The following is a 43,626-nucleotide window of genomic DNA, read 5'->3' on the forward strand; positions in this document are numbered from 1 at the left end:
CGGGCATCGTGAAAAATCTATGGCAAAGAAAGCCTTATGTTCTCATAACTGACGATTAAATCGCACCTTCCTTAGCCGCAGTAATATTATTCTTTTATCTATCATCAGTCTTTTATCCATGACTTAACTATTAAATCGCATCCTGCGAGTTGATAAACAAAAATGGAGAAAATATGAATTTACATTACCTCCATAATACTGCGAAGTAAATACGACGTTGTTCTCTAATTATCGAAAATAAAAATATATTTATTGGTGGCGTGAATTATTAAAGGGGGATAGATATATTCTAATTTAGAGGAAAGCAGATACCCTGGCCGGTGAACAGGCAAGCCAGAGTATCAGGAGAGAGGGGTTAGCGCTCGTCGCGACGACCACCGACCGCCGCCCACCAGCGGCGCACATGCACCGTCACTTCTTCACGATCGTGATAAAGCTGACGGGCCTGTATCTCAACATTAATGCCATTTTCTTCAAGCTGCTGCTGAAGATGAGCCAGGTTCTGCTGCACCTCTTCATAGCGCTTTTTCATCGGCAACTTAAGGTTGAAAATGGTTTCGCGGCACCAGCCGTTGAGCAGCCACTGGGTCATCAAGGCTGCCACTTTGGCCGGTTTCTCCACCATGTCGCAAACCATCCAGGTGATGTTATTGCGCGTAGGGCGATAGCGGAAACCATCTTCACGCAGCCAGGTCACCTGCCCGGTATCCATCAGACTTTGCGCAATCGGGCCGTTATCCACCGAGGCGACCCACATATTGCGTTTCACCAGTTGGTAGGTCCAGCCGCCAGGGCAGGCGCCAAGATCCACCGCATGCATGCCATTTGCCAGGCGCTCATCCCACTCATCAGCAGGAATAAAGACGTGGAAAGCCTCTTCGAGCTTCAGAGTCGAACGACTTGGCGCGTCAGAAGGGAACTTAAGACGCGGAATGCCCATATAGAACGGCGAGTTGTTATAGGAGTAAGAATACCCGGTATAACAACAACCTGGCGCAATAAAGAACACGTGCACAACAGGGCGTTTACTGGAGTCGCTACGCGCCAGCACACCCGCTTCACGCAGCGCGCTGCGCAGCGGCACGGTGAATTTACGGCAGAACTTCATCAGCTCTTTGCTTTCGTTGGTATCTGCCACTTCAACGCGCAGATCGCCGCCCTTCTCCACCACGCCCTGCAACATGCCCACGATCGGCGTGATGCGATCTTCCGGAGGCAAATGTTGTAACAGCTCACCGACCACAAACATCTGGCGAGCGAAGATCAGCGAACTGAACGGCAGTTCACGCGCCAGTTTGTCCGCATCATCAGGTTGATAACACTCGAAAATGACATAGCCGGAATGTTCTTTTACCCGCGCAAAGCCGAAGACTTCACGACGACCCGCTTTATCGGTAATTTCTGCGGCGCACTCTTTCTCAAAACCAGGGCGACACAACAAAACCACTTTATTCATGAACAACGCCCTTACGTTTCAGACGGATAGCACCAATAAACATCAACACCCAGCCAGCGAGGAAACAGACACCGCCGACGGGAGTTACAAACGCCCACAGGCGTAAATGCGAGAGCGCAAGGCAATACAGGCTGCCGCTAAACAGCACCGTGCCCAACGCAAGGAAAACACTGCTCCAGTAAAACCAGATACTGATGCGACGTTGCATCGCCACCGCCAGCCCGAAGATGGCGAGGGTATGGAACGCCTGATAATTCAGGCCGGTCTGGATCCAGCCCATTTCAACAACACCTAAAGACTTACTTAAAACATGTGCGCCAAAGGCTCCCAGCGCGACATAAACAAAGCCACTCACTGCGGCAAAAATCAGCATGAAACGGCTGGTCATGGTTGTACCTTAAGGTCATGCGCGTACTGCGCTGCAATTATTGTTCGTAACGGAAACGGAACTTTTCCTGTTCATTTGCCGCTTTTGTCAGTATCCACTGGCGAAAGGCGGCTATTTTACCCAGTTCTGCCTGACTGTCATGACAAACCAGATAAAATGCATTCTTACTGACCAGAACATCATTAAACGGGCAGACCAGACGACCTGCCTCAATTTCCGACTGGGCCATAACATTATTGGCCAGCGCAATACCCTGTCCGTGGATTGCCGCCTGCAGCACCATCGAGCTGTGGCTGAAGATCGGTCCCTGTTGCACGTTTAGATTAAGACCTAATTGCCGCGTATAAGTTTGCCAGTCGCGACGAGATGCATCATGCAGCAGGGTATGATTCGCCAGATCCGCAGGCGTTTTCAGGGGCTTATCCCCGGTTAATAATAACGGCGAGCAGACTGGCAGCAGATATTCTGCGTATAATTTTTCAACACGCAAGCCCGGCCAGTTGCCACGGCCATAAAAAATGGCCACGTCCACATCATCCGCCAGTTTATCTTCCTGCCGGTCCACCGCCTGGATTCGGACGTCGATTCCCGGATAAGCTGAGTTAAAGCTGGAGAGCCTGGGCACCATCCACTGAATGGCAAAACTGGGCAATAATGAGACCGTCAACGCCCCCTTGGCACTGCGCGCCTGGAGTTTACGCGTCGCGTCGGTGAGCTGGGAAAATATCTCTTTAATATCCTGAAAATAGCTCTGCCCTTCCTCCGTTAACAGTAAGGAACGGTTACGGCGGCGGAACAGTTTTAGCCCCAGGAAATCCTCGAGAGACTTGATTTGATGGCTTACTGCGGCCTGCGTCACAAAAAGTTCATCGGCGGCGCGCGTAAAACTTAAATGGCGGGCAGCGGCATCAAAAACACGTAATGCATTGAGTGGTGGCAATCGCTTGGACATGGTTATCAGGCTTAGATGTTAAGGCGTTTTAACAAACAGGAAACAAGGGTTAACCTATTAGTTTTTTTTATCTGAGCCATTATAAATTGTCCGTTGAGCTTCTACCAGCAAATACCTATAGTGGCGGCACTTCCTGAGCCGGAACGAGAAGCTTTTGTTGGAATGCGTGTTCTGATGAGCTTTTGGCTTACGGTTGTGATGTTGTGTTGTTGTGTTTGCAATTGGTCTGACATTTCAGACTACGGTAGCGAAGCTACCCCTTTTTCACTTCCTGTACATTTACCCTGTCTGTCCATAGTGATTAATGTAGCACCGCAAGATTGCGGTGCTTTTTTTTGCCTGAAAACAGCGTTATTTCTTCTCGAGCGCGACCATCTCTTTGATATCAGTACGATTAATCTGCTGCTCATGACCGTTGGCATCTTTGTACGAAATCATGCCGGTCTGATCATCCGTTTTCGGCTTACCTTCAGAGATAATGGTCCGGCCATCATTAGTGTGCATGGCGTAGTTCGGCCCCGAACAGGCGCTCAGTGTAAAAGTGAGCATACAGGCAGATATAATTGCAGCGGCCTTTTTCATATTCTTCTCCTCATAGCAATTAATGCTTCATAAAGCTCATTTAGAAACAGGCATAGATAAATACCCAACACTATTTAGCATAACCTGCTTACAAACCGCTGCCGGGACAAACAGACAATTCCGATGGAGAGCAACCTTCTTGCCGCGGCGCTAAATTTGCGCGACGATCGCGCTATTGACGAGAGGAATGCAATGAACAACGCTTTCAGCCCGGCGCAATTTCGCGCCCAGTTTCCTGCACTTGCAGACGCCGGTATTTACCTGGACAGCGCAGCGACTGCGTTAAAACCGCAGGCGGTCATTGACGCGACGCAGAGGTTTTACAGCCTGAGCGCCGGGAATGTGCATCGCAGCCAGTTTGCGCAAGCGCAAAAACTTACCGCCCGCTACGAATCGGCCCGCGACCAGGTTGCCACCCTGATTAACGCGTCTGACGGCAAAAATATCGTCTGGACCCGTGGCACAACCGAAGCCATTAATATGGTCGCCCAGAGCTGGGCGCGCCCGCGCCTGCATCCAGGCGATGAAATCATCGTCAGCGAAGCGGAACATCATGCCAATCTGGTTCCCTGGCTGATGGTGGCAGAGCAAACCGGAGCGCGTGTAGTAAAGCTGCCGCTGGGGGCAGATGCCCTGCCGGACCTCGATAAACTGACGACCCTTATCACCCCTCGTAGCCGTATTCTCGCGATCGGCCAGATGTCGAATGTGACGGGCGGCTGCCCGGATCTGGCGCGGGCGATTACTCTGGCGCATAACGCGGGGATGGTGGTGATGGTGGATGGCGCACAGGGTGTGGTGCACTTTCCGGCGGACGTCCAGCGCCTTGATATCGATTTCTACGCCTTCTCTGGCCACAAACTGTATGGTCCGACCGGCATTGGCGCGCTGTATGGCAAAAGCGCCTTGCTGGAGGAGATGTCCCCGTGGCTCGGCGGCGGCAAAATGATTACCGAAGTCAGTTTCGAAGGTTTTCAGACACAGCCAGCGCCCTGGAAACTGGAAGCAGGCACGCCCAATGTCGCCGGAGTTATTGGTCTGAGTGCCGCGCTGGAGTGGTTGCAGGAGATCGATATTGCCAAGGCAGAGAGCTACAGCCGGGGGCTGGCGACACTGGCAGAAGAGGCGCTGGCGAAACGTCCGGGCTTCCGCTCTTTCCGGGTTCAGGACTCCAGTCTGCTGGCCTTTGATTTTGCCGGTGTCCACCATAGCGATATGGTCACGTTACTGGCCGGTTATGGCATCGCCCTGCGCGCCGGGCAACATTGCGCCCAGCCGCTGCTCGCCGCTCTGGGCGTAAAAGGCACCCTACGGGCCTCCTTTGCGCCTTATAATACTCAGCATGATGTGGACGCGCTGGTTGCTGCCGTTGACCGCGCCTTAGACCTTCTGGTGGATTGATGAATAACACTTTTGCGGCCGGACATCCGTTCGGTCACACCCTGAATGAAGAGCGCCTGCGCCAGATCTTTACGCCGCTAAAGCTGTGGGAAGACAAGTACCGCCAGCTTATTTTGCTGGGCAAGCAGCTACCGCCGCTTGCCGATAGCCTGAAAGCGCAGGCGCAGGAAATTGCAGGCTGTGAAAACAGGGTCTGGCTGGGCCATCAACTGGGGGATGACGGCAGACTCCATTTCTTTGGCGACAGCGAAGGGCGTATTGTTCGCGGCATGCTGGCGGTACTACTGACCGCCATTGAGGGTAAACGAGCAGAAGATCTTCTGCTTACTGACCCGCTCGCACTCTTTGATGAACTGGGGCTACGCGCGCAATTGAGCGCTTCGCGTAATCAGGGGCTGGCGGCACTGAGCGCCGCCGTACAGGAAGCCGCTCGCCAGACTCAGGCCTGACGCGCCGCTTTCGCCATCATTTTCTTTAGCGCATGGGAGACGGCCACAAAACCAAAGGTGGCGGTCACCATGGTTGCGGCGCCAAATCCGGAAGCGCAATCCATCCGTTTTGGCCCTTCCGCCGTGCTTTTCATCGCGCAGACTGAGCCGTCTGCCTGCGGGTAAACCAGAGCTTCGGTGGAAAAAACGCAGTCCACGCCGAGTTTGCCTTTACTGCTTTTCACCACACCAAAATCACTTTTCAGGCGTTCGCGCAGTTTTGCCGCCAGCGGATCCTGAATGGTTTTCGCCAGATCGGCTACCTGGATTTGGGTCGGATCGATCTGCCCGCCAGCGCCCCCGGTGGTCACCAGCGGAATTTTATACCGGCGGCAGTAAGCAATCAGCGCCGCTTTGGGCCGCACGCTGTCTATAGCGTCAATCACATAGCTAAAGCCTTTATTCAGTAGCTCAGCGACGTTTTCCCCGGTCAGAAAATCGTCGATCACGGTAACCTGACACTCCGGGTTAATCTGCTGAATACGCTGGGCCATCACTTCTGCTTTTGCCAGGCCAACGTTATCACGCAGGGCATGGATCTGACGGTTAGTGTTGGTCACGCATACATCATCCATATCAATCAATGTGATCGCGCCAATCCCCGTCCGTGCCAGCGCTTCGGCGACCCAGGAGCCGACACCGCCGATCCCCACCACGCAGATATGTGCGCCAGCAAACAATTGCAGGGCATTTTCACCGTACAAACGTGCCGTACCGCCGAAACGCTGGCGCCAGGCGTCACTGATGACCACAGACATAAAACCTCAGAATGCATTTGAAAAATAAGACGGGAAAATGCTCTCCCGCAGCAGCGGGAGAGCGGATGGAGTGTATCACAATCAGCCGTTGAACACGCCGCCGGTACCCGGTGCCGTTTTCAGCACCCATACACGGCCATAATGGTTATACCATCCGGCACGGTGCCCGGCATCGGGGCCGATGCCCTGATAGATGTCAAAGTGCTGGCCTTTAATCGCCCCACCGACATCCAGCGCCACCATCAGACGCAGCTCGTATTGCCCGGTGAATTTACCGTTCACATCCAGCAGCGGAACTTCGGCCAGCAGCGTCGTGCCCGCCGGGATAATGCTGCGATCGGAGGCCACCGAGGCGCGACCGATCAGCGGTACCGCACTGGCCCCCTTCACTGGCGCATAAGACTGCGGCTTAAAGAAGACGAAAGACTCGTTTTGTTCCAGCAGCTCACGCACTTCCGCCTCGCTGTGCTTTTCGCCCCATGCACGAATCGCCTGCATCGACATATCTTCTTTCTTCACTTCGCCACGGTCGATAAGTACCTTGCCGACAGGATAGTAAGACCAGCCGTTTTTCCCGGCATAGCTAAAGAAGTTCAGCGGCGAGCCATCGCCAAAGTCGATATAGCCGCTGCCCTGTACATCCATAATAAAGTTGTCCATCAGCGAGTTGCTGTATGCCAGGACATAACTTTCGCTAAGCGCGCCGGCATAGATGCTGGCGCGGGAGGGCAGTTTCCCACGCTTCGGCGGCATACGGTAAATGGGGTACTGGAATTCTCCCTGTCGAGTATGACGAGCCTGCACAACCGGTGTGTAGTAGCCGGTAAACTGGACGTTACCGTAGTTATCGGCGCCTTCCATTTGCCAGGCGTCAATACCGAACTGGCGCATATTGCGGGTATCGCCGCCTGAACGCAGCCAGTTCTGGACAGCGTTATAGACAGCACTCTGACCGGAATACAAACGTGGAGAGGCGCTGCGGATTTGACTCACTTGCTCAGAGAAATCGCCTGCGTTGATAGGAGCCCCAACGGCTTCAGGCTGGTTTACCAGAGAGAAAGGCTGGTCAAACTTGCCATCTTTATACTGTTGACCGCGATCGGTCGGTTTTGAAACACAGGCGGCAAGCAGTGTCACCATTGCGCCTGTTAGCAGATATTTTGCCCAACGTCCTTTCATTGTCTCTCATCTTCTGGTTAATCCGGAGCCTGATGAAGATAACAAACCGCCCCCGGTAATGAAATGCGCTTGCGCAACCCGCGGCATGGCTGGTACAAAAAACGCCCTCATCGTACTGTTTTTATACAATCAGGCTGCTAATATGCTAAACCGTTAAAAAAGGGTTGCATCAGAACGTTAGCGGAGTATAGTGCGCATCCACGGACGCGGGGTGGAGCAGCCTGGTAGCTCGTCGGGCTCATAACCCGAAGGTCGTCGGTTCAAATCCGGCCCCCGCAACCAATTAAAATCAGAAGTAAATTTACTCGATGGAAGAGTAAATCCGGACGCGGGGTGGAGCAGCCTGGTAGCTCGTCGGGCTCATAACCCGAAGGTCGTCAGTTCAAATCTGGCCCCCGCAACCAATTACAATCTGATGCAAATTTACTCGATGAAGAGTAAAGACGGACGCGGGGTGGAGCAGCCTGGTAGCTCGTCGGGCTCATAACCCGAAGGTCGTCGGTTCAAATCCGGCCCCCGCAACCAACACAATAAACACCTTAACGGGTGTTTTTTTGTTTTTATTCTTCAGCATTCACGCCGTGCCATTGTTGGCTGCCTTCATTCACCCCAGTCACGTACTTATATACGCTCCCGGGGATTCATTCCGTTGCCGGCCTCGGCACAACCTGAATGATTCGAATAAAACATTCTGATAAAAAATTACCCTCTTCTCGCAAGCGTAGCCCCATCGGCGAAGTACGCCTTAATCCCGGCCAGAATCGACTCCGCAATCTGCTGCTGGAATTTTGCCGTTTTGAGTTTGCGCTCTTCCTCAACGTTACTGATAAACGCGGTTTCCACGAGGATCGACGGGATATCAGGCGCTTTCAGCACCGCAAACCCGGCCTGCTCAACCTGATTTTTATGCAGGTTATTCACGTTGCCCAGCCGATTGAGCACGGCTTTACCGAACTTCAGACTGTCGTTGATGGTCAGCGACTGCACCATATCAAACATCGTATGATCCAGATAACGGTCGCCGCTTTTACTCACGCCGCCGATTAAATCCGATGCGTTTTGTGATTCGGCCAGCAGCTTCGCCGCCGTACTGGTGGCGCCTTTGGTCGACAGCGCAAACACCGAAGATCCGCTGGGTTGTCGGCTGCTGAAAGCATCCGCATGAATAGAGACAAACAGGTCGGCACGCTGCTTCTGCGCCTTGGCAACGCGCACTTTCAGCGGAATGAAGACATCTTCATTACGCGTCATATACGCCTTCATATTGGACTCTTTTTCGATAAGGGCCCGCAGGCGACGGGCAATTTGCAGCACCACGTCTTTCTCGCGGGTCCGGTATTTACCGATAGCGCCGGGATCTTCACCGCCGTGTCCGGGATCAAGCATGATAACAATCGGACGGTCACGCCCGGCTTTCCCCGGCTGCGGCCCGCTTTGCGCTGGCGGAACCGGCTTGTCCAGATCCCCCTGGTTATACTCTTCGAGTAACGCCAGCAGCGGATCCTGCATATCTTTCGCATTGGCCGGGTAGAGATCCATCACCAGACGCTCTTTAAACCCCGCCACCGGGGCCAGTGCAAACAGCTGCGGTTTAATGTCCTGCTTGAGCTCAAACACCATGCGCACAGTCTGGGGATCAAACTGCCCCACGCGGGCCGATTTAATGAAAGGATCGTCACCCCGGATCTGCGCCCCCATACCTTTAAGCACGGAGTTAAGATTGACGCCTTCAAGATCGACCACCAGCCGGTCAGGATTACTCAACGAGAACTGGCGATATTTAATGACCCGGTTAGACTCAACCGTTACACGGGTATAGGTAGACGCAGGCCAGACGCGCACGGCGACCACCTGACTGACGGCGGCAAGGCCAACCAGGCTCACGCTTAATAACCACATTGCCCCCGCACCCTGTAATAATCTGCGGCGGCTTAGCGCTTTTTGACTTCCCGACATGCCTCTCCCGATCCAAAGCAAAAAAGATGAATAACTGATTATTCGTAAGAATTGACTGAAAACTTTAACGAATGACGCATAAGCTGTCATCTATAAAACGGTAAAGGTCGTGGAGCCTTGCCAGCAAAAGGTAACACCATTATTAACTGATGATGCATTTTTGGCTTGCACATCTGGCCACAAAAGAATAAAAATACACTTTTTACGAATAATCATGCAGTGAGGATTGGCCGTGGTAAAGGAACGTAGAACCGAACTGGTGCAGGGATTTCGCCACTCTGTCCCCTATATTAATACCCATCGGGGCAAAACCTTTGTCATTATGCTCGGCGGTGAAGCCATTGAGCATGAAAACTTTTCCAGTATCGTCAATGACATCGGGCTGCTGCACAGTCTGGGGATCCGGCTGGTTGTGGTCTACGGCGCACGCCCGCAGATCGATGCCAACCTTGCGGCCCACCACCATGAACCTATCTACCATAAGCATATCCGCGTGACCGACGCAAAAACCCTGGACCTGGTTAAACAGGCGGCGGGTTTACTGCAACTGGATATCACCGCCCGGCTGTCAATGAGCCTTAACAACACGCCATTGCAGGGTGCTCATATCAACGTGGTCAGCGGTAACTTTATTATTGCCCAGCCGCTGGGTGTCGATGATGGCGTCGACTACTGCCATAGCGGACGTATTCGTCGTATTGACGAAGAGGCCATCCACCGCCAGTTAGACAGCGGTGCGATCGTGCTGATAGGGCCGGTTGCGGTCTCCGTCACCGGGGAAAGTTTTAACCTCACCTCGGAAGAGATTGCCACCCAACTGGCCATCAAGCTCAAAGCCGACAAAATGATCGGCTTCTGCTCATCGCAGGGGGTCTACAACGAAGAGGGGCACATCGTCTCCGAGCTCTTCCCTAACGAAGCCCAGGCCCGGGTCGAGGCGCTGGAAGAGGAAGGCGATTACCATTCAGGTACCGTGCGTTTTCTGCGCGGCGCCATGAAAGCCTGCCGCAGTGGCGTCCGTCGCAGCCACTTAATTAGCTACCAGGAAGATGGCGCCCTGTTGCAGGAGTTGTTCTCCCGCGACGGTATCGGAACGCAGATCGTGATGGAGAGCGCCGAGCAGATCCGTCGGGCCACCATCAACGATATCGGCGGTATCCTGGAGCTAATCCGCCCGCTGGAACAGCAGGGCATCCTGGTCCGTCGCTCACGCGAACAGCTGGAGATGGAAATCGATAAGTTTACCGTCGTCCAGCGGGATAACCTGACTATTGCCTGCGCTGCGCTCTATCCGTTCCCGGAAGAAAAAATCGGGGAGATGGCCTGCGTCGCGGTTCATCCTGATTACCGCAGTTCATCGCGCGGGGAGGTGCTACTGGAGCGTATTGCCGCCCAGGCGAAACAGATGGGGCTGAGCAAGCTGTTTGTTCTCACTACCCGCAGTATTCACTGGTTCCAGGAGCGCGGCTTTACCCCCGTGGACATCGACTCGCTGCCGGAAAGCAAAAAAGAGATGTACAACTACCAGCGCCGCTCGAAGGTCTTAATGGCCGACTTAAGCTGACAAACAGCCCCGGAAACACCCGGGGCTGCTTTATTCTTCAGACTGAAAAAGGGCATCCAGCCCGCTTCGCCGCTCGGTACGGGTGGCGATAGCCTGCAACAGTACCCGCTCATCGGCATACAACGAAAGACGCTGTTTAGCACGCGTGATGGCCGTGTAGACCAGCTCTCTTGTAACGACGGGCACTATCTGGGCAGGCAGAATTAATGCCGCGTGGTCAAACTCCGACCCTTGGGATTTATGTACCGTCATCGCCCAGGCCGTATCATGTTCCGGCAACCGGCTTGGCTGGACGGATTTCAGGCTGCCATCAGGCAGCGGGAACCAGACCCGGATCCCCTCGCTTCCTTCCAGAGCAATGCCAATATCACCATTAAAGAGTCCCAGCGATGAGTCGTTGCGGGCGATCATCACCGGGCGTCCATGATACCAGCGGGCGTTTAACGGGCGATGGATACGCCGCTGGCGGATAAGCGCCAGCTCAAGGCGCTCATTGAGGCCGCTGACGCCAAATGGCCCTTCCCGCAAGGCACACAACAGCTGGTACTCGCCAAACGCGGAAATCACCTCCTGCGGCTGGGCGTGCTGTTGCAGCAGCGACAGGAAGTGCGCATAACCCGACAGCGCATCATCAATCATCGTCTGGTAGTCATCGGCGGAGAGTAAGGGTTTACTCTCGATATCGCTAAATCCCTGACGGAAGACGGCGCGGGTGCCTGCTTTATCCCCCCGGTTAACCGCTGCGGCCAGTTGGCCGATTCCGGAATCACTGCCAAATCGATAGCTTTGCTGCAGCAGACACAGGCTGTCACGCAGGTTGCTGGCCGACGTTCCGCCGCCTGCCGGAACCGAAAACCCGGTGAGGCGCGACAACTGCGCGGCACGTGGTGCGGTAAAACCCGCATTGACCCACGCACAGATATCCCCCAGCACCGCTCCAGCTTCCACCGAAGCAAGCTGGTCGCGATCGCCAAGGAAAATCACCCGGGCATGGGCAGGCAGGGCGTCAATCAGTCGCGACATCATCGGCAGGTCAATCATCGATGCCTCATCCACCACCAGCACGTCCAGATGCAGCGGATTACCGGCATGGTGACGTAAGCGCTGACTGCCCTGCACTGCGCCCAACAAGCGGTGCAGCGTACTGGCCTCATCAGGCAGCGTCGCCTTTTGCGCCTGCGTCAGAGGAAGCTGGCGCAACGCTTTACCCAGGGATTCGGTCAGCCTCGCAGCCGCTTTACCGGTAGGTGCGGCAAGGCTGATTCGACAACGCTCGCCTTCCGCCATCTGCACCAGCGCCGCCAGCAGTTTCGCCACCGTGGTGGTTTTGCCCGTTCCCGGGCCGCCGGAAATCACTGAGATACGCCGGGTGAGCGCCACCGCAGCGGCCACTTTTTGCCAGTTGATCTCTTCACTCGCCGGGAAAAGGTCATCAAGCGCCAGCCTGAGGCGCTTTTCATCCACCGCTATCGGCTGATTGATCCGGGCAAAAAAGTCAGCCACCCGTTGTTCGTTACACCACATCCGGTTGAGATAGAGCCGGTCTTTGGCGAGGATCATCGGCGTTGCCGCGGCCCCTTCACTCACCGCTTTCGAGGTCAGTAAGGGTTCGCGCCAGTTCGCCGGGCTTCCCGCCTGTTCAAAGATGGCCTGCATTAACGCCGATTGTTTAGCAGAGGAGGTTTGCAGGCTTAAGTTTTCCAGCGGCAGGCAGACGTGGCCCTCTCCGACATCACGACTCAACAGCGCCGCCGCCAGCATCACCGCGGGTTCATCATCGCCAGCGACAGTAAAGGCAAACTGCACATCCAGCGGGCGCAACAGTTTTTGCTCCACCGCCTCCTGCATGAGCGCACGTAAGGTCATGACATCACCTCCGTTTTTCCACCGGCAAACAAAGCATCCATCTCCTGTATCAGCGCCATATCAGGGCGGGTGGCATAAACGCCCTGCCCTGGATGACCCGGCTCAACGCCGCGCAGGAAGAGATAAATCACGCCGCCGAAATGGCGTTCGTAGTCATAATCGGCTATGCGATGGCCCAGGTAACGATGCAGCGCCAGGGTATAGAGCTGATATTGCAGATCATAACGGTGGGACTGCATGGCCCCGGCCATCGCCTCACGGGTATAGGCCTCGCCCGATTCCCCCAGCCAGTTGGATTTATAATCCAGCAGGTAATAGCGCCCGTTATGGCGATACACCAGATCGATAAAGCCTTTCAGCATGCCGCGCACGTCACGGAAATCAAGCGGCGGGCAACCTGCAGAAAGCGGGTCGTAGCGGCGGATCAGCGCATCAAGATTTTCTGCCCGCAGGTGCTGCCCGATGGGAATATAGAACTCCATCTCGACCTGCTTATCTTTCGCGCTGAGCTGGCAAAGCGAGGCGCCCGTATCACCAAGAGGAGCCTGCAATACCGATGCAATCCAGTCGCTTATCACCGGCTGCCAGTGGGGATCAAAACCCCCTGTCTGCAGTTTTTCACTGACCCACGACGCTGCGACTGGCTGGGTAAAATCGAGATCTTCAAACAGGCTGTGCAAAAAGGTGCCAGGTGACGCGCCGCGCGGGAACTGATGAGGCGTTAATCCAGGTTCGGTCTTATGCTCTGCCTCCCCGGACGCATCCACATCCAGACGCGGCAATAAATCCTGCGCAATACTGTGCGAGCGCTGCTGTAACCCGGAGTAACTGGTCACCCGCCAGTCATCGGCAATCACACGCTGCACCTGGCGGGCGCTCAGCGCTGGTGAGCCATCTTGTGGCATCACCCAGGGAGCGTTATCTGCGCATGATGGCGTCTGCAGGACAATGTCATCGTTACACAGTGCCTTCAGACAGGCCCGAAGACCAGCGGCATCCTTCGGCTCACCGCGCTGAAGAAGACGACCTAATGCACTAAGGTGAAAATCGCTGTCGCCGGTTTTTTCGCCGCGACGACGGAACAGCGGGGCTATCCCGAGGCTACAGTGCCACACCGAACGGGTTAAGGCGACGTACAGCAGGCGCAGGTCTTCCGCCAGTCGCTCCGTTTCAGCCAGCGCGATACTCTCATCAGCCGCGCTCAGGTCGAGCACCGAGGCAAAGGTATCGCGGTCATGGTAAAAAGCCTGATCCTGTACGCGGAAATTGGCAATAAACGGCAGCCAGACCAGCGGGTATTCAAGCCCTTTCGATTTATGGATGGTGACGATTTTGACCAGATGTTTGTCGCTTTCCAGACGCAACTGTTCGCTGGAAGCGTTAGTGTCCGGCTCGGCAATTCTCTGGGTCAGCCAGCGAACCAGCGCATGCTCGCTTTCCTGCTGGGTACCCGCCTCCTGCAACAGTTCACTGAGATGTAAAATGTCGGTCAAGCGACGCTCGCCGCCGGGGGTGGCCAGCAGGTTTTCCGCAATATGCCGCGCGCCCATCAGCGCATGCAGCATCGGCATTACGCCGCGCTTTTGCCACAGGCTGCGCCAGCCGGTGAACTCCTCAACAACCTTATCCCATGCAGCTTCATCATTATTGAGCGTTTCGATATCCAGTGCACTGAGCCCCAGCATCGAGGTCGCCAGCGCACTGCGCAGGGTGCTTTCCCTCTCGGGCGCCAGCACCGCCTGCAGCAGCCACTGCATTTCCTGGGCTTCCAGGGTTTCAAAAACACTGGCGCGGTTGGAAAGGTAGACCGAAGGAATGTTCAGCGCGCCCAGCGCATCACGGACAAGTGAGGCTTCATGACGGCTGCGGACCAGCACCGTGATGTCGGATGCTTTAACGGGTCTGGACTTCTCCCCGGCATAAAGCAGCGCATCACCCGCCTGCCCGGCTATCAGCCAGTCACGAATTTGTATCGCACACTGCCCGGCCATGGTTGACTGATAGTCCGCAACCCCCACCCCGTCGCCTTCCATCAGCCAGAAGGACATTGCGGGCTGGTTGCTCCCGTTGACCACAAAACGGTGTAACTGGTTTTTGGCGGCGGAGTTTACCGGCTGGAAGGGAATTTGCCGGAACATAAAGGCGTCATCAGTCTGACGAAAAATCTGGTTAACGCTTGCCACCATCCCCGGAGCGGAACGCCAGTTGGTATCCAGCGTATAGCGGGCAGTGACTTCATCACGCGCCTTCATATAGGTGAAGATATCCGCGCCGCGAAAGGCATAAATCGCCTGTTTCGGATCGCCGATCAGCAGCAGCGCGCTGTCCGGCTGGTGATGCCAGATCCGCCGGAAGATGCGATATTGCTGGGGATCGGTATCCTGAAATTCATCGATCATCGCCACCGGAAAACGGCTACGAATAGCGGTTGCCAGTGCCTCGCCATTGGCGCTTTGCAGCGCAAAATCCAGCCGACTGAGCATATCGTCAAAGCCCAGCTCGCCGCGACGCCGTTTTTCGTGGGCGACCGCCTCGCGAATTTCGCGCATCGCGCGGGTTAGCATCAGGTCTTTCAGGGTCAGCGGAGCCGCAAGCAGGTTCTCAATGGCGTCGAAGAGAGGATGTTCCGGTGCTGCGGTTCCCGGTTTCGTCCGTTCGTGCAGGAAGGACTGGGCAAATTTTTCCAGCGGCTCAGGCAGCTGATAACTGACCGTCTCTTCTTCGGCCCAGGCGCTGATTTTCGCAATCCATCGCGCCTGGTTCGCGCGGTTGAATTTCTGCCGCATGATGCCGGAGCCTTCAATCAGCGGCTCCAGCTCAGCAACCGACGCCAGCCAGAACTGCTTAACGCTGTTGATTTGTTCGAGGATTTTCTGATGACGACTCTGCAGCGTTTCGTCTTCCGGCGGCGCGGATTTAATCTGCGGCTCTTCACCCTGTAAATAGCGGTCGATGGCTTTCAGCAGATCCTGCGGCCCTTTCCAGGACTCATGCACCACCTGAGCCAGATCGCGCGGCAACGGATAGCAGTGGCGACGCCAGAAATCCGCGCAGGCCTGATAGCGCAGCAGCGATTCGTCTTCAATGAGCTGCTGCTCGAACAGCATGCCAGATTCAAAAGCGTTCAGGCTGAGCATCCGCTGGCAGAAACCGTGGATGGTGAATACTGCCGCTTCATCCATCTGCCGTTCGGCAAGCATCAGCCACCGTGCCGCCTGCGGTTTATCCGCAATCTCATCAAGCAGGCGGGCATAGAGGGGGTCGTCGGAGGTTTCACGTAAGCAGGCGATCCGCAGGTCATGAATATTACTGCGGATACGACCACGCAATTCTGCGGTGGCGGCCTCGGTAAAGGTCACCACCAGCACATCCTCAACGCTCAGTGGCCCCGGCCGGGCAGACTCTCCGCCCAGTCCGAGTAACAGCCGCAAATAGAGTGCGGCTATGGTGAAGGTTTTACCGGTGCCCGCAGAGGCTTCAATCAGGCGCTCGCCGGTAAGGGGCAAGCGCAGGGGATCAAGGGACTCAGCGGTTTCACTCATTTTTCTCGCTCATCAGGGACCAAAGGTAAGGACTGCTGCAACGCACTGACGCTTTCCCACACTTTCCAGCCTTCAGGGTGGACATATTCCACTTTCCCACTCTGGCTGCCGGAAATCTGCGACAGAATAGCCATACCCTGCGGCTCTACCACGGCTTGATGGAAGAAATCGGCAAGTTTTTGCGGCGTCTGCAGTTTTATCTGAGCCACCACTTTATCACGTGAATCAAAGCGCATATTGCCGCGATCGAAATCTTTGCTCAGTTTGGATGCTTCTTCGCCCAACGTTTGCGGAGCCTGCTCAATTTGCGCGATAACCCCTTGCTGAACCTGAGCGAACTCTTCCGGTTTCAGCGCCCGCAGCTTCGCTTCCGCCGTCGGGAAGAAGGCTTTGTAGCGCTCCCACAGATACGCAGGCTGCTTGCTGTTACTTTGCAGCAGGAAGCCCATGCCCCACTGGCGTCCAACGCTTATCGGGAAGGCAAACACCGCATAGCCCAGTTGCTCTTCGGTACGCAGCTGGTTATAGAACCACGGCTGGACAATCTGCCCCAGCATGGCGCTGTAAGCTGAACTGGTGAACTCATCAAAACCTTTTGGCACAAAGACCGCGGCCAGCGCAGAGTCCGTGCTGTTACCGGCTTTTTCAAAAATCACCGACTGCGCTTTATCAACCAGCACGTCTTTGTTACGGCACCATTCACTGCCTTGCGCACCCAGCGTCTTCTGTACGCTATGGGCCAGATCTTTCGCCTGCTGCTCACTTAAATTACCCACCACCAGAAACTCAGGGCGGGCATGGGTTTTGAGGGCCTCACGGTACGCCAGAATGTCATTAAGGGTAACCGAAGGCAGCAGCGCACGGCGCTCTTCACGCTGGAAGTAAGGCACCTGCGACAGCATCTGCACCGGCATAATCGCCTGATCAAAGGCTTTGCCTTTATCCGCAGAGTCCATCATCTGGGCATACCAGGACTTCGCTTGTTCAAGCTGTTCGGCGGTCGGCGTGTAGCTGAAATAGCCATCAAGCAACGCCAGGAACAGCTGTGGCAGCCGTTGAGTATAGCCACTGGCATTGAGCATCAACCCGTTGTTGGCATTGGTGGAGAAACTGATCCCGCCGACCGCCGCCTGATTACTCAACTGATCAAGGGCAATACCGGCCAGATAGTCATTAAGGGCAAACATCACCTGATTTTTTGCGCTGTCCATTGCCTGCGGATTGCGCAGCACCACGCTGACATCCGCTCTGGGTTCGTTAGCAAAATAGCTGCTTGGGGTATAAACCACGCGCAAATTCGGCTCATCAACAATCAGTTCCGGGTGTTGGTAAGTTTTTTCAGGCTTGATAAGCGTGAAGTCATCCGGAATATAGGGGTTCAGCTGTGGCGTTTGCAGCGCAATGGTGCTCGCCTGCTTTTGCCACTGGGCAAAGGTCGTCGCCGGGATCTTATCCACCTGGTACGGCGCTTCGACAAAATATGCCGTCTTGTTATGCGGCTCGTTCGGGCTGATATACCAGATGCGCGCGTTCTCCGGCGTCATCTCATCGAGACGCGCCTGTACGGCTTTGGCGTCATACCGATCGGCAATGTTGACCGAGTCCAGCGTATGGGCAACGGGGACACGGATCATGGTGTCTGCCAGCCATTCCACATAGCTCATATCACGGGTGATAGAGGGATAACGGAAGTCCAGATCGAGGATATGCGCCAGCTCATCGAAGTAACGTTTATCGACGCCTTTCTCACGCAGCAGATTGAGGTAACTGAAGATGGCCGCAACGACCGTATCACGGTTCGCCAGCCCTTTGTCCGTCAGGGTAACGGAGATGGCCAGCACACCGCTGTTGCCATTCACCACCGGATCCGAGTCGCCACGGATCCCTTCCGCCAGCCCCTGTTTTTGCAGCCAGTCAGAGAGCGTGCCAGGGCTACGGTTACCAACAAGATAGGTGATCAGCTCATCGGTTTTGCTGCGGAACTGCGCGGTGTTGTTATCAATACGGAATTCCACGCGCAACACTTTGCGCGGTACCGCCGGAACATAATGGATGATCACCCCTTTTTGGGCATCCGTCACCACCGGCACGTCAATTACCGGGCGCTCAATATTTTTATTGGGAACCCGGCCCCAGGTCTCAGCGGCAATTTTTGCCAGCTCCGGCAACGGACGATTACTGTAAATCACCGCTTTCATCAGATTGGCTGAGTAGAATTTGTCACGAAACGCCAGCAGCGCCTCATGTACCGGGCTACCAGGCTTATCACTGAGGGTTTCGAGGTTGCCGCCGGAGAATTTCGACCCAGGATGCGCCGGGTTGATGGTCTCTGCGCTGACCTGCGCCATGCGCATACCGTCACGGGTTCGCGCCATGGTCAGTTCAGCATTAACGGCATTACGTTCACGGTCTGCGTATTTCTTCAGCAGCAGCGGTTCAGCTATCGCATCGGCCAGCCTGTCCACCGCCCCTTCGAGGGCATTGTTTTCCACTTCAAGGTAAAAGGCAGTGCGGTACGGAGCGGTACTGGCATTATGGCTGCCGCCATGAAGTTTCAGGAACTCGGCAAGGCTGTCGGGGGAAGGATATTTCTTCGAGCCCATCAGGGTCATGTGCTCAAGATAGTGAGCAAGACCGGGATGGGAGTCGGGATCCTGCAGAGAGCCTACCGGCACGACCATCGCACAGAGGGATTTCACCGCCTGCGGATCGGAGACCAGCAGCACAACCATGCCGTTATCCAGGCGGACGGCCTGATACTGCCGCGTATCTTTATCGCTTTTGCGGATGGTTTCCTGAACAGGTTGCCAACCATTGTCTGCCTGACCGTATGACGCCCAGAGGGCAAAAAACAATACAAACGCTTTTAACCAGGTGCTGCGGGGCATTCACGAACCTCATCATTAACTAGCCCATTGATTTTCATCATTAACAAAATCGCCGGGTGAAACGTGTGTCGGCAAAGGAGCCGATCTCTTGGTATATCAGTCCGTGACCCGATGCGCATGATAAAGCACAGGCTTTATCTGCACAATTTTTATACAGTCAATCCAGCTGATTAAAACGATATATCGGTAGCAGGTAGCGCTGCGAAAGCTCAGTGATTTGCGAAACATGCTCAGGCGTCAGGGTTCGCCACAGGCGTTGATACCAGACATCATCCCCTTCGCCACGCGCCACCATGTTGCCTTCATAAGCCTGTAAAAACTTAGCCTGCGCTTTTTGCAACGTTGCCTCGTCCTTTAACATGGCATCATTTGCCGCGTCATAACAGGTTTTTATCCAGGCACCGCCACTTTCAGGGAGCACCAGCAGCGGTTTCGCCATCCCTTCGCGGTAGCCCTCTATCATTACGGCTAAATGTTGCAATGCGACGTCAGGCTTAAGCGCCGGGAATCGCCACTCTCCGTCTTTACGCACCAGGATACGACTTTCACCGCCCCCACCGCCAGCACAGTAGACAAGATGTTCCAGCCAAAGTTGCAGCCCCTGGGTCACACTCAGCATGGATGGACGCCAGCGCAGCAAACCATCGGGTTGCACATGGGGCAGCCAGCCCGTCAGGTGAACGCCCGCACAGTGCAGGTCAATTTCCATGCTGCTTCCCGGCTGGCGCTGAGCAATGATTTTGTCAGCCAGCTCCTGCATTTCGCTCTGCTGCGTCTCCCAGATGATCTCCCCAAAAGCACCGTAAGGCAGGGCTCCTGCCGCCCGATAACGACGAAACAGTTTGTCGGCATCCTGCTGCTCAACCAGCGCATTGAGCAGCTCCTGATTAAGCTGATAACGACTTAAGCCATCAAGGACAAAGGGCTCCGCATCCGGAATATCGCTCTCTTCGGGGCGGAAACTGACCCTGAGGCGCATCTGGAAAAAGGCGCGAACCGGATGGCTCCAGAAGCGCAGCAACTGGTCAAAATTAAGGGTTTCAAGCGGTACAGGAAGAAGCTGCTGAATAAATTCCGGATGTGTCTCCCCCTGCTGGCTGGCAGCGGGCAGCCATTCGCGGGCATAACTCTGCCATTCACCTTCAGCAAAGTTAGCCGCATCAAAGGGCATACGCGGATGCAGATGACAGAGGTGCGATTTAACCCGCTTTTCACTCTCATCACAGTTAAGCGCCTCATCGCCAGGCAAACGATGGCTCAGCCCAATGTAGTCAAGTAGCTCCTGCACCAGCACGGAGGGGAAGCGCTCGGCATTGTCCTGAATTGAGCGCCCGATATAGCTGATATAGAGCTTTTGCTGGGCGGAGAGCAGCGCTTCCAGGAACAGATAACGGTCATCGTCCCGGCGGCTTCGATCGCCGCGCTGCGCCTGATGACTCATGAGATCAAAACCGAGCGGCGCAAGCGCACGCGGATAGATACCGTCGTTCATGCCAAGCAGACAGACCACTTTGAAGGGAATAGAGCGCATGGGCATCAGGGTACAGATATTGACAGGCCCGGCGAGGAAGCGCTGGCTGATGCGCTCCTGATCCAGGCGCTGAGCCAGTTCGTCACGCAGTACAGATAGCGGGATCTCTTCACCATAGGCCGCCTCAACGCCCTGGGCAATAATGGCCTGCCACTGCTGTTCAATCAGCGCCAGGGCGGCTTCCGTATCCTGATCCGCTAAGAAGAAGTCATTGAGCATCTCCCGGCAAACCGGAAGCCACGCCTCCAGCGGCCGCGCCACGGCAAGCGCTCGTCGCCAGAGATTAAGCTGCATTAAGAGTGAGGCCAGGTGCCCGACCAGTTCGGCAATAAGTCCACTGGATTCGTCATAAGGCAGGATCGACTGCCACTCGCCCTGGCGGCTTTCCATGGCGTAGCCCAGCAGCATACGCGTCAGGCCAAAATGCCAGGTGTGTTGCCCGGTTGGCGGCAGCGCAAGTTCACGCACGTTATCGTCGTCAATGCCCCAGCGAATACCGGATTCATTAACCCACTGACGCAGGTAGCGCAGGCCTTCTTCGTCAATATTAAACCGGGCCGCCAGAACGGGCACATCGAGCAAGGCCAGCACATCTTCGCAGACAAAGCGGCTGTCCGGCAGGGAAAGCAGACTGATAAAGGCTTCTAACGCCGGATGCGCCTGTCTGGCACGACGGTCAGAGATGGCATAGGGCAGATAGCGTTCACCTGTCGCGCTGCCGAATACCGCCTGAATATAGGGGCTGTAACTGTCGATATCCGCCACCATCACCACGATGTCCCGCGGCGTCAGCTGTGGATCCTCTTCCAGCATGGCAATAAGACGATCGTGCAGAACCTCCACTTCACGCTGCGGGCTGTGGCAGACATGCACCGTGACACTGCGATCGTCAGGATCCAGCAGGCGTTTTTTATCGCTACAGGCAAATTCTTCGGCATTGATACCGGCCACGGCGCTGTTCCGGAGTTCCAGCATGTCGTATTGCAGATTCTGTAGCAGCGGCCCGGGCGTTATCTCAACGAAGGCATCAACCTCCTGAACCTCTTCCAGACCGGCTAATAAGTAGACATAGTCACGCCCCAGCTTCCCCCAGGAAGCCAGCAGAGGGTTAGGCAGATTCTGTTCGCCCTCGCTGTTAAACAGGCCTGGCGCTGCCGTTACATCGCGAAACAACGGCAGGCTTTTCTGTTCGCCCAGACGCTGACGCTGGCGGGTTATCAGCCTGGCAAGAAAGGCCGGATCTTTGATATCCCCCCAGTACTCACGACAGGGGTTGGTAAAGAGCACATGCACATCCACATGCTTACCCAGCGCCTGTAGCGCCTGTAAGTAAACGGGAGGGAGTGCAGAAATACCGCAAATAAACACCCGGGACGGCAACCCGGCAGGGCGGGTTTTCGCGTTTTCCAGCTCATTGATAAAACGCTGGTACAGGTTTGCACGGTGCCAGTGCGGCTGACCCAACGAGGCGGTATGTTCCACCAGCGCACGCCAGAGCGGCGCCTGCCAGAGCTGGGCTTCATCGAGGCCGTCAATCAATTCCCCGGCTTCCCAGCGCGTCAGCCATTCCCAGCGGTAAACAAGATACTGGTCATAAAGATCGGCGACACGGGATGAAAGCTGAAACAGTTTGCGTTTGTCAGCGTCATCAGAGAGATAGTGACGCAGCATGGCGAACTCGTCACGCTCCAGCATGCCAGGCAGGAGCGTCATCAACTTCCAGCTCATACTCTGCTTGTTAAAGGCACTCTCTTTGGGAATATCCGGCAGAACGCGCACAAACATATCCCAGATAAAACTCGCCGGCAGCGGGAATTCAATATTCGCCGCAATACCGAACTTTTTCGCCAGCGTCATTTGCAGCCATTGCGCCATGCCGGTGCTCTGCACCAGCACCATTTCAGGCTCAAAGGGATCGTCGAGTCGATTATTCTCAACGATGTATTCCATTAATGCTTCCAGCACATCCAGATGGTTGGAGTGATAAACCCTAAGCATACGTGCTCCTGACTACTGACGGGTTGGGCAATGCAGTCTGCTCATTTGCCCTTTTCTGCCTGACGGCGAATGAATGATAGCGTTGATGCTGACACATCCGGACTCGCTTGTCTGCACTCTGTGTACCTGCCATCCCGGCGGCAGTGAGGGGGTTTGCTGTTGGCTCTGCAACCAGGCGTGACGCCACAGTGCACGCTGCTGGCTCCAGAGGGCGAAATCCGTCGCCACCGCGCGCTGAAATCCACTCAGCGCAGTCACAATCATCACCAGCAATACCATTGCCAACAGCACTTCAGTGAGGCTAAACCCCCGTTGTTTTACGGCAGCAGGCATAACGCATTCTCCTGCTGTGGGCAAAAATCACTCCAGCCATGCGCGGAAAACAACACCTCGTTATTCACTATGTGTCCACCTCGCCACAGACGCTGCTCACCGCTGGCCGCTATCAGTAAAACCTGGTTATCCGCCAGTACCCGCAGACAGACCCGCCAGGATTCAGATGGAGGTTGCTGACACTGCACCAGGGGAGTGGGATACCATTTTTGCATGCGCCCCCACTCCATCGCCGACTGCACCGCCGCATATTGCTGAAGGCTGTGAATTTCGGTGGTCACCCGGCGAATGTGCAAGACACGTTGTTGGTTCAGGCCATTTAACATCAGGCTTCCCAGCAGCAATATCAGCAGCACCAGCGCCAGGGAGGACATGCCGCGTTGGCGGTTCATAAGTTAAAACCTGTTACGCTAAACGCGGCATTCACCGTCCGTTCGCCCTGCCCCCTGATCCCCCCGCTGAGGCTGACGCTAACTACCGGAGGAAACCCAGGGCTTTGTTGCCTGTTCACCGTAAAACTATGGACGATGATGGTGGCCGGTTCGGTCATTTTGTCCCAGCCTTTTCCTTCACATGAGCTGGCTCCTCGCAGGGTCTCCAGGACCCCATTTTGCAGGCGAAACCCGGTGCTGTCGGCATCGCTTACCGGAGTTGTATCCCAGCGGCCATTGCTGTTAGCGTCCCATTGCACAATCACACATTCGCCGTCGCGACCAATCACCAGTGGCTTACCCTCGCAGTTGCCATTGCAATAACCAGCACGCTGGAGATGGCGTGCCACGGTATATAAGCGCTGCCAGAGTTCATCCTCCAGCATCTGCGTGCGTGTGTGTTGCAGGACGCCAAGCTGAAGCGCGGGAAGAAAACGTGCCGCTGCCAGCAATAAAACACTGCCAATGGCCATCGCCAGTAAGGTTTCGATCAGGGAAAATCCCTGTTGCTTAGCTAACATGCGTCATCCGCAGCTTGCCGACACATTCTGATTCTCCCCCAGCTGGATACCACCACTCGCCACTCTCCGGCGGTACTCCGAATGCGGATATGCCCCGCCCAGGCGGTATTGCGCAGGCCATAAAATCCTAATACCGGCGTTAACTCGACCAGGGCTACCTCAGGCCATTGCGGACGCAGCATATAGGGCGAATCGGTAACGCATCCCCCGGCCAGTCGGGTAAACAAACACCAGGCGTCGCCCTCTCCTGATGCCAAAAGAATCTGTTCGCGGGTGTACCAGTTGGCATCATCCCGCAGCATTTCCAGAAACTGGCGTACCTGGACGGCGGTTTGCCATAAACGCTGCTGCGCCTGCCAGTAACGCCAGCCGGAAAGTCCTGCACCACTCAAAATAGCGATCAGCGCAACCGCCACCAGGGTTTCGATTAAGGTGAATCCGCGTGCTTTTTTCATCAGCGCAGTCTGCTGCCGGGTGAGGGACTTTTCGAGGAGGATGTGCCGGTTTTACGCAACAGTACGAGAGTTATTTTGCCCGTTGCAAAGATGTGCAACGATGCTGGAAAGCGGCTCGACATTCGGATCAACAGATAAAAAAAACCGGCGCACTCAGGCACCGGTTATGGCAGATTCACCGTCTCAGATGGCCACGGGCGCTTTGATCGCCGGATGCGGATCGTAGCCTTCAATCTCGAAGTCATCAAAACGATAATCAAACAGCGAATCCGGCTTACGTTTGATAACCAGTTTCGGTAACGCCCGAGGTTCGCGGCTCAGTTGCAGATGGGTCTGGTCGAGGTGGTTGCTGTACAGATGGGTATCGCCACCGGTCCAGACAAAATCGCCCACTTCCAGATCGCACTGCTGGGCCATCATATGCACCAGCAAGGCATAGCTGGCGATATTGAACGGCAGGCCGAGGAAGATATCGCATGAGCGCTGATAGAGCTGGCACGAGAGCTTGCCGTCGGCAACATAGAACTGGAAAAACGCATGGCAGGGGGCCAGCGCCATTTTGTCCAGCTCACCGACGTTCCAGGCCGAAACAATAATACGGCGGGAATCCGGGTCATTCTTAATCTGGTTGATAACCGCGGTTATCTGGTCGATATGGCGGCCATCCGGCGTCGGCCAGGCGCGCCATTGCTTACCGTATACCGGGCCAAGATTGCCCTCGTCATCAGCCCATTCGTCCCAGATGGTGACCTTGTTTTCCTGCAAATAAGCGATGTTGGTATCGCCCTGCAGGAACCACAGCAGCTCATGAATGATTGAGCGTAAGTGACAACGCTTGGTGGTCACCAGCGGGAAGCCATCCTGCAAATTAAAGCGCATCTGATGACCAAAAATAGAGAGCGTGCCTGTCCCTGTACGGTCATTTTTCGGGGTGCCCTCAGCGAGCACCTTTTGCATCAGTTCTAAATACTGTTTCATGGTTCCTCAGGAAACGTGTTGCGGCGCACGACGACGGCACGCCCAGACCATCATCGCAATACCCGCGACAATCATCGGAATTGAGAGAATTTGCCCCATGCTGATGTACTGCACCCAGGTGCCGGTAAACTGCGCATCAGGCTGGCGGAAGAATTCAACAATGATACGAAACGCGCCGTAGCCAATCAGGAACAGGCCGGAGACCGCGCCCATTGGGCGAGGTTTGCGAATGTAGAGATTGAGAATAATAAACAGCACTACCCCTTCCAGCGCCAGTTCATACAGCTGCGACATATGACGCGGCAGTACGCCGTAGGTATCGAAAATCGATTGCCACTGCGGGTTTGCAGGTAGCAGGGCCATATCTTCCGCACGTGACGTCGGGAACAGCATGGTGAACCGGAAGTCAGGGTCAACACGTCCCCAAAGCTCACCATTAATAAAGTTGCCCAGACGACCGGCACCCAAACCAAAGGGGATCAGCGGCGCAATAAAATCAGCAACCTGGAAGAAGTGGCGCTTAGTGCGTTTGGCAAAAATAAGCATCACGGTGATCACACCGAGCAGGCCGCCATGGAAGGACATGCCGCCATCCCAGACGCGGAACAGGTACAGAGGATCGCTGAGGAAGACGGGGAAGTTATAAAACAGAACGTAACCAATACGCCCGCCCAGGAAGACCCCGAGGAAACCTGCATACAGCAGATTCTCTACTTCATTTTTCGTCCAGCCGCTGTCGGGGCGGGAAGCACGGCGGCCCGCCAGCCACATAGCGAAAATAAACCCGACCAGATACATCATGCCGTACCAGTGCAGAGAGACCGGTCCAAGGGAGAAAATCACCGGATCAAAATCCGGGAAACGCAGATAGCCACTATTCATCTGTCACCACAACTTGTTGTTATTCCGCCGAAAGTGGACAGCGGTATAAATGTGCGCCCGTGATAGCGGGCGCTCCTGGGTCGCGAATAATAGCATAACGCGGGCAGGCAGGATGCGGCGAAGTTGTAAAAGATATGTATACCCGTCATCCTTTGCGCTGCAGGGGCGTTGGCTTCTCCAGCGCGCCCCGGTCACATCCCGGCTTACAATCCGCCGCGAATAAGACCGCCCAGACCACGCCGCTCCATAAATGCCGCAATCTGATGACGAACTTCGGTTGCCAGCTGGGCTTCCAGCGCACGCTTCGCAAGTGTTTGCGCTTCCGCGAAATCGATCCGCCGCAGCAAATATTTAATACGCGCGACAGAACGCCCGTTCATCGACAGATGATTAAAGCCCAGACCGATCAGCACCGCCACACACATAGGATCGCCCGCCATCTCGCCGCACAGACACAGCTCAATGCCCAGAGATTCCGTCTCTCTGGCAATCATCGCCAGCGCACGTAATACCGCCGGATTCAGGCTGTCGTACATATTCGCCACATGCGTATTATTGCGATCGACCGCCAGAATGTACTGGGTCAGGTCATTGGTGCCAATGGAGATAAAATCGACCCGATTTACCAGGTGCGAAATCATAAAGACCATCGACGGCACTTCGAGCATCACGCCAATTCGCGGTTTCGGGATCGCATAGCCGATCATCTCTTCCACTTCGCGTCCCGCACGCTCGATTAACCTTCGTGCTTCATCCACCTCATCAATACTGGTGATCATCGGCAACAGAATGCTGAGATTGCCGCTGGCGGCATTGGCACGCAGCATGGCGCGCACCTGGACGAGGAAGATCTCCGGCTGATCGAGGGTGATCCGAATGCCGCGCCAGCCAAGGCAAGGGTTTTCCTCACTGATCGGCATATAAGGCAATTGCTTATCAGCACCGATATCGAGGGTACGCAGGGTCACGGGTTTGTCGTTGAACATCTGCAACATGCCCTGATATTGCGCAACCTGCTCCTCCTCCGAGGGGAAGCCGCTTTGCAACATAAAAGGGATCTCGGTGCGATAAAGCCCGATGCCGTCAATACGACTACCCAGCTTTTCTTCATGCTCCGGGCTGAGGCCCGCGTTGAGCATCACCTTTATGCGCTCGCCGCTTTTAAGCTGCGCCGCAAGATTAACGTCATCTTCCGCCAGCCGGGTTAGCTCATTCTCTTCGGTGATGAGCCGCTGGTATTCCTGCAACAGCACCGGTTCCGGGTCGACCAGTAGCTCGCCCCGATAGCCGTCGACAATTAAGGTTCGACGATGGAGAACCGAGGGCTGAATATCCGCGCCCATGACCGTCGGGATCCCCAGCGCACGCACCATGATAGCGGCATGTGAGTTGGCGGCGCCGTCGCGCACCACCACCCCGGCCAGCCTGTCATGAGGCAGTTCGGCAAGGGTCGTGGCAGAGAGCTCATCAGCAACCAGCACGAAACGCTCAGGCCAGGTATTTGGCCCCTGAATGTTATCGTCAAGATGGAACAACAAGCGCTGACCGAGGGTGCGTAAATCACCGGAGCGTTCTTTCAGATAGCCATCGCTGAGGGCGGCAAACTGCTCGGCAAAGCGCTCAATAACGGTTTTGACCGCCCACTCGGCAACCAGGCCTTTATCAACCTCGGCGAACAGCTCACGACGCAGGCGGGCATCAGACAACAGGTGCGAGTAGAGATCGAAAATAGCGGCCGTCTCTTTTTGCGCCCCAGCGGCAAAACGTTTGCTGTAGCGACGAAACTCACCGGCGGCCTCTTCCAGCGCACTGGTCAGTCTCTCGCGTTCAAGGGTGGTATTAAGGGTGGATGCCTCATAAACCTGCTCCATCAGCGGCAGGGTTTCATCCATCCATCCTTCAGCAATCGCCACCCCGGATGAGGCCGGTAGCGCCCGAATACGCGTCTGACGATACTGACCAAAGAGGGCATTTAACTGGGATTGTGAAAGGATCGCCGCCATTTGCGTGGCAAGCGTCACCAGAAAAGATTCTTCACTCTCATCGAACTGACGCAGTTCGCGCTGCTGAACCACCAGCACGCCAAGAAGCTGGCGGCGCTGAATAATAGGCACGCCAAGAAACGCCCGGAAGCGCTCTTCTTTTACCGCAGGAATGAATTTAAAGCTGGGATGCTTTTGCGCATCAGCCAGGTTGATAGGCTCCGCAAGCCTGCCGACCAGACCGACAATCCCCTGATCAAATGCAAGGGTGACCGTGCGCCCGCGCGGTTTTTTCAAACCACGCGTCGCCATCAGGTAATAACAACGTCTGTCATGGTCAGCAAGATAAACCGAGCACACCTCGGTATCCATGGCATGACAAATATCGGTGACCAGGATTTCCAGCGCTTCGTTTAAACGCGGCGCGCTGGCGACTTTTTCAACGATTTCTCGCAGTCGGGTGAGCATAATGTGCGTGGCTTAACCTCTTTTACGTCGCCAGGCAGGGGCATTTTGCGGCTTAGGTGGTGTTTCCTGAAGCGACATCACTGCACCTGCAAATTCTTTCATCACCCGTCGGTAAACATCGCGTTTAAACGACACTACCTGACGAACAGGATACCAATAGCTCACCCATCGCCAGCCATCAAACTCCGGGGTACTACTGGTTTGCATATTGACGTCGGCATCACTACTGACCAATTGCAGAAGAAACCACTTTTGTTTCTGGCCGATACAAACCGGCTTTGTGTCCCAACGCACCAAACGTTTCGGTAACTTGTAACGCAACCAGTTACGGGTAGAAGCAAGGATTCGAACATCTTTACGATTTAAGCCCACTTCCTCGAACAGTTCCCGATACATCGCCTGCTCCGGAGATTCACCAGGATTGATTCCCCCCTGAGGGAACTGCCATGAGTGCTGTCCGAAGCGTCTGGCCCACATAACCTGGCCCTGTCGATTACAGATTACGATACCCACATTTGGGCGGTAGCCATCGTCATCAATCACCGGACTACCTCAAAATAAACCTGAATCAAACGATTGTTTCACACTCGCGGAAAACGGTAAACCACTCAATTGCAGCGGCACAAACGGATAACAATTGAATAACCCACAGTTATCGCCATAGTTATAAACAGACACCCTTGCGCACATCGGGTTTTATTCACGTTTTCTGTGGATAGAGTTGTGAAGAACCCGAGGTTTACCGGGGTAAAACCCAGAGTAGTCTGAATAAGTGGATAATGTACAAAAAAAATAACTTTATTTCATTCATTAGGTTAGATGGATGATTGCCGTGTTTTCATCGCATAATGTGATGATCATCACTTAACCGATCCTTTAGCTGATGAAAGATCGAACAACGTCGTTTTTATCCACAGATTATGCCAATAAGTTAGACACATTTTGTGCAAAAATTGGATTTTCGTCGCACGTCAAGGCTGTAAATCGAAACAGTAGTGACACTTTTACCCAGTTATCCCATTTTTCTGTGGATAACATGGTGTAAGATCCTGTTTATTGTCAGTGACCAGATTTGGACAACTCTTTTTTTTGTTGCGCAACAGCAACAATGATGACGAAAAACACCTTATGAATCATATGTTTTTTTGTTATACATGGAAAAAGATACGTTGAATACATACAGTGCATAAATGCAGTTCGTTTTTTAACCAGGGTTTCTACATGTCCTCTCTTTCACCATTAACATCACCGCCCGGATCCGAAACACAACTTTTTTCCCAGGCGCTGTCGCTTGCGGGATATACCCTGGGGGAGCTGGCTCTCCTCGCCGGACTGCCGGTTCCCCGCGATCTCAGACGAGATAAAGGCTGGACAGGAATATTACTGGAGCGCTGGCTGGGTGCCAGCGCAGGCAGCAAGCCAGAGCAGGATTTCGCCCATCTGGGCGTCGAGCTGAAAACCATCCCGATCGACAGCGCAGGCCGCCCGCTGGAGACCACCTTCGTTTGCGTTGCGCCACTGACGGGCAATACGGGCGTCACCTGGGAAACCAGCCATGTGCGGCATAAATTACACCGTGTGTTGTGGATCCCGATCGAAGGCTCGCGTGACATCCCCGTTGGCGAACGCCGGGTCGGCTCTCCCCTGCTGTGGAGCCCTGATGAGGAGGAAGAAAATCAGCTGCGTCTGGACTGGGAAGAACTAATGGATTTGATCGTACTCGGCCAGGTTGAGCAGATAACCGCCCGCCATGGCGAGGTGCTGCAGCTGCGACCGAAAGCCGCAAACAGTAAAGCGCTCACCGAGGCCATCGGCGCGCAAGGGGAACCCATTCTGACCTTGCCACGGGGTTTTTATCTGAAAAAGAACTTTACGGGCTCCCTGCTGGCAAGACATTTCCTGAAGAACGGGGATTAGTTTTTTACCTCTGCCTGCTGCGCGCTTATAATCAGCGTTTCTTTTTTGGCAGGACCTTGATAGATGTTATTTGCATGGATTACCGATCCCAACGCCTGGCTCGCCCTTGGCACGCTGACGCTGTTGGAGATTGTGCTTGGGATCGACAATATTATTTTTCTTTCTCTGGTGGTTGCAAAGCTCCCTACCGCTCAGCGTAATTACGCAAGGCGACTGGGGCTAAGTGCGGCAATGATTATGCGGTTGCTGTTACTGGCTTCCATTGCATGGATTACCCGACTCACCACTCCACTGTTTGAGCTTTTCGACCACGCGGTCTCCGCCCGTGATCTGATCCTGTTCCTTGGCGGTATTTTCCTTATCTGGAAAGCCAGCAAAGAGATCCATGAAACGATCGAAGGAGAAGAGGAGAGCCTCAAAACCAACGTCAGTTCATTCCTCGGCGCTATCGTGCAGATCATGCTGCTGGACATTATTTTCAGCCTTGATTCCGTGATAACCGCAGTAGGTCTCTCTGACCATCTGTTTATTATGATGGCGGCGGTGGTTATCTCCGTTGGCGTGATGATGTTCGCAGCACGACCGATTGGCGAGTTTGTCGACCGCCATCCGTCGGTCAAAATGCTGGCGCTGTCGTTCCTGATTCTGGTTGGTTTTACCCTGATCCTGGAAAGCGTGTCGATTCATGTACCTAAGGGCTACATCTACTTCGCCATGTTCTTCTCGATTGTGGTGGAAAGCCTCAATCTGTTGCGCAATAAGAAAACCCCACTGTAATTCAACGCTTCCCCTCGCGGGGAGGCGCTGTTTATTCTGCCGTCTCTCCCACTTTAAGATTTTCCCCCTTTTTGACCATGCAACATCAGGTTATTACTACACTCATGTTAAAACGGGATTCGATGAGGATGAAAGCATGAAGAACTGGGCAGTACTGATCTCAGCGGTCGGATTAGCTTTTGCCGTTTCAGGTTGCAGTAGCGACTACGTAATGGCGACTAAAGATGGCAGGATGATCCTGACGGAAGGTAAGCCGCAGGTTGATGACGAAACCGGGTTGGTCAGCTATCGCGATCAGCAGGGCAATAAAATGCAGATTAACCGTGATGATGTTTCTCAGATCCTTGAACGTTAAAAAATTGCTTTAAAGGTCAGTGACCTGCTGGCCTTTTCTCACCTTACCCCTTTCACTTTTTTCTCCCCTCTGCCATGGTTATAGTCCTTTGTCAGTCATCTGACGTTGTATGTATGTAAAGGAAGTTGGCTATGCACTATCACCGTATCCCCCATAGTTCGCTTGAAATAAGCACCCTGGGGCTGGGCACAATGACGTTTGGTGAACAGAATAGCGAAGCCGACGCCCACGCTCAGCTGGATTATGCCATCAGCCAGGGCATTAACCTGATTGATGTCGCAGAGATGTATCCGGTTCCTCCGCGCCCGGAAACCCAGGGCCTGACCGAAACCTATGTCGGCAACTGGCTGGCAAAACGGAACAACCGCGAGAAAATCGTGCTGGCCTCAAAGGTCAGCGGTCCGTCGCGCAACAGCGACAGCAGCATTCGGCCGAATCACGCCCTGGATCGCAAGAATATCCGGATGGCCCTCGACGACAGCCTCAAGCGTCTGCAAACCGATCACCTTGATCTCTACCAAGTGCACTGGCCGCAGCGCCCTACCAACTGCTTTGGCACCCTGGGTTATAAATGGGCCGACGCAGCACCAGTGGTGACGCTGCTGGAAACCCTGGAGGCGCTGACCGAACTCCAGCGGGCGGGTAAAATTCGCTATATCGGCGTGTCGAACGAAACGGCCTTTGGCGTAATGCGCTACCTGCAACTGGCAGAAAAACACGATCTGCCGCGCATCGTCACCATTCAGAACCCCTACAGCCTGCTTAACCGCAGCTATGAAGTGGGTCTGGCGGAAGTGACGCAGTACGAAGGGGTTGAGCTGCTGGCGTACTCCTGCCTGGCCTTTGGCACCCGGAGCGGCAAGTACCTGAACGGGGCGAAACCGGCTGGCGCGCGTAATACGCTCTTCAGCCGCTTTACGCGCTACAGTGGCGAGCAGGCGCAAAAAGCGATTGCCGCCTATGTGGATATCGCCCGACGCCACAATCTCGATCCCTCACAGATGGCGCTGGCCTTTGTGCGCCGTCAGCCGTTCGTCGCCAGCACGCTGCTGGGCGCAACGACAATGGAGCAGTTAAAAGCCAATGTGGAAAGCCTGCATCTGGAGCTTAGCGAAGAGGTACTGGCAGAGATTGAAGCGGTGCATCAGGTGTATACCTATCCTGCACCTTAATTGAGACTGGTGCCGGGCGGCATCCTGCCCGGCACGCTTTATCTAACGACGACGTTGCCAAATCCACAGCGCGGTAATCGCCAGCGCGAAAATCACGCCAAAGCCGACGCCCACACCCACGACCGGGATCCCCACTTTTACCGCCAGCGAGTAAAGCCCGAGCATCAGCAGCATGGCCGTATTCTCGCCGAGATTCTGCACGGCAATCGCATTACCTGCGCCTACGGTCTGTTTACCCCGCTCCTGCAACAGCGCATTCAGCGGCACGACGAAAAAGCCGCCCAACAGGCCAATCAGCAGCAGGATGGCGTACGCCGGGAGCAATGCATGTTGTAACGAAAAGAAGGCAACAGCAACGCCAATTAAGATGCCGGCAGGCATACAACGCGCAACCGTCTCCAGCGTCACCAGCCGCGCCGCAAGACCGGCCCCGGCAACAATACCGACGGCAACCATTGCGTTCAGGTAGGTCGGCGTGGCGTTATCGGTGATCCCCAGCGCCACCGGCACCCACAGCACCAGCAGGAAGCGCAGCGTCACGCCAGCTCCCCAGAACAGGCTGGTGCCGACGAGCGAAAAGCGGGTTTCACCGTTACGCCAGAGCACCGAGCAGGCGTTAAAGAAGCTGCGGGTCATAGGGGTAAAACGCCAGGACTGACCGGGGCGCGCCACCGCCAGCCGGGGGATCATCAGATTGGCCGCCACCGCACCGGCATACACCACCGCACAGATCCCAAGCGACGCCAGGACATGCCAGTCAGCCAGTATGCCCCCCGCCATAGAGCCCAGAAGAATGGCGGCGATGGTCGATGACTCCATCAGTCCGTTGGCTTTGACCAGCTTATCGCCGGTAACCAGCTCCCCGAGGATGCCATACTTGGCGGGCGAATAGGCCGCCGCCCCAATACCCACCAGCGTATAACCAATAAAGGGGTTGATCCCAAAACAGATGCTGGCAGCCCCCAGCAGTTTCAGCCCGTTCGCCACCATCATCACGCGGCCTTTCGGGAAGCTGTCAGCAACTTGTCCGACAAAGGGGGCGAAGACGATGTAAGCGCCCACAAACACCATTTGCAGAATGGGCTGACTCCAGTCCGGGTAAAACTCGGCTTTCAGTAAGGCAAGGGTGGCAAACAGCAGCGCGTTATCGCCAAAGGCCGAGAGAAACTGGGCGGCAATCACCGCCTTCATGCCTTTCGACCACAGCGAGGTGTTAGTGTGTACTGACTCACTCATTTTGGGTGTCTGCCTCTTCTGTCATGCTTTTTAAGGTCACAAAGTCAGGCTTCCCGCTGCCCAGCAACGGCAGTTGTTTGAGGAAGCGGATATCACGCGGCACCGCCAGTTCAGGTACCCCCTGAGCACGCGCCTGTTGGGACAGTTTCTCCCGCGTCAGGCCGTCATCGGTGGTGAACAACACCAGCGCTTCCCCTTTGCTGGCATCGGATTTAATCGCCGTGGCATGCATCTTCTCTGGCGAAGCGGCCAGCGCCAGTTGCTCGACCATCTCAAGGGAAATCATCTCACCGGCGATTTTGGCAAAGCGTTTAGCCCGGCCCTGGATCTGCACAAAGCCCTGCTCATCGAAGCGCACAATATCCCCGGTGTCATACCAGCCGGCTTCCTGAATGCCGTCAGCATTTTCCGCAGTGGGAGCCTCGAGGACGCCAGGATTTTCCACCCGCAGATAGCCGTTCATGATATTTGGGCCTTTGAGCTGCAAACGCCCGCCGTCTTCAATGCCGGGAACCGCCATTAAACGAGCGTCCATTCCAGGCAGAATACGCCCGACGGTACCAGGTTTCGCCGCCATAGGAACGTTAATAGAGACCACCGGAGCACACTCGGTGACCCCATAGCCTTCGAGAATGCGCAAGCCAAACTTATCCTGCCAGAGCTGGCGGGTATTCTCCTGGAGCTTCTCCGCACCCGCGACCACATAGCGCAGACGGAAGAAATCATAAGGATTGGCGAAACGGGCGTAATTGCCGAGGAAGGTTGAAGTGCCAAACAGCACGGTACAGTTACGGTCATACACCAGCTCAGGCACAATGCGATAGTGCAGCGGGCTGGGATAGAGAAACACTTCGGCCCCGGTCAGCAGAGGGGTAAACAACCCAACGGTGAGGCCAAAGGAGTGGAACAGCGGCAGGGCCGACATAAAACGGTCATTCGCCGTGAAATCGGCGATGGTGCGGATCTGCTCGACGTTCGCCAGAATGCTTTTGTGGCTATGCACCACCCCTTTGGGATTGCCTTCCGAGCCGGATGTGAACAGGATCAACGCCGGGTCTTCCGGTTTTTGCGGCAGCTGCGCCAGTTTAGGCATCAGCAGGCGGCTGAAAATCCACAGCTTATCTTCCAGCGTCACGCTGCCTTTCAGATCTTCCAGATACACCCAACGCACCTGGGTCAGTTGCTCCGGCAGATGCCAGAGTTTGCCCTTATCCATAAAGGTGCGCGAGGTAAAGACGGTTTTGAGTTCAGCGGCGGTAATGGCGCTGGTCAGCCCTTTGACACCCGCAGTGTAGTTCATCATCGCCGGGATACGCCCACGGGCAATGGCGCCAAAAATAACCGCCGCGCTGATACCTGCGTTAGGCAGCATCAGGCCAATTTTGTCGCCTGCTGCGGTGTATTTATCCAGAATACGGGCCACAAATAAGGTTTTAGTCAGCAGCTTGCGATAAGAATCCGGCGTAAAGTTGATATCCTCAACGCATTTTTTACTCGCCCCATAGCGGTACTGAGCCGCCAGAAACGCATCAAACAGGGTTTCACGCGGACGCACCGCCATCCGTGCTTCCATCATAATCTGATGCAGCATCTCCCCGGCGATTTTACGTCGGTCGCGAGCGCGGGGCGCATCCGGCATCGGCAATTGGGTCGGCGGTAAGATATGCAGATGAATACGCGGGAACAGACGGCGTTTTACCAACCCTTGCAGGCGGCTAAAGAACGTTAATTCAGCGCCTTCAATACGCACCGGGATAACCGTGGCCCCGGACTTCGCCGCCACAAAGCCAGCCCCGTCATAAATTTTCATCAGCGAGCCGGAAACTGAAATTCGCCCTTCCGGGAAAATCACCACCGGACGCCCTTCGCCAACCAAACGCACCAGGTGCTTGATGGACATCGGTTTGCTGGGATCGAGCGGAACAAAATCGATAATCGGCTTCAGCCAGCGCATATACCACTGGGTGCTGATTGAGCTGTAGACCGCGAACACCGGGCGGACGGGCAGGAACAGCGCCAGCAGGATGCCATCAATAAAAGAGACGTGATTGGGGGTGATAAGTACGCGCTCGCCATTCAGCGCCTGCAGGTTGCCCGTTAACTGTACCCGGAACAGAACGCGGAACAGTCCCCGGAAAAAGCCAAATAACATGTCAACTCCTTTTGCCTGGTCGATTCGACAAAGTATGTACAAGAGTCTGGCAGATTACACGAGAACCGGAGCGGGAGAAATTCAGGCGAAAAAAAACCTGCGCATCTGCGCAGGTTGGTGCAAGAGATGAGTACGAAATGCGTACTGAAAAATTCACCAATCAATACCTCTGGGATCTTGATTGTGGTGGCTGGCATCGCCGCTCGCCAGCGGCAAAAAGCAAGGGAATGCCCCTAAGTGCAACGAGGTGTTTCGAATGGCTTTTACTGTTACACATCAACGGCGGGCAAAGATATCAGGCAAAAAAAAACCTGCACATCTGCGCAGGTTGGTGTAATTCAAGTGCTCAACCATCAGGTTGACTTCACCTATCAATACCTCTGGGATATTCACTGTATCAATGGCTATCCCTGCGGCTCCAGTGGACAATAGCAACAGCCTTTCGCAAAGTGTAACCAAAGGTATTAATTGTGTTTTTCAGGATATATTTGCCGTGTAACGGTTACAGTCGATTTCACCGGGCGAGGTCACGTTTGCGGATACTCAGCATGCAACATCCTTGATTAGCCAGCGCATTCCCGTACCATAAGTTAGAGTGTAATCGTTTCCCCCTATTGAAGGTGCGCAATGGCGACCATTAAAGATGTAGCCCGGCTTGCAGGTGTTTCCGTTGCCACGGTATCCCGCGTAATTAATGACTCCCCCAAGGCCAGTGAAAACTCGCGCCTGGCGGTGCAAGCCGCAATGGAGACGTTGAATTATCATCCGAATGCCAATGCACGCGCGCTGGCGCAGCAGTCGACGGAAACCGTTGGCCTGGTGGTGGGCGATGTGTCGGATCCCTTTTTCGGCGCCATGGTCAAAGCCGTAGAACAGGTCGCCTCCGCAACCGGAAATTTTCTGCTGATTGGCAACGGTTACCATAGCGAAGAGAAAGAGCGAAAAGCGATTGAACAGCTGATCCGCCATCGCTGCGGCGCGTTAGTGGTTCACGCCAAGATGATCCCCGATGACGATCTTATTGCCCTGATGAAACAGATCCCCGGCATGGTGTTGATCAACCGGATTGTCGCCGGATATGAGCAACGCTGTGTGGCGCTCGACGACCGTTACGGCGCATGGCTGGCGACACGTCACCTGATCCAACAGGGCCATACGCGTATTGGTTATCTTTGCTCTAACCACGAAATTTCGGATGCCGACGACAGACTGCAGGGCTATTACGATGCCCTTAAAGAGAACGATCTGCCGTGCAATGACCGACTGGTGACCTTTGCAGAGCCGGATGAAAGCGGCGGCGAGCAGGCCATGACGGAGCTGTTGGGACGGGGCAAAAATTTTACGGCCATCGCCTGCTATAACGACTCAATGGCCGCTGGCGCTATGGGGGTGCTGAACGATAACGGCATCGACGTGCCGCAGGAGATCTCACTGATTGGTTTTGACGATATTCTGATCTCTCGCTATGTGCGCCCTCGCCTGACCACCGTACGCTACCCGATTGTCACCATGGCAACCCAGGCCGCCGAGCTGGCGCTGGCGCTGGCAGAAAACCGCCCCACGCCTGAGATAACCCATTTGTTCAATCCGACGCTGGTGCGACGCCATTCGGTTATTACGCCGCAGGAGAGCTAGAGCGTAAAACGGTAGAGGTGGACGGTCGTATTGGGGTAATCAAGGCCGTCGCCGATATACTGCCAGCCAAAACGCTCGTAGAAATCGCGGCAGGCGGAATAGAGATGCAGCTCAGAAAAGCCCATCTCGCGGGCGCAATCGATCACCCGTTGTTGTAACAATCCCGCCAGCCCTTTGCCGCGCGCGCTTTCGTCTACGTAGAGTGCCGCCAGCCACGGAAAGAGATCCTGGCGGCTGATCAAATCACAACGCCACAAACCGACCGTTCCCAGCAGACGTTCTCCTTCGAGCAGCACGAAAGTCAGTGGCAACTGCCCCGGCGTCTGGCTGTGGGCAATAATACTGGCAAAAAAATCACGCGGCAGCGACTCCCCAAATTCCTGCCACAGCCAGTCGGTGACCTGGCCGGCAAACTGCGGGGCGTCATGTAATGCAACGATGTTCACATCAGTTTCCCCTGAAAAATCGGCACGGACTCAAACAGATAGCCGTCAAAATCCGGGGCATCCTCGTCTGACAGCTCCAGCAAACTCTTTTTGACGTTCTCAAGATGCTGCCACATCGCCTGCCAGGCTCCCATCACATCCCGTCGACGCAACGCCGCCAGCAGGGTTTGCCTGTCACCGAGCCATTTTAAACGGTACGGACGGCTGGCAATATGCACATTAAACTGCTGCCAGAGCGGGCTGCTGTCCATGTGATGCCAGATACTTTCTACCGTTGCCAGCAGCATCTGATTCTGTGACGCCCCGGCCAGCACCAGATGGAACATTTTGCTGTTGTCCTGGGAGGTATCATTCATGGCAATGGCGCGCTGTTCCTGCTCCAGAATACGACGCAGGTTATCGATATCCGCGCGGGTCGCCATTTTGGCGGCAAACGCGGCAATATTGCTCTCCAGCAACTGGCGGGCTTGCAGGATCTCAAAAGGCCCGACATCGCTACTTAAAAAGCGCTCTTCTTCGGTGTCGTGCTCCTCGGGAATACGCATCACATACACGCCGGAACCCTGACGAATATCCACCGTGCCCTGTAATTCAAGCATCAGTAAGGCTTCACGGACGATGGTACGGCTGACGCCATATTTTTCGGCAATATTACGTTCAGGCGGCAGGCGAGAGCCCACGGGATAGTGGCCCTGGATGATTTGCACACGTAAATCTTCGCCAATTTCCTGATACTGTTTTTTTTCCGGCGGGACTACGGCTTTTTCCACAAGATCACCTAAATAGGGGTTAAAACTCAGGCCGGAATATCCCGGCCTGAAGGTGCGCTATCTTACCAAATTTAGCGCCTGATCGAGAACTTTAGCGCCATTCAGTGTGCCATACGCCACTGAATCGATAACATCGACCGGGATGTTATACGGCTCGGTGAGCTTTCTGTTTTCCGCCAGCTTAAAGCGCACCTGCGGCCCCAACAGCACGGCGATAATTTCCGCGCTGTGGCTCTCCAGCTCATCACGCAGGCTCTGTTCGGCGATAGCGTAAATTTTCAGTTCCAGACCGCGCTCTGCTGCCGCTTTCTCCATTTTGGTGACCACCAGCGAAGTGGACATACCGGCCGAGCAACATAAAACAATACGTTTCATCACAGCTCCTTATTTCCATTCATCATCAAGGGTCAGCGTGAGCTGGCGCTCTTTACTTAAACGTCGATACCAGTGCAGAGACTTTTTCGCCCGCCGGTCACGGTTGTGCTGCAGGTCGATCTCCACCAGCCCGTAACGGTTTTTGAAAGCGTTCATTGGCGACACATTGTCGGTAAACGCCCATAGCATATAGCCCTGGCAGTTTGCGCCGTCTTCGAGGGCACGCAGGGTTTGATAAAGATGTTCGGCAATAAAAGCGATGCGGTAGTCATCCTCAATGACCCCATCGCTGTTACGGAACTGCGCTTCGTTTTCCACGCCCATGCCGCTTTCCGCCACAAACCACGGAATATTGCCGTAGTCGTTTTTAATACGCATCGCCATGTCGTAGATGATGAACGGGCCAATCTCCCAGCCACGGGATTTGTTCATCCGCCGCCCGGGGAGTTCAAATGGCTCGTAATAGTAAGCGGGATGGAAAGGCGTCCCGGGGTGCCAGGCGCGGGAAGGGGCTTTTACGCGATGCGGATAATAGAGGTTGATCCCCAGCTCATCGACGGTATTCTCGCGAATAATCGCCAGCTCCTCATCGCTGTAATCCCAGTTCACCTGATGCTTTTCCATGACCTCGAACAGCTGTGCCGGGTACTCGCCTTTGACCATTGGATCGAGAAACACGCGGTTGTAGAACAGGTCATACATTTCGGCGGCATGCCGGTCATGGGGCGCAGATGAGCGGGGGTAAGTCACTTCCGGATTGAGAATGCACCCCACCGTCCCCTCATAACCCTTTTCCCTGAACAGCTTCACAACCTTCGCGGTGGCGAGATTCTTATGGTGATTCCACTGCATCCAGGTGCTGATGTTCTGCTCATAAGGCCAGCGCAGGGCATCAAGATAAACGCGGGTCTGCACCACAATGGGTTCGTTGAAGGTAAACCAGCGCGTCACTTTATGGTGAAAACGTTCGAAAACTTTGTCGACATACAGCAGATACAGCTCAACGACTTTTTTCGACGCCCAGCCGCCGTAAGTTTGCAGCAGATAACCCGGCAGCTCGTAATGCTCCAGACAGATCATCGGCACAATGCCCTGCCGTTCCATCTCATCGAATAACCGATCGTAATAAGCGGCGTATTCTTCGTCCACCACGCCCTTTTCGTAGTCGGTCAGAAAACGCGACCAGTTAATGGACGTGCGGTAGTGGGTCAGCCCGGCATCTTTCATCAACTGCACATCTTCACGAAAACGGGTATAGAAATTGGTGGCTACCGCCGGACCATAGCCTTCATGCCAGACGTGTCTGTCGAATTTGTACCAGAGATCCGGCCACGAATCCTGGCCCTCTTTTTTCCCGCTCCAGCCTTCTGTCTGCCAGGCGGACGCCGCCGCGCCCAGAATAAATGACGGCGGTATGGCTACAGTTTTTACGCTCACATCAGGCTCCTTCAGACGTTTTTCGCCGCTTCAGCCGATTCCGCCTGCAACTGCGCCTGCTCGGCACGACGGGAGGCTATTTTGACAAACGGCAGATAGATAATGATGGCGGTGAGAATGCAGATAAGCTGGGTAATTACCGCTCCCATCGATCCGGCGGTCGAGAGCCAGGCGTTAATCAACGGCGGGGTTGTCCAGGGCACCATCACCACGGCTTTACCGGCAAAACCGGTGACAGTGGCAAAGTAGCCAATTGAGCCGGTGACCAGCGGGGTAATAATGAAGGGGATGGCGAGGATCGGGTTAAGCATAATCGGCATACCAAAAATCACCGGCTCATTGATGTTGAAAATACCAGGGCCAATAGAGAGCTTGGCAATCTCTTTCATCTCTTTGCGTTTGGTGGCGATCATCACCGCAATCAGCAGACCAATCGTTAGCCCGGAACCACCGATGCTCATATAGACATCCCAGAACGGCATGGTGATGATATTCGGTACCTCTTTGCCCTGCTCAAATGCTGACATATTGACCGTGATCGCCCCCAGCAGCAGCGGTTCACGAATAGGTTTGATCATCTGGTTGCCGTGAATACCGATAACCCAGAACAGTTGCGCAACAAACATCAGCAACAGAATGCCAGGCAGGCTTTGCACCACGCGCTCAAGCGGCTGCTGCACCACCTGATACACCGCATCATAGAGGTACATGCCGGTAATCTGATGGAACACAAAGCCAAAGGTGGCAATCACCGTGGTGGTAATAATGGCCGGGATCAGCGCCGAGAAGGAGGCCGACACATTGGGTGGAACCGTATCCGGCATCTTGATCTTCAGTCCTTCGCGATTCTCCAGCCAGCAGTAGATCTCCACTGACAGGATCGCGATAAACATACCGAGGAACAGGCTGCGGGTGTCCGAGAACTGACGCAACAGCACGTCTTTCACCACATGCATCTGCCCGTCCACCAGCATTTCAACGGTGGTCGGCGTGACGCAAATAAAGCAGATAACCGCCAGCAGGCCGGGAAACAGCGTCTTAATGCCGTTAATTCGCCCCAGCTCAATGCCGATTAAAAACACCGCGCCAATGTTCAGGAAGTTAAGGGTGGCATAGTTGATGGCGCTGGTGATGGGCTTAAGTGCCGCCAGAAACGACAGGGACTCGAAACTGGCGAGACCGTTTTTCGGATCCAGCACCATATTGGAGATCAGCACGGAGAACGCGCCGACGATAATCACCGGCATCAGGGTAATGAAGGAGGCTTTGATCGCCATGATGTAGCGATAGCTGTTGAATTTAGTCGCAAAACTACCTAAAGAATCGATTAATTTATCCTGTAGAGCCATGCGTAGGTACCTCGGTAAAGGGGCTTTTTATGATTCCAGGTATACAGCTCACTACCTATTGGTATGCCAAAAATAGCTACTGGTGAAAAAAGTTCTGTGATTTACCTCGCAACCCGGCTCCTGGTATTCCACATAGGTATTTTTATATTAATTGGCATACCACCTTAATGATGTCAGGGTTTTCTGCGCAACGCCGCTGGAAAGCACTGCGTTAAGGAGACTGGCCCCCTAATCCCGGTAATGACTGTGGTAAACTTCACCCTTCACGTGGATAAGGATCGCGTCATGGCGACGATGTTGGATGTCTCACTGCGAGCGGGCGTTTCAAAAGCGACGGTTTCCCGCGTACTGAATGGCACCGGGCAGGTAAAAGAAAGCACCCGGGCGCAGGTTTACCGGGCGATGGAAGAGCTGGGATATCGCCCCAATTTTCTGGCCCAGTCGCTGGCTAATCGCACCAGCAATAGCATTGGTCTGGTGGTCTCTTGTTTTGACGGTTTCTATTTTGGCCGATTGCTACAGCAGGCATCTCGTCAGGCGGAAGCCCATGGTAAACAGCTGATTGTGACCGACGGGCATGACATACCGGCCCGCGAAGAGGAAGCGGTGCAAATGCTGGCGGATCGCCGTTGCGACGCCATCATTCTCTATACCCGCTTTATGAGCGAAAAAGCGATCGCCCGGCTTATCGACGCGATCCCAATGCCGCTGATTGTTATCAACCGCGAGCTTTTCCAGGCACACGATAAATGCGTCTTCTTCGAGCAGCAGGATGCCGCCTTACAGGCAGTGGATTATCTGATAAGCCAGGGGCATCACGATATTGCCTGTATTACCGCGCCGATCCACACCCCAACCGGCAAAGCGCGCCTGATGGGGTATCGTAAGGCGCTGGAAAAGCACGGCATCCGCTGGGATCCGGCAAAGGTCAAATACGGTGACTCAAGCATGACCCAGGGCTATGCCTTGTGTCGGGAGATTCTGCTTGAAGGGGTGAAGGTCAGCGCGGTGTTCGCCTGTAATGACGACATGGCGCTCGGCGCATCAAAAGCGCTGTATCAGGCAGGTCTGCGCATTCCGCAGGATATTTCGCTGTTTGGTTTTGACGATGCGCCCTGTGCTCGCTGGCTGGAGCCTGGGTTATCGACGGTCTGTCTGCCCATCGACAGCATGATAACCACCGCTATCGACCAGGCGATTAAGCTTGCTAGTCACCAGGAGATTGAAGCGATTCCACCTTTCACCGGCACGCTGGTGTTGCGCGAATCGGTAACGACAGGCCCGTTTTTTCGGGGTTAATCAGTGCGGCCTGATGCCCTCACCCCGCCCCTCTCCCACGGGGCTGAGGAATCCCCAGAAAAAGTGAAAGGCACGATGAAGTGTGATCTACTGGTTGCGCTAACAAA

36 protein-coding genes and 3 tRNA genes are annotated in these 43,626 nt (G+C 54.8%); 13 read left to right on the plus strand and 26 right to left on the minus strand.

Features of this window, described 5'->3' with window-relative positions:
- Window positions 1–355: 355 nt before the first annotated feature.
- The 4 genes from rlmM to ACSZO4_RS08530 form a co-directional block, all read right to left on the minus strand.
- Window positions 356–1,456, minus strand: a complete 1,101-nt coding sequence (gene rlmM, locus ACSZO4_RS08515) for a 23S rRNA (cytidine(2498)-2'-O)-methyltransferase RlmM (protein ID WP_437888454.1) — start codon at window positions 1,454–1,456, stop codon at window positions 356–358.
- Complete coding sequence (locus tag ACSZO4_RS08520) at window positions 1,449–1,844, minus strand: DUF423 domain-containing protein (RefSeq protein ID WP_437888455.1); 396 nt, start codon at window positions 1,842–1,844, stop codon at window positions 1,449–1,451. Before ACSZO4_RS08520 ends, rlmM begins: the two co-directional genes overlap by 8 nt.
- A gap of 37 nt (window positions 1,845–1,881) precedes the next feature.
- Complete coding sequence (gene gcvA, locus ACSZO4_RS08525) at window positions 1,882–2,796, minus strand: glycine cleavage system transcriptional regulator GcvA (RefSeq protein WP_437888456.1); 915 nt, start codon at window positions 2,794–2,796, stop codon at window positions 1,882–1,884.
- A 351-nt stretch (window positions 2,797–3,147) separates the two neighbouring features.
- On the minus strand, window positions 3,148–3,378 hold the full coding sequence (locus ACSZO4_RS08530; RefSeq protein ID WP_437888457.1) for a YgdI/YgdR family lipoprotein: 231 nt from the start codon (window positions 3,376–3,378) through the stop codon (window positions 3,148–3,150).
- Window positions 3,379–3,570: 192 nt separating this feature from the next.
- Here ACSZO4_RS08530 and csdA point away from each other — a divergent pair, with 192 nt between their 5' ends.
- Both csdA and csdE read left to right on the plus strand, forming a co-directional pair.
- Window positions 3,571–4,779: a cysteine desulfurase CsdA gene (gene csdA, locus ACSZO4_RS08535; protein ID WP_437888488.1), complete on the plus strand. Its 1,209-nt coding sequence runs from the start codon at window positions 3,571–3,573 to the stop codon at window positions 4,777–4,779.
- A complete protein-coding gene (gene csdE / locus ACSZO4_RS08540; protein ID WP_437888458.1) occupies window positions 4,779–5,228 on the plus strand; it encodes a cysteine desulfurase sulfur acceptor subunit CsdE in 450 nt (149 codons plus the stop codon). Before csdA ends, csdE begins: the two co-directional genes overlap by 1 nt.
- Here the strand turns inward: csdE and tcdA are convergent.
- Both tcdA and mltA read right to left on the minus strand, forming a co-directional pair.
- Window positions 5,219–6,025 (minus strand): tRNA cyclic N6-threonylcarbamoyladenosine(37) synthase TcdA, encoded by an 807-nt coding sequence (gene tcdA, locus ACSZO4_RS08545; RefSeq protein WP_437888459.1) that lies wholly within the window; start codon window positions 6,023–6,025, stop codon window positions 5,219–5,221. The genes csdE and tcdA overlap by 10 nt on opposite strands.
- Before the next feature lie 81 nt (window positions 6,026–6,106).
- Window positions 6,107–7,204 (minus strand): murein transglycosylase A, encoded by a 1,098-nt coding sequence (mltA, locus tag ACSZO4_RS08550; RefSeq protein WP_437888460.1) that lies wholly within the window; start codon window positions 7,202–7,204, stop codon window positions 6,107–6,109.
- A gap of 205 nt (window positions 7,205–7,409) precedes the next feature.
- Here mltA and ACSZO4_RS08555 point away from each other — a divergent pair.
- The 3 genes from ACSZO4_RS08555 to ACSZO4_RS08565 all read left to right on the plus strand — a co-directional run bounded on the left by ACSZO4_RS08555 (window position 7,410) and on the right by ACSZO4_RS08565 (window position 7,729).
- Window positions 7,410–7,486 (plus strand) — tRNA-Met (locus ACSZO4_RS08555).
- Between the two features lie 45 nt (window positions 7,487–7,531).
- Window positions 7,532–7,608 (plus strand) — tRNA-Met (locus tag ACSZO4_RS08560).
- 44 nt (window positions 7,609–7,652) lie between these two features.
- Window positions 7,653–7,729 (plus strand) — tRNA-Met (locus ACSZO4_RS08565).
- A 177-nt stretch (window positions 7,730–7,906) separates the two neighbouring features.
- Here ACSZO4_RS08565 and amiC read toward each other — a convergent pair.
- Window positions 7,907–9,160 carry an N-acetylmuramoyl-L-alanine amidase AmiC gene (gene amiC, locus ACSZO4_RS08570; RefSeq protein ID WP_437888461.1) on the minus strand — a complete coding sequence of 418 codons (1,254 nt, stop codon included), beginning with the start codon at window positions 9,158–9,160 and terminating at the stop codon, window positions 7,907–7,909.
- A gap of 232 nt (window positions 9,161–9,392) precedes the next feature.
- Between amiC and argA the strand changes: the two genes are divergently transcribed.
- On the plus strand, window positions 9,393–10,724 hold the full coding sequence (gene argA / locus ACSZO4_RS08575) for an amino-acid N-acetyltransferase (protein WP_437888462.1): 1,332 nt from the start codon (window positions 9,393–9,395) through the stop codon (window positions 10,722–10,724).
- Between the two features lie 30 nt (window positions 10,725–10,754).
- Here argA and recD read toward each other — a convergent pair whose 3' ends face one another.
- From recD to rppH, 12 genes are all read right to left on the minus strand, one after another.
- On the minus strand, window positions 10,755–12,590 hold the full coding sequence (gene recD / locus ACSZO4_RS08580) for an exodeoxyribonuclease V subunit alpha (protein ID WP_437888463.1): 1,836 nt from the start codon (window positions 12,588–12,590) through the stop codon (window positions 10,755–10,757).
- Window positions 12,587–16,132, minus strand: a complete 3,546-nt coding sequence (gene recB / locus ACSZO4_RS08585) for an exodeoxyribonuclease V subunit beta (RefSeq protein WP_437888464.1) — start codon at window positions 16,130–16,132, stop codon at window positions 12,587–12,589. The genes recD and recB overlap by 4 nt, the downstream gene beginning before the upstream one ends.
- A complete protein-coding gene (gene ptrA, locus ACSZO4_RS08590; protein ID WP_437888465.1) occupies window positions 16,129–19,020 on the minus strand; it encodes a pitrilysin in 2,892 nt (963 codons plus the stop codon). The genes recB and ptrA overlap by 4 nt, the downstream gene beginning before the upstream one ends.
- Before the next feature lie 157 nt (window positions 19,021–19,177).
- Window positions 19,178–22,549, minus strand: a complete 3,372-nt coding sequence (gene recC / locus ACSZO4_RS08595; RefSeq protein WP_437888466.1) for an exodeoxyribonuclease V subunit gamma — start codon at window positions 22,547–22,549, stop codon at window positions 19,178–19,180.
- A 12-nt stretch (window positions 22,550–22,561) separates the two neighbouring features.
- Window positions 22,562–22,882, minus strand: a complete 321-nt coding sequence (locus ACSZO4_RS08600) for a prepilin-type N-terminal cleavage/methylation domain-containing protein (RefSeq protein ID WP_437888467.1) — start codon at window positions 22,880–22,882, stop codon at window positions 22,562–22,564.
- The gene (locus ACSZO4_RS08605; protein ID WP_437888468.1) at window positions 22,867–23,274 is read right to left on the minus strand and encodes a DUF2509 family protein; all 408 of its coding nucleotides are present in this window, start codon (window positions 23,272–23,274) and stop codon (window positions 22,867–22,869) included. Before ACSZO4_RS08605 ends, ACSZO4_RS08600 begins: the two co-directional genes overlap by 16 nt.
- Window positions 23,271–23,834 carry a prepilin peptidase-dependent protein gene (locus tag ACSZO4_RS08610; protein WP_437888469.1) on the minus strand — a complete coding sequence of 188 codons (564 nt, stop codon included), beginning with the start codon at window positions 23,832–23,834 and terminating at the stop codon, window positions 23,271–23,273. The genes ACSZO4_RS08605 and ACSZO4_RS08610 overlap by 4 nt, the downstream gene beginning before the upstream one ends.
- Window positions 23,828–24,289: a prepilin peptidase-dependent protein gene (locus ACSZO4_RS08615; protein ID WP_437888470.1), complete on the minus strand. Its 462-nt coding sequence runs from the start codon at window positions 24,287–24,289 to the stop codon at window positions 23,828–23,830. Before ACSZO4_RS08615 ends, ACSZO4_RS08610 begins: the two co-directional genes overlap by 7 nt.
- A 183-nt stretch (window positions 24,290–24,472) precedes the next feature.
- On the minus strand, window positions 24,473–25,267 hold the full coding sequence (gene thyA / locus ACSZO4_RS08620; RefSeq protein WP_437888471.1) for a thymidylate synthase: 795 nt from the start codon (window positions 25,265–25,267) through the stop codon (window positions 24,473–24,475).
- A 6-nt stretch (window positions 25,268–25,273) separates the two neighbouring features.
- Window positions 25,274–26,149: a prolipoprotein diacylglyceryl transferase gene (gene lgt / locus ACSZO4_RS08625; RefSeq protein WP_437888472.1), complete on the minus strand. Its 876-nt coding sequence runs from the start codon at window positions 26,147–26,149 to the stop codon at window positions 25,274–25,276.
- A gap of 203 nt (window positions 26,150–26,352) precedes the next feature.
- Window positions 26,353–28,599 (minus strand): phosphoenolpyruvate--protein phosphotransferase, encoded by a 2,247-nt coding sequence (gene ptsP, locus ACSZO4_RS08630; RefSeq protein WP_437888473.1) that lies wholly within the window; start codon window positions 28,597–28,599, stop codon window positions 26,353–26,355.
- 12 nt (window positions 28,600–28,611) lie between these two features.
- Window positions 28,612–29,142 (minus strand): RNA pyrophosphohydrolase, encoded by a 531-nt coding sequence (gene rppH / locus ACSZO4_RS08635; RefSeq protein ID WP_437433689.1) that lies wholly within the window; start codon window positions 29,140–29,142, stop codon window positions 28,612–28,614.
- Between the two features lie 678 nt (window positions 29,143–29,820).
- Here rppH and mutH point away from each other — a divergent pair.
- The 4 genes from mutH to ACSZO4_RS08655 all read left to right on the plus strand — a co-directional run bounded on the left by mutH (window position 29,821) and on the right by ACSZO4_RS08655 (window position 32,820).
- The gene (gene mutH / locus ACSZO4_RS08640; RefSeq protein WP_437888474.1) at window positions 29,821–30,516 is read left to right on the plus strand and encodes a DNA mismatch repair endonuclease MutH; all 696 of its coding nucleotides are present in this window, start codon (window positions 29,821–29,823) and stop codon (window positions 30,514–30,516) included.
- 63 nt (window positions 30,517–30,579) lie between these two features.
- Window positions 30,580–31,293 carry a TerC family protein gene (locus ACSZO4_RS08645; RefSeq protein WP_437888475.1) on the plus strand — a complete coding sequence of 238 codons (714 nt, stop codon included), beginning with the start codon at window positions 30,580–30,582 and terminating at the stop codon, window positions 31,291–31,293.
- Window positions 31,294–31,429: 136 nt separating this feature from the next.
- Complete coding sequence (locus ACSZO4_RS08650; RefSeq protein ID WP_437888476.1) at window positions 31,430–31,648, plus strand: YgdI/YgdR family lipoprotein; 219 nt, start codon at window positions 31,430–31,432, stop codon at window positions 31,646–31,648.
- A 131-nt stretch (window positions 31,649–31,779) separates the two neighbouring features.
- A complete protein-coding gene (locus ACSZO4_RS08655) occupies window positions 31,780–32,820 on the plus strand; it encodes an NADP(H)-dependent aldo-keto reductase (RefSeq protein ID WP_437888477.1) in 1,041 nt (346 codons plus the stop codon).
- A 42-nt stretch (window positions 32,821–32,862) separates the two neighbouring features.
- Here the strand turns inward: ACSZO4_RS08655 and lplT are convergent, their stop codons facing one another.
- Window positions 32,863–34,056, minus strand: a complete 1,194-nt coding sequence (gene lplT / locus ACSZO4_RS08660) for a lysophospholipid transporter LplT (RefSeq protein WP_437888478.1) — start codon at window positions 34,054–34,056, stop codon at window positions 32,863–32,865.
- Entirely contained in the window at window positions 34,049–36,208 is a 2,160-nt protein-coding gene (gene aas, locus ACSZO4_RS08665; protein WP_437888479.1) for a bifunctional acyl-ACP--phospholipid O-acyltransferase/long-chain-fatty-acid--ACP ligase, read from the minus strand. Before aas ends, lplT begins: the two co-directional genes overlap by 8 nt.
- A 137-nt stretch (window positions 36,209–36,345) precedes the next feature.
- Here aas and ACSZO4_RS08670 point away from each other — a divergent pair, with 137 nt between their 5' ends.
- Window positions 36,346–36,570: a hypothetical protein gene (locus ACSZO4_RS08670; protein ID WP_437888480.1), complete on the plus strand. Its 225-nt coding sequence runs from the start codon at window positions 36,346–36,348 to the stop codon at window positions 36,568–36,570.
- A 265-nt stretch (window positions 36,571–36,835) separates the two neighbouring features.
- On the plus strand, window positions 36,836–37,843 hold the full coding sequence (galR, locus tag ACSZO4_RS08675; protein WP_437888481.1) for an HTH-type transcriptional regulator GalR: 1,008 nt from the start codon (window positions 36,836–36,838) through the stop codon (window positions 37,841–37,843).
- Here the strand turns inward: galR and ACSZO4_RS08680 are convergent.
- The 5 genes from ACSZO4_RS08680 to ACSZO4_RS08700 are packed head-to-tail and all read right to left on the minus strand — an operon-like array spanning window position 37,840 to window position 42,220.
- Window positions 37,840–38,289 (minus strand): GNAT family N-acetyltransferase, encoded by a 450-nt coding sequence (locus tag ACSZO4_RS08680; RefSeq protein WP_437888482.1) that lies wholly within the window; start codon window positions 38,287–38,289, stop codon window positions 37,840–37,842. The genes galR and ACSZO4_RS08680 overlap by 4 nt on opposite strands.
- On the minus strand, window positions 38,286–39,059 hold the full coding sequence (locus ACSZO4_RS08685) for a GntR family transcriptional regulator (protein ID WP_437888483.1): 774 nt from the start codon (window positions 39,057–39,059) through the stop codon (window positions 38,286–38,288). The genes ACSZO4_RS08680 and ACSZO4_RS08685 overlap by 4 nt, the downstream gene beginning before the upstream one ends.
- Window positions 39,060–39,116: 57 nt before the next feature.
- The gene (locus ACSZO4_RS08690; RefSeq protein WP_437888484.1) at window positions 39,117–39,434 is read right to left on the minus strand and encodes a PTS sugar transporter subunit IIB; all 318 of its coding nucleotides are present in this window, start codon (window positions 39,432–39,434) and stop codon (window positions 39,117–39,119) included.
- Between the two features lie 9 nt (window positions 39,435–39,443).
- Window positions 39,444–40,871, minus strand: a complete 1,428-nt coding sequence (locus tag ACSZO4_RS08695) for a glycoside hydrolase family 1 protein (RefSeq protein WP_437888485.1) — start codon at window positions 40,869–40,871, stop codon at window positions 39,444–39,446.
- An 11-nt stretch (window positions 40,872–40,882) separates the two neighbouring features.
- The gene (locus tag ACSZO4_RS08700) at window positions 40,883–42,220 is read right to left on the minus strand and encodes a PTS sugar transporter subunit IIC (protein WP_437888486.1); all 1,338 of its coding nucleotides are present in this window, start codon (window positions 42,218–42,220) and stop codon (window positions 40,883–40,885) included.
- A 285-nt stretch (window positions 42,221–42,505) separates the two neighbouring features.
- On the opposite strand from ACSZO4_RS08700, the gene ACSZO4_RS08705 reads away from it, so the two are divergent.
- Window positions 42,506–43,519 carry a LacI family DNA-binding transcriptional regulator gene (locus tag ACSZO4_RS08705; RefSeq protein WP_437888487.1) on the plus strand — a complete coding sequence of 338 codons (1,014 nt, stop codon included), beginning with the start codon at window positions 42,506–42,508 and terminating at the stop codon, window positions 43,517–43,519.
- The last annotated feature ends 107 nt before the right edge of the window (window positions 43,520–43,626 follow it).

Source organism: Phytobacter sp. V91 (genome assembly GCF_965644225.1).
Taxonomy (GTDB): Bacteria; Pseudomonadota; Gammaproteobacteria; order Enterobacterales; family Enterobacteriaceae; genus CBFFRJ01.

Coding starts and splice junctions, on each gene's coding strand:
- tcdA (WP_437888459.1), bottom strand. CDS start 6,025: ATGTCTGTGGTCATCAGTGACGCCTGGCGCCAGCGTTTCGGCGGTACG.
- ACSZO4_RS08610 (WP_437888469.1), bottom strand. CDS start 23,834: ATGTTAGCTAAGCAACAGGGATTTTCCCTGATCGAAACCTTACTGGCG.
- ACSZO4_RS08700 (WP_437888486.1), bottom strand. CDS start 42,220: ATGGCTCTACAGGATAAATTAATCGATTCTTTAGGTAGTTTTGCGACT.
- ACSZO4_RS08655 (WP_437888477.1), top strand. CDS start 31,780: ATGCACTATCACCGTATCCCCCATAGTTCGCTTGAAATAAGCACCCTG.
- ACSZO4_RS08670 (WP_437888480.1), top strand. CDS start 36,346: ATGCGTACTGAAAAATTCACCAATCAATACCTCTGGGATCTTGATTGT.
- recB (WP_437888464.1), bottom strand. CDS start 16,132: ATGAGTGAAACCGCTGAGTCCCTTGATCCCCTGCGCTTGCCCCTTACC.
- gcvA (WP_437888456.1), bottom strand. CDS start 2,796: ATGTCCAAGCGATTGCCACCACTCAATGCATTACGTGTTTTTGATGCC.
- ACSZO4_RS08650 (WP_437888476.1), top strand. CDS start 31,430: ATGAAGAACTGGGCAGTACTGATCTCAGCGGTCGGATTAGCTTTTGCC.
- aas (WP_437888479.1), bottom strand. CDS start 36,208: ATGTTATTTGGCTTTTTCCGGGGACTGTTCCGCGTTCTGTTCCGGGTA.
- rlmM (WP_437888454.1), bottom strand. CDS start 1,456: ATGAATAAAGTGGTTTTGTTGTGTCGCCCTGGTTTTGAGAAAGAGTGC.
- lgt (WP_437888472.1), bottom strand. CDS start 26,149: ATGAATAGTGGCTATCTGCGTTTCCCGGATTTTGATCCGGTGATTTTC.
- ACSZO4_RS08615 (WP_437888470.1), bottom strand. CDS start 24,289: ATGAAAAAAGCACGCGGATTCACCTTAATCGAAACCCTGGTGGCGGTT.
- recC (WP_437888466.1), bottom strand. CDS start 22,549: ATGCTTAGGGTTTATCACTCCAACCATCTGGATGTGCTGGAAGCATTA.
- ACSZO4_RS08705 (WP_437888487.1), top strand. CDS start 42,506: ATGGCGACGATGTTGGATGTCTCACTGCGAGCGGGCGTTTCAAAAGCG.
- csdA (WP_437888488.1), top strand. CDS start 3,571: ATGAACAACGCTTTCAGCCCGGCGCAATTTCGCGCCCAGTTTCCTGCA.
- thyA (WP_437888471.1), bottom strand. CDS start 25,267: ATGAAACAGTATTTAGAACTGATGCAAAAGGTGCTCGCTGAGGGCACC.
- mutH (WP_437888474.1), top strand. CDS start 29,821: ATGTCCTCTCTTTCACCATTAACATCACCGCCCGGATCCGAAACACAA.
- ptrA (WP_437888465.1), bottom strand. CDS start 19,020: ATGCCCCGCAGCACCTGGTTAAAAGCGTTTGTATTGTTTTTTGCCCTC.
- galR (WP_437888481.1), top strand. CDS start 36,836: ATGGCGACCATTAAAGATGTAGCCCGGCTTGCAGGTGTTTCCGTTGCC.
- ACSZO4_RS08690 (WP_437888484.1), bottom strand. CDS start 39,434: ATGAAACGTATTGTTTTATGTTGCTCGGCCGGTATGTCCACTTCGCTG.
- csdE (WP_437888458.1), top strand. CDS start 4,779: ATGAATAACACTTTTGCGGCCGGACATCCGTTCGGTCACACCCTGAAT.
- ACSZO4_RS08530 (WP_437888457.1), bottom strand. CDS start 3,378: ATGAAAAAGGCCGCTGCAATTATATCTGCCTGTATGCTCACTTTTACA.
- amiC (WP_437888461.1), bottom strand. CDS start 9,160: ATGTCGGGAAGTCAAAAAGCGCTAAGCCGCCGCAGATTATTACAGGGT.
- ACSZO4_RS08605 (WP_437888468.1), bottom strand. CDS start 23,274: ATGAACCGCCAACGCGGCATGTCCTCCCTGGCGCTGGTGCTGCTGATA.
- ACSZO4_RS08520 (WP_437888455.1), bottom strand. CDS start 1,844: ATGACCAGCCGTTTCATGCTGATTTTTGCCGCAGTGAGTGGCTTTGTT.
- mltA (WP_437888460.1), bottom strand. CDS start 7,204: ATGAAAGGACGTTGGGCAAAATATCTGCTAACAGGCGCAATGGTGACA.
- ACSZO4_RS08600 (WP_437888467.1), bottom strand. CDS start 22,882: ATGCCTGCTGCCGTAAAACAACGGGGGTTTAGCCTCACTGAAGTGCTG.
- ACSZO4_RS08645 (WP_437888475.1), top strand. CDS start 30,580: ATGTTATTTGCATGGATTACCGATCCCAACGCCTGGCTCGCCCTTGGC.
- lplT (WP_437888478.1), bottom strand. CDS start 34,056: ATGAGTGAGTCAGTACACACTAACACCTCGCTGTGGTCGAAAGGCATG.
- ptsP (WP_437888473.1), bottom strand. CDS start 28,599: ATGCTCACCCGACTGCGAGAAATCGTTGAAAAAGTCGCCAGCGCGCCG.
- recD (WP_437888463.1), bottom strand. CDS start 12,590: ATGACCTTACGTGCGCTCATGCAGGAGGCGGTGGAGCAAAAACTGTTG.